Origin of the sequence: Pseudomonas sp. Z1-12 (assembly GCF_051132015.1) — a bacterium.
GTDB lineage: Bacteria > Pseudomonadota > Gammaproteobacteria > Pseudomonadales > Pseudomonadaceae > Aquipseudomonas > Aquipseudomonas zanjanensis.
Genome location: NZ_CP071647.1, coordinates 2,870,181 through 2,927,851, shown reverse-complemented (window position 1 = coordinate 2,927,851; position 57,671 = coordinate 2,870,181). Strand labels below are relative to the sequence as shown.

Annotated in this window: 7 protein-coding genes and 5 pseudogenes (2 of these 12 cut by a window edge); 1 reads left to right on the top strand and 11 read right to left on the bottom strand. The window is 63.7% G+C overall.

What is annotated here, in order from left to right:
- Both J3P85_RS12425 and J3P85_RS12420 read right to left on the bottom strand, forming a co-directional pair.
- On the bottom strand, window positions 1–456 hold the 5' end (the start) of the coding sequence (locus J3P85_RS12425) for an efflux RND transporter periplasmic adaptor subunit (protein WP_434706021.1). Its footprint begins 648 nt before the window's first position; the window shows 456 of its 1,104 coding nt (coding positions 1–456); its start codon is at window positions 454–456; the stop codon falls past the left edge of the window.
- Window positions 453–1,847 carry an efflux transporter outer membrane subunit gene (locus J3P85_RS12420; RefSeq protein ID WP_434706020.1) on the bottom strand — a complete coding sequence of 465 codons (1,395 nt, stop codon included), beginning with the start codon at window positions 1,845–1,847 and terminating at the stop codon, window positions 453–455. The genes J3P85_RS12425 and J3P85_RS12420 overlap by 4 nt, the downstream gene beginning before the upstream one ends.
- 333 nt (window positions 1,848–2,180) lie before the next feature.
- Between J3P85_RS12420 and J3P85_RS12415 the strand changes: the two genes are divergently transcribed.
- A complete protein-coding gene (locus J3P85_RS12415; protein WP_434706019.1) occupies window positions 2,181–3,521 on the top strand; it encodes a diaminobutyrate--2-oxoglutarate transaminase family protein in 1,341 nt (446 codons plus the stop codon).
- Between the two features lie 1,213 nt (window positions 3,522–4,734).
- Here the strand turns inward: J3P85_RS12415 and J3P85_RS12410 are convergent.
- From J3P85_RS12410 to J3P85_RS12370, 9 genes and pseudogenes are all read right to left on the bottom strand, one after another.
- Window positions 4,735–5,937, bottom strand: a pseudogene (locus tag J3P85_RS12410) (ABC transporter permease); the annotation flags it as partial.
- Between the two features lie 68 nt (window positions 5,938–6,005).
- Window positions 6,006–6,693, bottom strand: a pseudogene (locus tag J3P85_RS12405) (ABC transporter ATP-binding protein); the annotation flags it as partial.
- Window positions 6,694–6,695: 2 nt separating this feature from the next.
- On the bottom strand, window positions 6,696–7,847 hold the full coding sequence (macA, locus tag J3P85_RS12400) for a macrolide transporter subunit MacA (RefSeq protein WP_434706018.1): 1,152 nt from the start codon (window positions 7,845–7,847) through the stop codon (window positions 6,696–6,698).
- A 78-nt stretch (window positions 7,848–7,925) separates the two neighbouring features.
- Window positions 7,926–22,565, bottom strand: coding sequence for an amino acid adenylation domain-containing protein (locus tag J3P85_RS12395; protein WP_434706360.1), 14,640 nt, complete (start codon window positions 22,563–22,565; stop codon window positions 7,926–7,928).
- Window positions 22,545–25,676, bottom strand: a pseudogene (locus J3P85_RS12390) (non-ribosomal peptide synthetase); the annotation flags it as partial. The gene J3P85_RS12395 and the pseudogene J3P85_RS12390, both read right to left, overlap by 21 nt.
- Window positions 25,677–25,817: 141 nt before the next feature.
- A pseudogene (locus J3P85_RS12385) lies at window positions 25,818–32,159 on the bottom strand (amino acid adenylation domain-containing protein); the annotation flags it as partial.
- Window positions 32,160–32,279: 120 nt separating this feature from the next.
- Window positions 32,280–38,633 (bottom strand): annotated as a pseudogene (locus tag J3P85_RS12380) (amino acid adenylation domain-containing protein); the annotation flags it as partial.
- 549 nt (window positions 38,634–39,182) lie between these two features.
- Entirely contained in the window at window positions 39,183–52,349 is a 13,167-nt protein-coding gene (locus tag J3P85_RS12375) for an amino acid adenylation domain-containing protein (protein ID WP_434706017.1), read from the bottom strand.
- Window positions 52,346–57,671, bottom strand: the final stretch of a protein-coding gene (locus tag J3P85_RS12370) for a non-ribosomal peptide synthase/polyketide synthase (protein WP_434706016.1). 23,705 nt of this gene lie beyond the right edge of the window; 5,326 of the gene's 29,031 nt are visible here — the last part of the coding sequence; the start codon falls outside the window, past its right edge — the gene reads right to left on this strand; the stop codon is at window positions 52,346–52,348. The genes J3P85_RS12375 and J3P85_RS12370 overlap by 4 nt, the downstream gene beginning before the upstream one ends.

The following is a 57,671-nucleotide window of genomic DNA, read 5'->3' as shown; positions in this document are numbered from 1 at the left end:
CTTGATTCGATAGTCTTCGCGCTGTTGCTCCGACAAGGCCCCGCCCTGTCCGACGACCCGGGCACGACGATCATTGGAACGGGCCTGCTCCAGATTGGCATCGGCCTGGGCAACGAGCGCCTTCTGTTTGTTTTCCTCGGCAACCACCGTTTCGCTGGCCAGCGTGGCCAGTAATTGGCCTTTCTTTACCCGGCTGCCCACATCGGCCTCGATGCTGGCGATGCGCAGGTTGCTGGTCTCGGCATTGATGACCGCTTCCTGCCAGGGGGCGAGCGCGCCATTGGCAAACAGCAATTGCGGCCAGACCTGGCGTTGCGCCTGGACGACTTCCACGCTCAAGCTGCTGACCCGGGGCGCGGCCTCGGCCGGCTCAGCGCCCCGGCGAAAATAAATCAACGCCGCCACGATCGCGCACACGACGATTGCCAACGCGAATTTGCCCGGTCTCGACCTCACGCGCCGTCTCCGCCCGATGCCCGACTCCGCGCCAGGGGCTGATCGACCTGCCAGCCGCCTCCCAATGCCTTGTACAGGGCAATCCAGTAGCGCACTTGATCCTGCTGCAAGGTGATCAATTCAATCTCGGCGGTCAGCGCCTGGCGGCGGGCGGTTTCCCGGTCCAGCAGGCTGACGTTGCCCGCCTGCCAACCGCGGTCGATAGCCTCGAAAGACTCACGGAAACCCGCGGTGGAACGTTCCACATCCGACTCCCGGCGACGTGCCGCATCGAGACGCACCAACGCCTGCTCCACTTCCATCACACCGGTGCGCAGCGTTTGGCGATAGACCGCCAGAGCCGCTTCATACGAGGCCTTGGCACCCTCCGCCGCCGCGCGACGCTTGCCACCGTCGAACAGCGGAATCGACAGTACCGGGCCCAATGACCAGGAGCGGTTGCGCTGACCGACCATGGTGCCCACGGAAATCGTCCCGGAAAGACTCAAGCTCGGCAGGCGCTCAGCCTGGGCCACGCCAATCTCGGCATTCGCCGCGGCCAGCTCACGCTCGCGGGAGGCGATGTCCGGGCGCTGGCGCAGCAAGTCGGCCGGAATCTGCTGCACACTGAGTTCGGCCGGTTGCGGCAGTTGCGCCGGCGTGTAGCCGAGCACCTCCAGCAGTTGCCCCTCATCACTGCCTGTCAACGCCACCAGGCTCTTGAGCAGCACCTGGCATTCACTCTGTTGCTGGACCAGGGCCGCAGCGCTGCTGGCGGCACTGGCATCGGCCAGCGCCGCGTCGGCCGAGGACGTGAAGCCCGCCCCGAACGACTGACGCGTCATGCGCGCGGTGTCTTGTTGTGACAGGGCCTGGTCGCGGTAGGCCAATACCAACTTTTGGCATCCGCGGTATTGCACATAGGAGTCGCCGACTTGGGCCGCCAGCGAAACCCTCGCTTCATGCCAGTCATCCACCCGTGCCTCGACACGGGAGCTAGCCGCTTCATTGTTGCGTCGCAGTTTGCCGAACAGATCAAGTTCCCAGGCGGCATCCATCGTTGCCGAGGAACCTGAGCCCCCCAGGCGCTCCGAACCGGTCTGCTGTCCACCTCGGCCACCGGACAGCCTGCCGTCGAACGTGGGCAAGGCATCGGCGGCATCACTGTCGGCGGTCGCACGGGCCAGGGAGATATTGGCCCAGGCCTGGTCCATGGACGGGCTATCGGCTTCGGCCAGGCGCAACAGTTCGGCCAACGCCGGGTCATCGAATTGCCGCCACCAGTCGACCAATGCCGCCACGGACGCGCCGTGGGGCACCGGAGCCTGCCACTTGGCGGCGATCGGGACGTCCGGCACCCGATAGTCTGGGCCCAATACGCAGCCACTCAAGGCCACCGCACACAGTGTCACCAGTAATATGCTCGCTGGGGGCTTGAAGACATGCATAGCGTTCTCTAAGGGCGTCTACAGGTGACAACACAGCAAGGCACCCGGCACCGGCACAGCTCAGGGAGGCGGCAGATTATTAACGATGGCTTGATGAGGCTCGTGTGGCAGTTATTTAACCGCGCGCCCGTTCCGATGTCTGGCGTGGAAATTGGGGACAGCTGCCGGCAGGAAAACTCGCGATAAAGACGGGGGCCTGTTGAAATGATCTCGACCTGCCCAGTAATGGCTGCACTTGCTGTCGAGCATGAATGGCCCCCGCTCGGTTCACTTTCCATCGCCAATGGATGATCGAATATGGAAGCACTCACTTACCTCGAAAACATCGAGTCGAACGCACGCACCTATGCGCAGACTTTCCAGCGACTGTTCGTCAGCGGCAAGGGCATGCGTATCAAGGATGCCAGCGGCCAGGAGTTCCTCGATTGCCTGTCGAACGCCGGGACACTGGCCCTCGGGCACAACCCGCCCGAAGTCCGGGATGCGGTGATGCGCTTCCTCGACAGCGACCACCTGCAGCAGGCGCTGGACTTGGCCACGCCGGCCAAACACGCGTTTGTGCAGGAACTGTTCTCGATGCTGCCGGCGAAAATGCGCGACACCAGCAAGATTCTCTTCTGCGGGCCCAGCGGTTCGGATGCCGTCGAGGCCGCCATCAAGTTGGCCCGCCACTACACCAAACGCTCGCCCTTGATGGCGTTCCACGGCGGCTACCATGGGATGACGGCCGGTGCACTGTCGGCGATGGGCAAGCTGTCTCCCAAGACCGGCGACGGCATGATTGCCCAAGGCACGCACTTTCTGCCCTTCCCCTATCGGTTTCGATGCCCGTTCGGCACGAATGGCGAACACACCGATCAACTGTCCATCGACTACATCCGTACCGTCCTTTCGGACCCCGAAGGCGGCGTCGCCAAACCGGCGGCGGTCATCGTCGAGGTGGTGCAAGGCGAAGGCGGTTGCATCCCGGCCTCGGCCAACTGGCTGCGGGCCCTGCGGGAAATCACTCTGGAGCAGGGGATCTTGCTGATCGTCGACGAAGTCCAGACCGGCCTGGGGCGCACCGGCAGCACCTTCGCCATCGAGCACGCCGGCATCGTCCCCGACATCCTGGTGCTGTCCAAAGCCATCGGCGGTGGCTACCCATTGGCAGTGATCGTATATGCCGAACATCTGGATACCTGGGAGCCTGGCATGCATGCGGGAACCTTTCGCGGCAATCAGGTGGCAATGGTTGCCGGCGCCGCTACCATGCAGCAGATCCGTAGAGACCATCTCGTCGCCCATGCCGCGCGAATGGGCGAGCGACTGGAGAGCGGCCTGCGGGACATCGCGCAGCGTTTTCCGTTCATCGGCGACATCCGCGGTCGCGGGTTGATGATCGGCGTGGAAATCACCCAGCCGGCACACAATCAGCGCGCCGGCCAGGCTGACGGCGCACGTGCACACGCCATCAAGCTCAACTGCTTCGACAATGGCTTGATGATGGAAACCGGCGGGCGCCATGGCGCAGTGCTCCGGTTCCTGCCGCCCCTGACCATCACCGAGACCGAAGTCGGCATGGTGCTGGACCGCTTCGAACAGGCGGTGAAGAAAGTTGGCGAAACTCGTCCGCAGGCGGCACGCATAGCGGTATAGGGCGCCAGGCACAGTTCCTGTGGCGAGGGAGCTTGCTCCCGCTGGGTCGCGAAGCGGCCCCAACACGGTCGACTCCATCAACCAGACGGACCGAGCTGCCAGGGTTTAGGGCTGCTTCGCAGCCCAGCGGGAGCAAGCTCCCTCGCCACAGGTTCCATGTCTGGCCTCAGGTTCCATGCCTGGCCTCAGGTTCGATGCCTGGCCTCAAGTTCCATATCTGGCTTCATGCTTGACCATCACCGAGACCGAGGTCGGCATGGTGCTGGACCGCTTCGAACAGGCGAGAAGGTTGGCGAAACACGCTCCCATGAAGCATGCGTCGCGGTATAAGGCGCCAGGCACAATTCCTGTGGCGAGGGAGCTTGCTCCCGCTGGGTCGCGAAGCGGCCCCAACACGGTCGACTCCATCAACCAGACGGACCGAGCTGCCAGGGTTTAGGGCTGCTTCGCAGCCCAGCGGGAGCAAGCTCCCTCGCCACAGGTTCCATGTCTGGCTTCAGGTTCCGTGCCTGGCCTCAAGTTCCATATCTGGCTTCATGCTTGACCATCACCGAGACCGAGGTCGGCATGGTGCTGGACCGCTTCGAACAGGCGAGAAGGTTGGCGAAACACGCTCCCATGAAGCATGCGTCGCGGTATAAGGCGCCAGGCACAATTCCTGTGGCGAGGGAGCTTGCTCCCGCTGGGTCGCGAAGCGGCCCCAACACGGTCGACTCCATCAACCAGACGGACCGAGCTGCCAGGGTTTAGGGCTGCTTCGCAGCCCAGCGGGAGCAAGCTCCCTCGCCACAGGTTCCATGTCTGGCCTCAGGTTCCATGCCTGGCTTCAGGTTCCGTGCCTGGCCTCAAGTTCCATATCTGGCTTCATGCTTGACCATCACCGAGACCGAGGTCGGCATGGTGCTGGACCGCTTCGAACAGGCGAGAAGGTTGGCGAAACACGCTCCCATGAAGCATGCGTCGCGGTATAAGGCGCCAGGCACAATTCCTGTGGCGAGGGAGCTTGCTCCCGCTGGGTCGCGAAGCGGCCCCAACACGGTCGACTCCATCAACCAGACGGACCGAGCTGCCAGGGTTTAGGGCTGCTTCGCAGCCCAGCGGGAGCAAGCTCCCTCGCCACAGATTCTATGCCTGGCCTCAGGTTCCATGTCTGGCTTCAGGTTCCGTGCCTGACTTCAGGTTCCATGCCTGGCTTCGAGCCCGGCAGCCCGGCTCAATCCCGCGCCAATGCATTGATCGGATCGAGCCGCGCGGCATTGCGCGCAGGCACGAAGCCGAACACGACTCCGATCAGGGTCGAACAGACGACAGCGGTGATGATCGAGCCCACCGAGAACACCATCTGCCACTCCTTGACGAAGATCGAAAAGACGTAGCCGATACCAAACGACAAGGCGATACCAATCATCCCCCCCATCAGGCACACCATCACCGCCTCCACCAGGAACTGCTGGCGGATGTCCGACTGGCGTGCACCGACGGCCATGCGGATACCTATCTCGCGGGTACGTTCGGTCACCGAGACGAGCATGATATTCATCACACCGATGCCACCGACCACCAGCGAAATAATTGCAATCAACGAGAGCAGCAGCGCCAGGGACTGGCTGGTCTTCTGCACTGTTTGCATCACACTGTCGAGGTTGTAGGTGAAAAAGTCCTTGATGCCATGGCGTTGGGTCAGGAGCTTGACGACGTGATCTTCTACGATTTTGCTCGGCTGACCATCCTTTATCCGCACCGTAACGCTGTCCAGGAAGCGCTGGCCCAGCAATCGGCCGGCCGCCGTCTCATAGGGCATCCATACGTTCAGGTTCTTGTTGGTGTTGAACACGCTTTTGCGGTCTTCGGTCACGCCGATGATCGTACAAGGCAGGTTGTCGATGAGAATCACCTTGCCCAACGGATCACTGTTCGGGAACAGTCGCTGGCGGGTATTGTGGTCGATCACCACCACTTGAGACTGGCGCCGGGCATCGTCCTTGCTGAACGCGACGCCGGAGCCGATCTTGATCCCACGAACCTGGAAATAGCTCTCGCTGACACCGTTGACGGTCGCGTTGATGTCGATGTTTTCAAACCGCAAGAGCAGATTACGGCCAACGTTGGGCGTCGCGCTGTCGATGTAATACTGGTCGCTCAAGGCCGTCACGTCGGACAGCACCAGGGTTTCGATAGCGGTCGAGCGACTGTCCCCCCAGTCAGCCCCAGGCATGATCTCGATCGTATTACTGCCAATCGCCTGGATATCCTTCAGGACATACGCCTTGACCCCTTCGCCGATGGCCACGATCGAAACCACCGAAGTGATACCAATAATGATGCCCAACATGGTCAACAGGGTGCGCATTCGATGCGAGATCAGTGCCACCCAGGCCATATTGAACGCTTCGCTGAACAAGCCGAAGCTGGCGCGCAGTCCGTTCACCGGCTTGACCTTGGCCGGACGTGTGCCTTGCGGCGACTGATCCTCCAAGGGTTGTTGCGGATTGGGCCGATCACTGACGATCTCGCCGTCGCGGATCTCGATGATGCGCTGGGCGTGGGCCGCCACTTTCTCATCGTGGGTCACGATGATGACCGTGTGTCCCGCCCTGTTGAGCTCCAGCAGAATCTTCATCACCTCCTTGCCACTGGTGGTGTCCAGCGCACCGGTGGGTTCATCCGCCAGAATGATGTCGCCGCCGTTCATCAGGGCCCGGGCGATACTCACCCGCTGCTGCTGGCCACCCGAAAGCTGGTTGGGCCGATTGCTCAAATGCCCCATCAACCCCAGGCGTTTCAACAGCTCTCCGGCACGGCTGTGCCGTTGCGACTCGGCGGCGCCGGCATAAATCGCCGGCATCTCGACGTTGTGCAAGGCGCTCAGGTGCGGCAGCAAATGGTAGCGCTGGAAAATGAAACCAAAGTGATCACGACGCAACACCGCCAGTTCACGGTCGTTCATCGAACCGGTTTCGCGCCCATCCACCTTGTAGCTCCCGGCGCTCGGATGGTCGAGGCAGCCAAGCACGTTCATCAGGGTCGATTTGCCGGAGCCGGACGCCCCGGTAATCGCAACCACCTCGCCGGCATTGATCGTCAGGTTGATGTCCTTGAGGGCGATGAAGGCCTTTTCGCCGGCCTGGAAGCTGCGGGTAATGCCTTTGAGTTCCAGCAATGGTTGGGTCATGGTCAGGCTCCCGCCACGGCCGGGATCGGCTCGCCGATGACGACCTTGTCACCCTCAGCCAGGCCATCCTTGATCTCGACCCTGACGTTGTTGTTGATGCCCATGTTCACATTACGCGGCTGGGCCTTGCCTTCGGCATCCAGCACACGGACCACGTAGCTGCCATCCTGGTTTTTCGCACCCAGGGCGGCGACGGGAACCGTCAACACGTCCTTGGCCTTGTCGAGGACGATACGGACCTGGGCCGTCATGGAAATGCGCAGGCGATGGTCAGGGTTAGGCACATCGAAGAGGCTGTTGTAGAACACTGCGGTATTTTGCTTGGGCGTCCCGGCGTTCTGGGTTTCGAGGAAGTTCTGCGGCGCCGGTTCAGTGCCGCGCAGCTTGGCGTAATAACGCTTTTCCGATTCCCCCAGGATGGTGAAATACACTTCTTGGCCAGGCACGATGTGGATCACGTCGGCTTCCGACACCTGCGCCTTGACTGTCATGGTGTCGAGGTCGGCGAGCTTGAGCAGGACCGGCGCCAGTTGCTCGGCGATCACGGTCTGGCCTTCCTGCGTCACGACCCCGACCACGTAGCCATCGATCGGCGCAACGATATGGGTGTAGGCCAGGTTGACCCGCGCGGTTTCCACTTGGATGCGGGCGTCTTTTATCTGCGCATTGAGGGAGAGCAGGTTCGCCTCTTCCACCCTGTAGTTGGACTCGGCGGTCTCGTATTCCTGCTTGGAGATCGCGTCGTCCGGTTGCAGTTTCTTGTAGCGATCATAGGTGGCCTTGGCGTCCTTGAGTTGCGCCGCCGTAGCCTGCCGCTTGGCCACCAGGTTCTCCTCGTTGACCAGGGCCTGGCGCAAGGAGTTCTGCGCCAGCATCGGATCGATTTCCGCCAGCCATTGACCCTTCTTGACCTTGTCGCCCAATTTGACCTTGAGCGATTTCAACTGGCCCGACACCTGGGCACCGACGTCGACCTGCTTGATGCCCTCGAGCGTGCCGGAGGCCAGCACCGCGTTCTCGATGTCCGTGCGTTCGACCTCGGCGGTCAGGTACTCCGGCGGTTTGCCCGGCGATTGCGCGCTGTAGAAAATCAGACCGGCCACCACGACCAGGACGAGCACGATAGCGATTTTGCGAAACTTCGACTTTTCCATAAATAACCATGAGTGCGTTGATTTCAGGCCCGGCCAGCGTGGCGCCGGGTTCCATGGATGTGCGTCAAGGAAGAGCCGTCATACGTAGTCACTGGCGGCCTCCTCGTCGAGCATGGGCAGGCCGTCGTGCCACCAGGCTGCCAGGTTGTGTACGTGGGGGGCCTTGAGGATCGTGAAGTGGTTGCCCGGACCGTACCAGATGCTGAGGTCAGGGATATGCTTGCGCCATCCTTCGATCATTTGCTCCTGTTCGCGTTTATTGCCGGCTGTGTCCAGGGTTGGATCATTGGCCAGCACCAACCGCACCGGCCCGGTGTAGCGGTGTTGCGGTTGATAGACCGTGCGCAGGGCCGTACCGAAGGCCCGCGCCGGACCGCGCATGGCATCCACCGCCGAGCGCTGCGGCAGCATGCCGGCCCGAACCATGCCGGCATGCAGCAAGCGCATCTGCGCGGTATCGTCCTGGGTACCGAAGACCGTGGCATCGATGCCCAAGGACTTGCCGGACGCCAACTGCATCGCCTCGATCAGCCGATTCAGCACCCCCGTCGCGGTGTAGGGCTTGCCCACCACGCCGTTGCCGCCCGGCGACTCACTGTCGATCAGCGTCAACGAGGCCACCTTGCGACCCCGAGCATTCAGGCGGGCCGCCATCTCGAACACGATCCAACCACCGAAGGAATGGCCGAGCAGATGCACCGGCCCCTCCGGTTGTACCTTGTCGATTGCGTCGAGATACGCCTGGGCGGCGGTTTCCACGAGACTGAACGGCTCGGTGCTGCCGTCCAGTCCACGGTGTTGCAACCCGTGGATAGGCCATTCCGGACCGAAGGCGTCGGTCAGCCCGATAAAACCGGTCACGCTGTCGCCAGCCCCCGGTACACAGAAGATCGGCGCCCGGTCGGCACGTCCGCCCTGGATCGTCAGCAGTGGCTGGTAACGGTTCTTCGGCGCAGGCGTTGGGCGTGCCGCGACGGTGCCCAGTGCATCGCTGATGGCTTGGCCCAATGCCTTGACCTGTGGGGCCTGCATCATCGTCTGGTGGTTTCCCGGGACCTTGACGCAGTGCATTTGCGTCGTGGGCAGGACAGCGTCCCAACCCAGGTAGCCGGAATGCTCGGGCGCATCGTCCTTGCGTTCCTCGGCTATCAACAGGTGCACCGGTACGGAGATCGGATACACCCGGTAATGGGCCAGGGCATGACCGTGGGCGACTTCTCGATCCAGGTACTGCCAGAGCTGGGCCGCGTTGTAGCCGGCCAGCTCAGGGGGCAGCAGGCCTTCGTCGCCACACAGTTGCACCAGGTCTTCGAATGCGAAATCGTTCAATCGGGTCTGCAGATGGGCCAGTTTTTCGAGCACCGACGCCAGGTCAGCCTCAGCCAATGTGCCGGCCTTCCAGAACACTTCGCAGCGATCCAGCAAATGCCGTGTGTGGGCTTCACCCGGTGACCAGCGTTCCCTGCCCTGGTCCACCAACCGTGGCAGGTAGCTGTCGATCAGGCCGACGAATTCGACCTCTTCGTCCAGGCCAATGAGCTGGATGGCAATCTCGTAGGCCAGCACGCCGCCGAACGACCAGCCGGCCAGGCGATAAGGGCCCTGGGGCTGGACCGAGCGGATGACCCCCACCAGCCGCGAGGCCAGGCATTCCATCGTCTGCAACTGCGGCTCGCCCCACGGGATGGCCGGCAGGCCATAGACCGGAATATCCGGATCGATGTGCTTGCCCAGCATCGGGAAGTACAGGTCCAGGCCGCTGAACTCATGCACCAGGAACAGCGGGTTCTGCTGGCCGGTGGTGCGCACCGGTACAAAAGCCTCCTGCACCTGAATGTCGGTGGTGCGGGTCTGCAGCAACAAGGCCATGGACGCGACGCTTTCGTGCTGGAACAGCTCGGCCAGCGACACCGTCAGGTTGGCTTGGGCCAGCAACCCCAGCAAACGGACCGCCAGCAACGAATGCCCGCCCAGTTCGAAGAAATTGTCGTGGCGGCCGACCTGTTGCAGGCCCAGCACGTCTTGCCAGATCTGCGTCAACAGGGTTTCGACTTCGCCTTGCGGGGCCTCGTAGCCACGGGTGACGACGGCCTCCTGGCCCGGTGCCGGCAGCGCCCTGCGGTCGAGTTTGCCGTTGGCGGTCAGCGGCAATGTGTCGAGCCGCACGTATGCCGCCGGCACCATGTAGTCAGGCAGTTGCGCGTGCAAATACCCGCGCAGGTCTTCGATTGGCAGCACCTCCTCCACCGCGTGCTGGGTGAAGTACGCCACCAGCCGTTTCTCACCCGGAACGTCTTCACGCACCAGCACCACGACATCCTTGACGTCATCCTGCGCAGCCAACCGGGCTTCGATCTCGCCCAGTTCGACACGGAAACCGCGGATCTTCACCTGGTCGTCGTTACGCCCCAGGTAATCCACCGTGCCGTCCGCACGCCAGCGCGCCAGGTCGCCGGTGCGGTACAGCAACGCATCCGGATCGGCATTGAACGGGTCGGCGACGAACTTCTCGACGGTCAGCTCAGGGCGATTCAAATACCCTTTCGCCACGCCGTCGCCACCGATGTACAACTCGCCCGCCACGCCGATGGGCACTGGCTGACGATTGACATCCAGCACATAGACACGGGTGTTGCCAACCGGGCGACCAATCGGGATACCGCCCTCGCCCACCTGCTTGATTTCGTAGGTGGTGGTGAAGGTGGTGGCTTCGGTCGGGCCGTAACCGTTGAGCAGATGAGCCGGCGCGCCTTCTTTCAGGACGCGACCGATCACGGCTGGGTCGAGTACATCGCCACCAACGATCAAGTAGCGCAACTGGGCGAACGCCGTCATCAGCCCGGCGGCGTATTGATGGAACAGGCCGGCGGTCATCCACAACACGCTGACCGATTGTTCGAGCAGCAGCGCGTGGAAATCCGCCTGGGACAGCAGCACGTCCTGGTCGACCACCACCACGCAACCGCCATTGAGCAACGGTGCCCAGACATCGAGAGTGCTGGCGTCGAAGGCCGGGTTTGAGGCGAAAGCGACCCGATCCTCGGCGTTGAAATCGGCGTAACCGTTATTGATCACCAGTCGGCTGATCGCCCGGTGTGGCACCAGCACGCCTTTCGGTGTGCCAGTGGAACCGGAGGTGTACATGATGTAGGCCACCGATTCGCTGCTTTGCACCAGGTCGAGGTTATCAGCGGCCTCGTCGAAGACCAGCGTATCCAGATCCACCCGTAGCGAGGCTTCAGGCGCTAGCACGGTGCTCGACGTCAGCACGATTTTCGCCCCGCTGTCCTGCACCATGAACTGTTGCCGCTCCAGCGGCGCGCTGACATCCAGCGGGACGTAGGCAGCGGCACACTTGAGGATCGCCAGTTGGCTGACCAGCAGCTCGAGCGAACGCTCCAGCCCAATCGCCACCCGATCGCCCGGTTGCACACCAAGGCCGACCAGATGACGGGCCAGGCGATTGGCCCGGCGGTTCAATTCGGCATAGGTCAGGCGTTGCGCATTGTGTACGGCGGCAATGGCTTGCGGACGTTCCTGGGCCTGCGCCTCGAACAGGCCGTGGACGGTCCTGTCCTGGGGATAGCGCCGGGTGGCGTTGAAATCCACCAGCACGTGTCGACGCTCGGCCGACGGCAGGATCGACACGCTGTTCAACGGGGTTTGCGGCGCTTGCTCCAACGCCTCCACCAGATGTTCCAGGGCAATGTTCATGTAGACACACATCCGTTGCGCACCGATCTGCGGCACCGCCAGCGCCGACACGCTGAAACCTTCGCCCAGGTCATCCACCGACAAGGTCAGTGGATAGTTGGTGCGCTCTTCGCTGCCCAGGGCCTCGATGCCCTCCCAGGCGGCGAACGCCTCGCTCGAAGCCGTGCCCATTGCGCTGTGCCGATAATTGAGCAAGGCACTGAACAACGGCAGCGGCGCGGCGACGCCGCTGCAACGCTGGGCCAGGGACAACGAGGCGTGCTCGTGCCCCAGCAGATCGGTCAAGCGAGCGTGGGTGGCTTTCACCCCGTCACGCAGGCCTTGGGTACCGATATCCACTCGCAACGGCAACGTATTGATGAACATGCCCAGGGCACGGTCGGCCCCCTCGCCGCCCTGCATCCGCCCCATCAGCACGGTGCCAAAGACCACATCCTGTCTTCCGGACACTTTGCTCAGGACTTGCGCCCACGCCAAGTGATGCAGGCTCGCGGCGCTCACCCCCAACTGACGGGCCTGGGCCCGCAGGCGCCGGCTCAGGTCGGCGGCGAGGTTGAGTCCGGCGGCTTCGATGTCGCTACCGTCGCCGCGGACGTCCAGCAAGCCGAACGGCAACGTGGGTTCCTCGATGTCGCCGAGCATGTCGCGGAAGAACCCTTCATGTTCCTCACGGCTCACGCCCAAGCGGGCCTGGGCCACGTAGTTGCGGAACGGCACCGCTGCGCCCAATTGGTCTGCGTGGCCCAGCAGGTGCGCCTGCATCTCGTGTTGCACCACTTCCAGCGCCGTGTGGTCGAGGGCCATGTGATGGAACAGCAGCATGGCGATCCAGCGCTGGTTGGCGGCGTCATGGGTGAACGCCAGGCGCATCAGCGGTGCCTGGCGGACATCGAGACGCGCGTGTTGCCGGTCGAAACGTTCGAGCAATTGCGCGGTGACGTCATGGCCCGGTTGGAAAACACACGCCTCCAGAATCAGTTGCGCCTGGCGAACGACCACCTGCACCGGCTCGCGCAGGCCTTCCCAGAGCACGGCGGTGCGCAAGATGTCGTGGCGGTCGATGACGCCTTGCAACGCGTCGACAAAGGCATCCAGCCGGACGCGGTCCTTGAACTTGAAGGTGGCCTGCTGCACGTAGAGATCACCCTGCTGTGACGCCAGGTGGTGATACAGGATACCTTCCTGCAGCGGCGCCAGGGCATAGATGTCCTGGACATTGCTCATACCGCCCGGCACCGCCGCGACAACCTGTTCGATCTCCTCTTGAGTCAGATCGGCCAGCGGCAGCATGTCCGGCGTAATGCGTGCGCAACCGTGGGTAATGCCGTTGACCGGCACCACAATCTCCGTGGTCCCCCCTACGGCCGCCGCCAATGCCGCCAACGTCGGCTGACCGAACAGCACGCGCACATCGGCGCTCAGGCCCACCTGACGCATGCGTTCGATCAGCGTGACCGCCAACAGCGAGTGACCGCCCAGTTCGAAGAAGTGGTCGTGACGCCCCACCCGCGCGACCTGGAGCAACTCGGCCCACAGCTGCGCCAGCGTCGTTTCGACGCGGCCCTGGGGTGCCGCGTAATCGCGGGTAATCATCGCGTCCAGGTCCGGTGCTGGCAGCGCCTTGCGGTCGAGTTTGCCGTTGGGGGTCAGCGGCAGCGCGTCGAGCCGGATGTAGGCGGTTGGCACCATGTATTCCGGTAGTTGCTCCAGTAGATGAACCCGCAAGACTTCGATGTCGGCGAAAGCTTCTGGCGCATGCGGGGTGAAATAAGCGACCAGGCGTTTTTCCCCCGGCGCATCTTCACGGGCCAGCACCACCGCTTCCTTCACCGCCTCATGCTGCGCCAGCCGCGCTTCGATCTCGCCCAACTCGATGCGGAAACCACGGATCTTCACCTGGTCATCGTTGCGCCCCAGGTAGTCGATGTTGCCGTCCGGCAGGTAACGACCCAGGTCACCGGTGCGGTACATCCGGGCATTCGTTGCGGTGCTGAACGGGTCCCGCAGGAAACGCTCGACGGTCAGCTCCGGACGGTTCAGGTAACCCCGCGCCACCTGCACCCCGCCGATGTAAATCTCACCGGCCACGCCCAGGGGCGCCGGTTGTTGATGGTCATCGAGCAGGTAGATCCGCGTGTTGGCAATCGGCTTGCCGATCGGTGTGCTGTCCGGGGTGTCTACCCTCGTGCAATCCCACGCCGTCACGTCCACCGCCGCTTCGGTCGGGCCGTACAGGTTGTACAGGCCGGTGCGGGGCAGTTGCGCCTTGAAGCGCCGCACCAGGTGCCCCGGCAACGCCTCGCCGCTGCACATCACCCGGACCAAGCCTTCGCATTGATCTGCCTCGCCATGAGCCAGGAACACATCGAGCATCGACGGCACGAAATGCAGCGTGGTGATGCCTTGGGCCTGGATCACTTCGCGCAGGTACGCCGGGTCGCGATGCCCGCCAGGACGGGCCATCACCAGCCGCGCACCGCTGAACAGCGGCCAGAAGAATTCCCACACCGACACGTCGAAGCTGAACGGGGTCTTTTGCAGCACCGCGTCCGCGGCGGTCAAGCCGTATTCGTCCTGCATCCACAGCAGGCGGTTGACCACCGCGCCGTGTTCGTTCATCACGCCCTTGGGCATGCCGGTGGAGCCCGAGGTGTAGATGACATAGGCCAGGTGATGGGCATGCAAGCCTTCAACCAGCGGATTGTCGGTGGGCTGCGTCGAGAACCCTTCTGCCTCATCCAGCAACAAGGTCTGCGCCTGGGTAGCCGGCAGGCTCGCCTGCAAGGCGCGCTGGGTCAGCACCACCATGGGCGCGCTGTTTTCCAGCATGTAGGCCAGGCGCTCACGGGGATAATCCGGGTCCAGCGGCACATACGCCGCGCCGGCCTTGAGAATGCCCAGCAGGCCGGCGACCATGTCCAGGCTGCGATCGGCACAGATCGCCACGCGGTCATCCGGGCGAATGCCCAGTTCCAGCAGGCGATGGGCAATCTGGTTAGCGCGCTCGTTGAGTTGCGCGTAGCTCAGTTGCGCCTCGCCGGAGACCACGGCGACCGCGTCCGGGCAGGCCGCGACCCGGGCCTCGAACAGGCCGTGCAAGGTCAGGCCCTGCGGATAATCGACCGCCGTGGCATTGAACGTTTCCAGCAGTTGATGACGCTCGTTGTCAGCCAGCAACGGGATCTGAGCCACGAGCGTCTGTTCATCAGCCACCATGGCCCGCAATACGCACTCCAAGTAGCCGAGGTAACGTTCCATCGTGGCCGGGTCGAACAGCGCCGTGGCGTATTCCAACGCCCCGAACAGGCGACCATCGATCAGGGCCATGTCCAGCAACACGTCGAACTTCGCGGTGCGGCTGGTCACGCCCAGCCCTTGCAGCGACATATCGCCGAGTTCCAACCCCGTGGCTTCGGTGTTCTGCCATGACAGCATGGCCTGGAACACCGGGCTATGGGACAGGCTGCGCAAAGGCCGAGCCACCTCCACCACTTGTTCAAATGGCAAGTCCTGGTGCGCCTGGGCGTCCAGGGTCCGGGCCTTTACCTGTTGCAGCAAGGCTTGCACCGTCAGTCCATCCGCCACATCGACGCGCAGCGCCAGGGTGTTGACGAACAGACCGATCAGGCCTTCGACTTCCGCTTGCATGCGGTTCGCCACCGGCGTACCGATGACCACGTCGTACTGGCCGGACAGGCGACTGAGCACCGTGGCCCAGGCGGCCATGACCGTCATGAACAAGGTGGCGCCGTGGCGTTGGCTCAACGCCTGGAGGCCTTGGGTCAGGTTTTCGTCGAGGACGATCCCCACCGCCGCGCCGGCGTGATCTTGCTGCGCGGGCCGTGGCCGATCAGTGGGCAACGTCAACAAGGCTGGTGCGTCGGCCAGGGTCTGCCGCCAGAAGCGTTCCTGTTCGGCCAAGACTTTCCCGGTGAGCCAGCGCCGCTGCCAAAGGGCATAGTCCGCGTACTGAATCGGCAACACCGGCAATGGATCGTCCTGCCCCTGACGGAACGCTTCGTACAGCACGCCCAACTCATGGGTCAGCAGATCGGCGGACCAGCCATCGGAGACGATATGGTGCAGGGTCAGCAACAGCACGTGATCATCGTCCGCCATCCGCACCAGTCGGCCGCGTACCAGCGGGCCGTGGGCCAGGTCGAAGGCCTGGCGAGCCTCCTCCTCGGCCAGGGCCAGCAGCTCGGTTTCGGCGTCCGCGTGCCCTGCCAAGGCCTGCAACTGCAACGCAAAACCGACATCGGCCGGGGCGATGCGCTGCTCCACGTCCTGCCCCTGCGCCTGTACAAACGTGGTACGCAAGGCCTCGTGGCGGGCCACGATACGATCCAGTGCGCGGGTGAGCGCCGACGTATCCAGCGCGCCTCGCAAGCGCAGGCCAGTGGGGATGTGATACGCCGCACTGGTGCCGTCCAGTTGCGCCAGGAACCAGAGGCGCTGCTGGGCGAACGACAACGGCAACGCCTGTTCGCGGGACACCGGCACAATGCCGGGCCGGGTGCTGCGTGTCGCCTGGGAGAGCACCTGGGCCAGCGCGCTCAATTGGGGTTGGGCAAAGACATCGCTCAGGTTCAGCTCCACGCCCAATTGCTCGCGCACCTGGGCGATCAAGCGCATCACCAGCAAGGAATGCCCACCGAGTTCGAAGAAATGATCGTGACGGCCCACCGACTCGACCTTGAGCAGGCTTTGCCAGATCTGCGCCAGGACGACTTCAGTGTTGCCTTGAGGTGCTTCATGGGTGCGGCTGGCATACGCCTCGGCATCGGGCGCCGGCAGGGCCTGGCGGTCGAGCTTGCGGTTCGGCGTCAGCGGCAGCGCAGCCAGGCTGACGAACGCGCCGGGGAGCATGTATTCAGCCAATTGCGTCGACAACTGCGCGCGCAGGGTCGCCGCGCTCAGGCTCGTTCCGGGCTGCGGCACCACGTAGGCCACCAGGCGTTTGTCGCCCGGGGTGTCTTCGCGCACGATCACCGCAGCTTCCTTGACCCCGGCACAGTCGCCCAGCCGGGCCTCGATCTCGCCCAGCTCGATACGGAAGCCGCGCACCTTGACCTGGAAGTCGTTACGGCCCAGGTACTCAAGGCGTCCGTCCGGACGATAACGGGCCAGGTCACCGGTCTTGTACATGCGCGCATCGGGCTGGTCGCTGAACGGGTCGGCCAGGAAGCGTTCGGCGTTGATGGCGTCCAGGTTCAGGTAACCACGCGCCACACCGTCGCCTCCGATGAAGATCTCCCCCATCACCCCGAACGGCACCGGCTGGCGGTGCCCATCGAGCAGGTAAATGCGGGTATTGGCCATCGGCCTGCCGATGCTGGCATTGCCGAGGATGCCATCGACCGCGTCATGTTCCATGTAGGCGGCCGTGCAGGACACGGTGGCCTCGGTCGGGCCATAGGTATTGACCAATCGGGTATGGGCGGGACGCACCGCGTCCCACATCTGCAATTTCTGCGTCGACAAGGCGTCACCGGTGACGTTGATCAGCCGCACGTCGCGCAAATGGTCCCGTGCCTGGGCCGGCGTGCTGTGCCACTCGGCCGCGAGGGTATGCCAATGGGCCGCCGTCAGGTGCAGGAAGGTCGGGCGAATATCGCCGTTTTGTTGCAACCCGGCACTGCCAAACAGCTGCCGGGTGGGCGTCAGGGTGGCGCCGGCCAGCAACGCCGGGAAGATCTCCTCCACCGACAGGTCGAAGTTCAGGGTGTTCTGCTGCAGTACCGTGTCGGCCGGCGTCAGGCCGAACAAACGGATCGCATCGAGGCAATAGTTGACCAGGCCCCGGTGTTCGATCATCACCCCTTTGGGATTGCCGGTGGAGCCTGAGGTGTAGATGACGTAGGCCAGGTGGCGTACGCCCAGGGAGGCAACGAGCGGATTGTCGTCACGACCGCCGGCAATCCCGCAACGTACGCGCTCGGCACGGTCGAGCAGCACCACCGGCACCGTCAACGCTGGCAGGCGACCGAGCAGCTCATCTTGGCTCAACAACGCCACCGGGGCACTGTCGGCGAGCATGTAGGCCAACCGTTCGGCCGGAAACGCCGGGTCGAGCGGCACGTAACCGGCACCGGCCTTGAGAATGGCCAACAGGCCGATGAGCATCTCGACGCCGCGTTCGACGCAGATCGCCACCCGGTCATCCGGGCGAATACCCAGGCCGATCAGGTGATGGGCCACCTGGTTGGCCTGGCGGTTCAGTTCGGCATAACTCAGGCGCTCATCACCGAACACGACGGCGATGGCGTCCGGTCGAGCCTCGACCTGGGCTTCGAACAACCGGTGGATCGTCTGTTCACGCGGGTACGCGGCCTGGGTCGCGTTGAGACCTGCCAGCAAATGCTCTCGTTCGCCGTTGTCCAGCAGCGCGATCCGCTCGACCTGGGTCTGGTCACTGGCGACCATGGCCCGCAACAGATGCTCGAAGTAGCCGATATAACGCTGCACCGTGGACGCGTCGAACAACGCCGTGGCGTATTCGAGGGCCCCAAACATCTGCCCTTGGATCTCGCCCAGCTCCAGGGACACGTCGAATTTGGCGACGTTGCTTGCCGCACCCAGACCTTCGAGTTTCAAATCCCCCAGCACCAGTTCAGTGTTGTCGTGGGTCTGCCACGACAGCATGGCCTGGAACAGCGGGCTATGGGCCAGGCTGCGTACCGGCTTGAGCACTTCCACCACTTGTTCGAATGGCAAGTCCTGATGCGCCTGGGCACCCAGGGCCTGGGTCTTGACCCGGGCCAGCAAGGTTTCCACGGTCGGCGCCCCCGAGACATCGACGCGCACGGCCAGGGTGTTGACGAAGAAACCGATCAGCCCTTCGACTTCCGACCGCGTGCGGTTGGCCACCGGCGAGCCGATCACCACTTCATCCTGGCCCGAAAGCCGGCTCAACAACGCGCCCCAGGCAGCCATCATTGTCATGTACAGCGTGACGCCATGGCGCTGGCTCAGGGCCTTGAGGCTCGCGGTCAGATCAGCGTCGAAGACCACGGGCAATGTCGCCCCGGCATAGTCCTGCTGCGCAGGACGCGCGCGGTCGGTGGGCAACATCAACAAGGCTGGCGCATCGGCCAGGGCTTGCCGCCAGTAGTCGCTCTGGGTTTGCAGCACCTCGCCGCTCAACCAGCGACGCTGCCAGACAGCGTAGTCGCCGTACTGCACCGCCAGGGCCGGCAGTGGATCGTCCAGGTCATGACGAAACGCTTCATAAAGCGCCGTCAATTCCTTGATCAACACACCAATGGACCAGCCGTCCGAAACAATGTGGTGCATGGTCAGCAGCAACACATGGTCCTCGCTGTCGAGGCGGATCAGGCGGCCGCGGATCAATGGGCCCTGTTCCAGGCTAAAGGTGTCGGCGGCTTCCTGCGCCGCCAGCGCGTGCAGTTGGACCTCGGCGTCGGCCTGGCCGCCAAGGTCATGGTGCAGCAACGCGAAGCCGACGTCGGCGGGCGCGATGCACTGCCGAGCCTCCTCGCCCCGCGCCTGCACGAAGGTGGTACGCAGGGCCTCGTGACGGGCGACAATACGATCCAGCGCCCGCTGCAAGGCGAGACGGTCCAGCACACCGCGCAAGCGCAGCCCGGCGGGGATATGGTAGGCCGCGCTGGCCCCTTCCATCTGTGCCAGGAACCACAGGCGCTGTTGGGCGAACGACAAGGGCAAGTCATCTGTTCGAGAAACCCGGACGATCTCCGGCAATGTGCTGCGCCCGGCCCGGGCCACTGCTTGTGCCAAGCCCATGAGCTGGGGCTGGGCGAACAGTTCGGTCAGGCCCAACTCCACACCCAGGCGCAGGCGCACCTGGGAAATCAATTGAATCGCCAACAACGAATGGCCACCCAGTTCGAAGAACTGGTCATGACGCCCGACCTGTTGCAGGCCCAGCAGGTCTTGCCAGATCTGCGCCAGGGTGGTTTCGACCGCGCCTTGCGGGGCCTCGTAGCCACGGGAAATGACGGCATCGAGGTCCGGTGCAGGCAGGGCCTTGCGGTCGAGCTTGCCGTTGGGGGTCAGTGGCAATGCATCCAGGCGCACGTAGGCAGCGGGCACCATATAGGCCGGCAACTGCGCTTGCAGGTGCGTGCGCAGCGCTTCGATGTCTACGGGCGAATGCTGGGTGAAATAGGCCACCAGGCGCTTGTCGCCTGGCACGTCTTCACGGGCCAGGACCACGGCTTCGTTCAAGGCCTCGTGTTGAGTGAGCTTGGCTTCGATCTCTCCCAATTCGATGCGAAAACCACGAATCTTCACCTGATCGTCGTTGCGGCCCAGGTATTCGATGTTGCCGTCCGGCAGGTAGCGGCCCAAGTCGCCAGTGCGATACATGCGGGCATTGGGAACCTTGCTGAATGGATCGTTCAGGAAGCGTTCAGCCGTGAGGTCGTCGCGGTTCAAATAACCCCGCGCTACCCCGGCGCCACCGATGTAGATTTCACCCGGCACGCCCAGCGGCACCGGTTGTTTGTGCTCGTCCAGCAAGTAGAACTGGGTGTTCGCCACGGGTTTGCCAATATGCGCAACAAACCCGCCTTCACGGGCCATCGACACCCAGCTCGAATAGGTCGTGGTTTCCGACGGGCCATAGAGATTGCACAGGCGCTTGACCTGGGTCTGCTCGAACAACGCTTCCACCAGGCTGCGCTTGAGCGCTTCCCCTGCGACGTTGACCGTATCGACACCCTCGCCCACCCCGCCGGACTCCAGCAACGCCTTGAGCGCCGACGGCACCGTGTTGATCAAGGTGATGTCGTGCTCGCCCTGTTGCAGTTCCAGCACATTAGTGACCACGTCGATGCCGCCGCCTGAGGTCAGCGGCGCGAAGCATTCGTAGACCGCCAGGTCGAAGTTCAGCGAGGTCGAGAACAGGGTTTTAGCCAAGGTTTGCGCATCGAACGAACGATGGGCCCAGGTCAGGAAGTTCACCGTGTTGCGGTGTTCGATCATCACGCCTTTAGGCAGACCGGTCGAACCGGAGGTGTAGATCACGTAGGCCAAGTGCGACGAGATCAGCCCCGGCACCTGCGAATTGGGCGCTGCCTCGTCCTGCCAGACACCCTTGTCGAGGTCGATCATCGGCACCGCCGTCTCGCCCAGCAAGCGGCGCGTGGTGCCTTGCACCAGGATCGCCGCCGGGGCGCTGTCTTCCAGCATGTAGGCAATACGGTCCAGCGGGTACGCCGGATCCAGTGGCACATAACCGCCGCCGGCCTTGAGAATCGCCAGCAGCCCCACGACCATGTCGATGCCGCGCTCGACACAGATCGCCACCCGCGAATCCGGCTCCACGCCTTGCTTGCGCAGGTAATGGGCCAAGCGGTTAGCGAGGCCATTGAGCTCGCGATAATTGAGCTGTTGTCGTCCATGACGCACCGCCACGGCATCCGGCGTGCGCAGTACCTGGGCTTCGAACAGGCCATGGATGGTCTGCTCTCGCGGATAGTCGGCATGGGTGGCGTTGAAGTCCACCAGCAACTGTTCGCGCTCTGCTGCCGGCACAATCGGCAATTCACGCAACGCCCGTTCAGGCGTCTGCTCCAATGCTGCCACCAGGCTTTCCAGCGCCGTGTGCATGTAACCGCAGACACGCCGGGCACCCACTTCGACCACTGCCTGAGCGGTGAACCGGAAGCCTTCGCCCAGGTCGTCCACATTCAGGCACAACGGATAGTTGGTGCGTTCTTCCATGTGCAGGGTTTGCATCCCCTGCCAGGCCGAGATGGCCTGGTCCGACGCGGCTTCAGCCGAACTGTGTCGATAATTCAGCAAGGTGCTGAACAACGGCAGCGAGGTCGGTACGCCGCTGCAACGCTGAGCCAGGGACAACGAGGCGTGCTCGTGTCCCAGCAAGGCCGACAATCGGCCATGGGTCGCCCTGACACCGGCGCGGGCGCCTTGAGCGCCGACACTGACGCGCAATGGCAGCGTATTGATAAACATCCCCAGGGCCCGATCGGCCCCGTCGCCGCCCTGCATCCGCCCCATCAGTACGGTACCGAACACCACCTCTTCACGGCCCGAAACCCGCCCGACCACGTGCCCCCAGGCCAAGTGAACCAGGCTTGCCGCGCTTACACCGAGTTGACGGGCCTGGGCCCGCAGGCGCTGCGCCAGCGCGGCGTCCACGTCCTGATGCGCTTCTTCGATACCGCTGCCATCCCCCTGCACATCCTGCAAGCCGAACGGCAACGTGGGTTCATCGATATCGCCGAGCATTTCGCGGAAAAACCCTTCGTGCTGCTCACGACTGACCCCCAGTCGCGCCTGCGCCACATGGTTGCGATACGGCACGGCAGGCGAAAGCAAGTGCGCCTGGCCCAGGAGACTGGCCTGCATCTCGTGCACCACGACTTCCAGCGCGGTGTGGTCCAACGCCATGTGATGGAACAACAGCATGCCGACCCAGCGCTGATTCGCCACATCCTGGGCAAAGGCAAAGCGCATCAGCGGTGCCTGGGCGATGTCGAGACGGTAGTGACGTGGATCGAAACGCCCGTGCAGTTGCTGCACCACCTCGCCCCCCGCCGGATCCACCTCGATCTCTTCGAGGCCCAGGGTCGCATGGCGCCATACCACCTGCACCGGTGCTTCCAGGCCTTGCCAGACCATGCTGGTGCGCAAGATGTCATTACGCGACACCACGCTCTGCAAGGCCTGGGCGAAGGCTTGCAGCCGTTCGCGGTTGTCAAAGCCGAACAGCACCTGCAACACGTAGGGATCGCCCTGCTCCGCGGCAAGGTGGTGATAGAGAATCCCCTCCTGCAACGGCGCCAGGGCGTAGATATCCTGCACATTCGTCACGCCGCCCGGCACCGTGGCCACGACCCGGTCGATGGCGTCCTGGTCCAGGTCGGCCAGGGGCAACATGTCCGGGGTGATCCGCGTACAGCCGTCCGGGATCGCATTGCCCGGCACCACGACCTCCCTGACGCTGCCCACCGCGGCGGCCAACGCGGCCAGCGTCGGCTGGCCGAACAGCACCCGCACATCGGCGGCCAGGTCGACCTGGCGCATCCGTTCGATCAGTTTCACGGCCAACAAGGAATGGCCGCCCAACTCGAAGAAATTGTCGTGACGACCGACCTGCTCGAGCTTGAGCAAATCCTGCCAGATCCGGGCGATGGTCATTTCGACCTCGCCTTGCGGGGCTTCGTATTCACGGCTGATCACTGCAGACTGATCCGGCGCCGGCAAGGCCTTGCGGTCGAGCTTGCCGTTAGTGGTCAGCGGGAACGCCTCAAGGACCACGAAGGCGCTGGGCACCATGTACTCCGCCAGCGATCCCAGCAACTGCGTACGCAGGTCGACAGCCGAAAGCGATGCACTTTGCGCGGCAATGACGTAAGCCACCAGGCGCTTGTCGCCCGGCTCGTCTTCACGGGCGATGACCACCGCCTCGCTGACACCCTCGCAGGCCGCCAACGTCGCTTCGATCTCGCCCAGCTCGATCCGGAAACCACGGATCTTCACTTGGTCGTCATTGCGACCCAGGTACTCGATGCTGCCGTCCGCCAGCCAGCGACCCAGGTCACCGGTCCGGTACATCCGGGCGTTCGGTTCAGGGCTGAACGGGTTGGCGAGGAAACGCTCGGCGGTCAGTTCGTCGCGGTTCAAATAACCACGGCTGACACCCGCGCCACCCACGTACATCTCACCCACCACGCCCACCGGCGCCGGCTCACGCTGGGCGTCGAGCACGTACAGTTGCAGGTCGGGAATGCGCTTGCCGATGGGGCTGACGCCGGTCAACTGGGCATCAGCCGCTTCAAGCGGACGATACGTCACGTGCACCGTTGTTTCGGTGATGCCGTACATGTTCACCAACTGTGTCCCGGCATTGCTCGCACGGGCATACCACGGCTTGAGCATCCCGGTTTCCAGCGCTTCGCCGCCAAAGATCACCTGGCGCAGGCTGTGGCGTAGATCGCTGTCACCCTGGGCCGCGATCAGTTGCCGGAAAGCGCTTGGCGTCTGGTTCAGCACGGTCACACCGGTCTCGCACAGCAGCGCATAGCAATCTTGCGGAGAACGACTGACCAGTTGCGGCACCACCAGCAAGCGGCCACCGTGGGTCAACGCGCCCCAGATTTCCCAGACCGAGAAATCGAAGGCGAAGGAATGGAACAGCGCCCACACGTCCTGCGGACCAAAATCGAACCAGGGTTGGGTCGCCGAAAACAGCCGTGCGACGTTGCGGTGTTCGACCATCACGCCCTTGGGCAGACCGGTGGAACCCGAGGTGTAGATCACATAGGCCAGGTGGCTGGAGTCCAGGCCCGGCACTTGCGGGTTGGCGACGGATTCGTCCTGCCAGCTGCCGTCATCGAGTTGCAGCACCGGTATCGACACGCCGGCCAACAGACGCTGGGTGGCGGCTTGGGCCAACAGCGCAACCGGCAGGCTGTCACGCAACATGTAGGCGATGCGTTCCGTCGGGTAGGCCGGGTCCACCGGCACATAACCGGCGCCGGCTTTCAGGATCCCCAACAAACCGACGATCATGTCCAGGCCACGCTCGACACAGATCGCGACCCGGTCATCCGGGCGAATACCCAGCGCCAGCAGGCGATGAGCGACCTGGTTGGCCCGGGCGTTGAGCTCGCCGTAGGTCAGCGACCGATCTTCGAACAGTACCGCCATGGCTTCGGGCTGTGCCGCGGCCCGGACTTCAAACCGAGCATGAATGAGCGCGTCCTGGGCAAATGCGACGCCCGTGCCATTCCAGCTCTCGAGCAACTGCCGGCGCTCGGCCGGCGGCAGGATCTTCAACCCGCTCAAGGGCGCCAGCGGCGATTGCTCCAGCGCCTGCACCAGGTTTTCCACAACGCATTGCACATAATTGCAAACACGCTCGGCGCCAATGGGTGCCTGAGCCATGACGGTCAGGTTGAAGCCTTCGCCCAAGTCATCCACCGACAACGACAATGGATAGTTGGTGCGTTCTTCACCTTCCAGCGTCTGGATACCTTCCCAGGCCGCAATGACTTCGTTGGAGGGCGCCTGCGCACCAATATGGCGATAGTTGAGCAGCGCGCTGAACAGCGGCGCCGGCGCGGCCACGCCACTGCAGCGTTGCGCCAGGACCAACGAGGCATGCTCGTGCCCCAGCAGCGCCGTCAAGCGTGCGTGGGTCGCCTTGACGGCGGCACGCACACCTTGCGCGCCCAGGCTCACCCGCAACGGCAAGGTGTTGATGAACATGCCCAACGCACGATCGGCGCCTTCACCGCCCTGCATGCGCCCCAGCAGCACGGTGCCAAAGACCACATCGTCCTTGCTCGACAGTTTGCCCAGCACCTGCGCCCAGGCCAGGTGATACAAACTTGCCGCGCTCACGCCAAGCTGACGCGCCTGCACCCGCAAGCGCTTGCCAAGCTGGGCATCGACTCTCTGGCGGACCTCTTCGATACCGTGCCCGTCACCCTGCACATCCTGTAAACCGAAGGGCAGTGTCGGTTCGGTCACATCACCCAGCATCTGCTGGAAGAATGCTTCATGTTCCTCGCGGCTGACGCCGAGCCGCGCCTGTGCCACGAAGTTGCGATACGGCACCGAGGCCGGCAGTTCCTGTCCGCCGCCGGACATGTGCACGCCAACTTCCGTAGCGAGCATGGCCAGCGAGGTCGCATCATCGACCATGTGGTGGAACAGCAGCATGCCCACCCAGCGATTGTTCGCCACGTCTTGCGCGTAACCGATGCGCATCATCGGCGCCTGACGAATGTCCAGGCGATAGTGGCGCGGGTCCAGGCGTTCGCGCAGTTGCTGGGCGATATCCCCCGCCGCAGCGTCCAATGCGATCTCATCGAACCCCAGCCGCGCCTCGCGCCAGACCACTTGGACCGGTTCGTCAATGCCTTCCCAGACCACACCCGTGCGCAGGATGTCATGCCTGGACACCACGCTTTGCAGGGCCTTGACGAAAAGATCCAAGTGGGCACGGCTGTCAAAAGCGAACAGCATGTATTGCAGATATGGATCACCTTTGGCCGCCGCGACGTGGTGATACAAAATGCCCTCCTGCAGCGGCGTCAAGGCGTAGATGTCCTGCACATTCTCCACGCCACCGGGCACCGTCGCCACGACGCGGTCGATTTCAGCCTGGCTCAACGTGGCCAGCGGCAACAGGTCTGGCGTGATCCGCGAGCAGTCGTGCGGGATGAGGTTGGCCGGCACCTGGACTTCCTGGCAGCCGCCCACCGCAGCCGCCAGCGCCGCCAGCGTCGGCTGGCCGAACAGCACGCGTACGTCGGCCGCCAGGTCGATCTGGCGCATGCGCTCGATCAACTTCACCGCCAGCAACGAGTGGCCACCCATTTCAAAGAAGTGATCGTGGCGGCCGACACGCTCAACGTGCAGCAGGTCCTGCCAGATCCTGGCAATGGCGCTCTCGACCTCGCCTTGAGGGGCCTCGTATTCACGGGTCACCACCGACGACTGGTCCGGCACCGGCAATGCCTTGCGGTCCAACTTGCCGTTGGTGGTCAACGGGAACACCGTCAACATCACGAATGCGCTGGGCACCATGTATTCGGCCAGCGAGCCGAGCAGTTCATCGCGCAGTTCGGCGGCCGACGGCGGCTCGCCTTCTTCGGCGATCACATAGGCCACCAGGCGCTGATCGCCCGGCGTATCCTGGCGCGCCACCACCACGGCCTCCCGCACACCGTTGCACGCGGCCAGCTTGGCTTCGATCTCGCCCAATTCGATCCGGAAACCGCGGATCTTCACCTGGTCGTCATTGCGGCCCAGGTACTCGATGCTGCCGTCCGCCAGCCAGCGACCCAGGTCGCCGGTCTTGTACATCCGCGCATTCGGCTCGACGCTGAACGGGTTGGCGAGGAAACGCTCGGCGGTCAGTTCGTCACGGTTCAAGTAGCCGCGACTGACACCTCCGCCGCCCACGTACATCTCACCCACCACCCCCACTGGCACCGGCTCGCGCTGGGCGTCGAGGACGTACAGTTGCAGGTCGGGAATGCGCTTGCCAATCGGGCTGACGCCGGCCAACTGCGCGTCGGCCGCTTCAAGCGGACGATACGTCACGTGCACCGTCGTTTCGGTGATGCCGTACATGTTGACCAGTTGCGTCCGGGCATTGGCCTGGCGGGCATACCACGGCTTGAGAATCCCGGTTTCCAATGCCTCGCCACCGAAGATCACTTGCCGCAGGTGGTGGCCCAGGTCGCTTTCGCCTTGAGCGGCTATCAACTGGCGGAAGGCACTCGGCGTCTGGTTGAGAATGGTCACGCCCGCTTCGCACAACAAGGCATAGCAGTATTGCGGTGAACGGCTGACCAGTTGCGGCACCACCAACAGGCGACCGCCGTGGGTCAAGGCGCCCCAGATTTCCCAGACCGAGAAGTCGAAGGCAAAGGAATGGAACAACGCCCACACGTCTTGCGGGCCGAACTCGAACCAGGGCTGGGTCGCCGAAAACAGCCGGACGACGTTGCGGTGCTCGACCATCACGCCCTTGGGCAGCCCGGTGGAACCGGAGGTATAGATCACATAGGCCAGGTGGCTGGCGTCCAGGCCCGCCACATCGGGATTGTGCCGCGGCAACTGGCTCATTTCGCCGGCGTCGACCGGATCGAGCACCAGGGTGGGCACCGGCAATACCGGCAGGCTGTCGCTCCATTGCGACTGGGTCACCACCGCCACGGGGTTGCTGTCATGCAGCATGTAGGCGATGCGCTCGGGTGGATAAGCCGGATCCAGCGGTACATACCCGGCGCCGGCCTTCAGGATGCCCAGCAGGCCAATGATCATGTCCAGGCCACGCTCGACACAGATGGCGACTCGATCATCCGGACGAACACCCAGGGCCACGAGGTTGTGGGCCAGTTGATTGGCGCGGGCATTGAGCTCGCCGTAGGTCAGTGCCTGGTCTTCATGCACGACGGCCACGGCGTCGGGTTGAACCGCGGCCCAGCCCTCGAATCGCTGATGGATCAGGGCCTCGTCGGCATACGCGACGTCGGTCGTGTTCCAGGTTTCGAGCAGTTGCTGGCGCTCGGCCGGTGGCAGGATCGCCAAGGCGTGCAGCGGGGTTTGCGGTGCCTGCTCCAGGGCCACGACGAGGTTTTCCAGGGCCACCTGCATGTAACCGCAAATACGCCGCGCACCGATGGCCGTATCGACCATCGCCGTAAGGAGGAAGCCGTCACCCAAGTCATCGACATTGAGGGTCAACGGGTAATTGGTGCGCTCATCGCCGCCCAATGCGTTGATCCCACTCCACGCCGACAGGGCGTCCCGGGTCACCTGGACCGCGCTGTGTCGGTAGTTGAGCAAGGCGCTGAACAGCGGCGTTGGCGCGACCACGCCACTGCAACGTTGCGCCAGTGCCAACGAGGCATGTTCGTGGCCCAGCAAGGCCGTCAAGCGCCCGTGAGTAGCCTTGACGCCGCTGCGCACATCCTGGGTGCCCACATCCACCCGCAACGGCAAGGTGTTGATGAACATCCCCAGGGCACGGTCGGCCCCGTCGCCGCCCTGCATCCGGCCCAACAGGACCGTACCGAACACCACCTCCTGCTTGCCGGACACCTTGCCCAGCACCTGCGCCCAGGCCAGGTGCACCAGGCTGGCGGCACTCACCCCCAGGTGGCGCGCCTGCACCCGCAAGCGCCTGGACAAGGCAAGATCGACAGGCTGGCGGTCTTCATCGATGCCATGCCCCTCACCCTGCACGTCCTGCAAGCCGAAAGGCAGCGTCGGCTCGTCGATATCGCCAAGCATTTCGCGGAAAAATGCTTCGTGCTCCTGCTCGCTCGTGCCCAGACGGGCCTGGGCCACATAGTTGCGATAAGGCATCGCTTCGCCCAACTGCTCGGCCTGTCCCAGCAGGTGCATCTGCATCTCATGTTGCATCACATCCAGGGCGGTGTGGTCCAGCGCCATGTGATGGAACAGCAGGATCGCGACCCAGCGATCCTGGGCCTCGTCCCGCGCATACGCCAGGTGCAACAAGGGCGCCTGGCCCAGGTCCAGGCGATAGTGCCGCGCATCGAAGCGGTTGGCCAGTTGCGTGGCAATGTCCCCGGCCGTGGTATCGGGAACGATGCATTGCGGTTCCAGCACCACCTGGCGCCAGACCACTTGCACCGGCTCATCCAACCCTTCCCAGACCACACTGGTGCGCAGGATGTCGTGGCGATCGATCACCACTTGCAGTGCACCGATGAACGCGTCCAGGCGCTCACGGTTGTCGAAGGCAAACTGTGACTGCAACACGTAGGGGTCGCCTTGTTCGGCGGCCAAGTGGTGATAGAGGATGCCTTCCTGCAACGGCGCCAGCGGATAGATATCCTGCACGTTGCGCACGCCACCCGGCACGCTGGCGACGAGTTGGTCGATGGCGTCCTGGGACAGGTTGACCAGTGGCAAGAGCTCGGGGGTGATGCGTTCGCAATCCAGGGGAATCAGGTTCGCCGGAACACTGACTTCCCGACCGCTGCCAATCGCCGCGGCCAGTGCGGCCAGGGTCGGTTGGCTGAACAGCACACGCACGTCGGCGCTCAAGCCGGCCTGGCGCATGCGCTCGATCAGCGTGACCGCCAGCAACGAATGGCCGCCCAGTTCGAAGAAATGATCGTGACGCCCCACTTGCTCGACCTTGAGCACGTCCGCCCAGATGCGCGCCAGGGTCTGTTCCACCTCGCCCTGCGGCGCTTCATATTCGCGAGAGGCATAGGCCTCCGCGTCCGGCGCCGGGAGTTCACGGCGGTCCAGTTTGCCGTTGGCGGTCAGCGGGAAGGCTGGCAGTACCACGAACGCGCTGGGCAGCATGTAGTCGGCCAACACGCTCGACAATTGTCCCCGCAAGTCGTGTACCGACAAGGTCACACCCGGTTCGGGAATCACATAACCCACCAGGCGTTTGGGACCCGTATCGTCTTGCCGCGCCAGTACGACCGCGTCTTTCACGCCTGGGCACTGGCCCAAGCGGGCTTCAATCTCGCCCAGTTCGATACGGAAACCGCGGATCTTCACCTGGTCGTCGTTACGGCCCAGATAATCCACCGTGCCGTCCGCACGCCAGCGCGCCAGGTCGCCGGTGCGGTACAGCAACGCATCCGGATCGGCATTGAACGGGTCGGCGACGAACCTCTCGACGGTCAGCTCAGGGCGATTCAAATACCCTTTCGCCACGCCGTCGCCACCGATGTACAACTCGCCCGCCACGCCGATGGGCACTGGCTGACGATTGACATCCAGCACATAGACACGGGTGTTGCCAACCGGGCGACCAATCGGGATGCCACCCTCGCCCACGGCTTTGATTTCGTGGGTGGTGGTAAACGTAGTGGCCTCGGTCGGGCCGTAACCGTTGAGCAGATGAGCCGGCGCGCCTTCTTTCAGGACGCGGCCGATCACGGCTGGGTCGAGTACATCGCCACCGACGATCAGGTAGCGCAACTGGGCGAACGCCGTCGTCAGCCCGGCGGCGTATTGATGGAACAGGCCGGCGGTCATCCACAACACGCTGACCGATTGTTCGAGCAGCAGCGCGTGGAAATCCGCCTGGGACAACAGCACGTCCTGGTCGACCACCACCACGCAACCGCCATTGAGCAACGGTGCCCAGACATCGAGGGTGCTGGCGTCGAACGCCGGGTTGGAGGCAAAGGCGACCCGGTCCTGGGCATTGAAATCGGCGTAGCCGTTGTTGATCACCAACCGGTTGATCGCCCGATGCGGCACCAGCACGCCTTTCGGGATGCCGGTGGAACCGGAGGTGTACATGATGTAGGCCACTGATTCGGCGCTTTGTATCAGTCTCAAGTCATGGTCCACCTCGGTCTCCAGGACCACGGTGTCCAGATCCACACGGGCAGCTCCCTCAGGTATCGCCCTCGTGCTCAGGGTCAGAAGCGTCCGGGCACCGCTGTCGCGCACCATGAACTCCTGCCGTTCCAGCGGTGCGCTGACGTCCAGCGGCACGTAGACCGCGGCGCACTTGAGGATCGCCAGTTGGCTGACCAGCAGCTCGACGGAGCGTTCCAGCACAATCGCCACCCGATCACCCGGTTGAACCCCCAGGCCGACCAGATGACGAGTCAGGCAATTGGCCCGGCGGTTCAACTCGGCGTACGTCAGGCTATGCCCGTTGTGCACCACCGCCGTGGCCTCCGGACGCTCCTTGGCCCGCGCCTCGAACAGGCCATGGACGGTCCTGTCCTGGGGATAGCTACGGGTGGTGGCGTTGAAGTCCACCAGCAATTGCCGACGTTCGGCCGACGGCAGGATCGACAGGCTGTGCAACGGCGTCTGCGGAGCCTGTTCCAGCGCGTCGACCAGGTGCTCCAGGGCAATGTTCATGTAGACACATATCCGCTGCGCGCCAACCTGCGGCACCGCCAGCGCCGACAAGCGGAAATCTTCGCCCAGGTCATCCACCGACAAGGTCAGCGGGTAGTTGGTGCGCTCTTCGTTGCTCAGCAGTTGAATACCGTCCCAGGCCGCCAAGGCTTCGCTTGAGGCAACGCCTGCGGCACTGTGCCGATAATTGAGCAAGGCATTGAACAGCGGCAGCGGCGCGGCCACGCCGCTGCAACGCTGGGCCAAGGCCAGCGAAGCGTGCTCATGCCCCAGCAGGCCGGTCAAGCGAGCGTGGGTGGCTTTTACACCGTCACGTACGCCTTGGGCGCCAACATTCACTCGCAATGGCAAGGTATTGATGAACATGCCCAGTGCATGGTCAGCACCGTCGCCGCCCTGCATCCGCCCCATCAGTACGGTGCCAAACACCACGTCCTGCTTGCCGGACACCTGCCCCAGCACGTGCGCCCACGCCAGGTGATGCAGGCTCGCGGCGCTCACGCCCAACTGACGGGCCTGGGCCCGCAAACGGCGGCTCAGGTCGGCAGGCAGGCTCAGGCCGGCTTCTTCGATATCGCTGCCGTCGCCGCGCACGTCCAGCAAGCCGAACGGCAATGTCGGTTCGTCGACATCACTCAACATGTCGCGGAAGAACCCTTCGTGCTCCTCACGACTCACGCCCAAGCGGGCCTGGGCCACGTAATTGCGGAATGGCACCGCTTCGCCCAACTGGTCGGCCTGGCCCAGCAGGTACGCCTGCATCTCGTATTGCACCACTTCCAGCGCCGTGTGATCGAGGACCATGTGATGGAACAGCAGCATCGCCACCCAGCGCTGATTGGCCGGGTCGTGGGCGAATGCGATGCGCATCAACGGCGCCTGTTGCATGTTCAGACGGTAATGCAGCGTGTCGAACCGCTCGCGCAACTGCCCAGCGATATCGCCCGCCTCCGCACTCAGCACAAGCTCTTCCACTGCCAGTTGCGCTTTGCGCCAGACCACCTGCACCGGCTCGTCCAGCCCTTCCCAGACCACCGAGGTGCGCAGGATGTCGTGGCGATCGATGACCCCCTGCAGGGCCTGGGCAAACGCCTCCAGCCGCTCGCGATCCGCGACGGTGAACGTGGCTTGCAACACATAGGGGTCCCCCGTGTGCGCAGCGATGTGGTGATAGAGAATGCCTTCCTGCAACGGCGCCAACGGGTAAATATCCTGCACGTTGCGCGCACCGCCCGGCACCGTTTCCACGATGCGATCGATGTCCAGCTGGTCCAGCGCCACCAAGGGCAGCATCGACGGCGTGATCCGGGTACACCCCAACAGGATGCCGTTGTCCGGCACCGCGACCTCGCCGCCACTGCCGACTGCGGCGGCCAGCGCCGCGAGCGTTGGCTGGCTGAACAGCACCCGCACGTCCGCCGACAAGCCGAGTTGGCGCATCCGGCCAATCAGGCTGACGGCCAGCAGCGAATGCCCGCCCAGTTCGAAGAAATGGTCGTGACGACCCACGCGCTCGATGTTGAGCAGGTCGGACCAGATGTGCGACAGGGTGATCTCGACCTCGCCTTGCGGCGCTTCGTAGCCACGGGAAATGACGGCATCGAGGTCCGGTGCAGGCAGGGCCTTGCGGTCGAGCTTGCCGTTGGGGGTCAGTGGCAATGCATCCAGGCGCACGTAGGCAGCGGGCACCATATAGGCCGGCAACTGCGCTTGCAGGTGCGTGCGCAGCGCTTCGATGTCTACGGGCGAATGCTGGGTGAAATAGGCCACCAGGCGCTTGTCGCCTGGCACGTCTTCACGGGCCAGGACCACGGCTTCGTTCAAGGCCTCGTGTTGAGTGAGCTTGGCTTCGATCTCTCCCAATTCGATGCGAAAACCACGAATCTTCACCTGATCGTCGTTGCGGCCCAGGTATTCGATGTTGCCGTCCGGCAGGTAGCGGCCCAAGTCGCCAGTGCGATACATGCGGGCATTGGGAACCTTGCTGAATGGATCGTTCAGGAAGCGTTCAGCCGTGAGGTCGTCGCGGTTCAAATAACCCCGCGCTACCCCGGCGCCACCGATGTAGATTTCACCCGGCACGCCCAGCGGCACCGGTTGTTTGTGCTCGTCCAGCAAGTAGAACTGGGTGTTCGCCACGGGTTTGCCAATATGCGCAACAAACCCGCCTTCACGGGCCATCGACACCCAGCTCGAATAGGTCGTGGTTTCCGACGGGCCATAGAGATTGCACAGGCGCTTGACCTGGGTCTGCTCGAACAACGCTTCCACCAGGCTGCGCTTGAGCGCTTCCCCTGCGACGTTGACCGTATCGACACCCTCGCCCACCCCGCCGGACTCCAGCAACGCCTTGAGCGCCGACGGCACCGTATTGATCAAGGTGATGTCGTGCTCGCCCTGTTGCAGTTCCAGCACATTAGTGACCACGTCGATGCTGCCGCCCGAGGTCAGCGGTGCGAAGCATTCGTAGACCGCCAGGTCGAAGTTCAGCGAGGTCGAGAACAGGGTTTTTGACAACGTGGCGTCATCGAACGAACGATGGGCCCAGGTCAGGAAGTTCACCGTGTTACGGTGTTCAATCATCACGCCTTTAGGCAGACCGGTCGAACCCGAGGTGTAGATGACGTAAGCCAAGTGCGAGGAGGTCAGCGTCTTGATCTCTGGATTCAGGATCGACTCGTCCTGCCACAGCCCGCTGTCCAAATCGATCACTGGCATCGATGCATCTGCCAGTAATCCGAGAGTCGCCTTCTGCGCCAATACCGCCGCTGGGGCGCTGTCGTCCAGCATGTAGGCAATGCGGTCCAGTGGATACGCCGGATCCAGCGGCACATATCCGCCGCCGGCCTTGAGAATTGCCAGCAGCCCCACGACCATGTCGATACCGCGCTCGACGCAGATCGCCACTCGGGAATCGGGCTCCACGCCCTGCTTGCGCAGGTAATGGGCCAGGCGGTTGGCCCGCTCGTTCAACGCGCGATAAGTCAGGCGTTGCTCGCCACGAATCACCGCCACGGCATCCGGCGTGCGCTGCACCTGCGCCTCGAACAGCCCGTGAATCGTCTGTTGTTGCGGATAGTCGGCCTCGGTGTCGTTGAACGTCACCAGCAGTTGCTCGCGTTCCGCAGCGGGCAAGATCGACAGGCGATACAAAGCCGCCTGTGGCGTCTGTTCCAGTGCCTGTACCAGCGTTTGCAACGCTGCGTGCATATAAGCGCAAATCCGTTGGGCGCCAATCTGCTGCGCGACCAGCACCGTCACGTTGAAACCGGTACCCAGGTCATCGACGTTCAATGTCAGCGGATAGTTGGTCCGTTCTTCACCACCCAGCGCCTGCATACCGTTCCAGGCCGACTGTACTTCGTTCGACGCCGTCGTGGCGCTGTGGCGGTAGTTGAGCAAGGCACTGAACAGCGGCAACGGTGCCGCCACGCCACTGCAGCGTTGGGCCAGCGCCAGCGAGGCATGTTCGTGCCCCAGCAAGGCAGTCAGTTGTCCATGGACAGCCTTGACGCCAGCCTTGACGCCTTGCCTGCCCAAGCTCACCCGAAGCGGCAGGGTATTGATGAACATTCCCAGTGCACGGTCAGCGCCCTCACCACCCTGCATCCGGCCCATCAGTACCGTACCGAACACCACCTCCTGCTTGCCGGACACCTTGGCCAACACTTGAGCCCACGCCAGGTGCACCAGGCTGGCGGCACTCACCCCCAATTGACGCGCCTGGGCCCGCAGACGCAGGTCCAAGTCGCCATCCACCGCCTGGCTGATCTCTTCGATGTCGTGTCCGCCACCCTGCACATCCTGCAAATCGAATGGCAGCGTTGGCTCGTCGATATCACCGAGCATGTCGCGGAAGAACGCCTCGTGTTCTTCGCGACTCACACCCAATCGCGCCTGCGCCACGTAGTTGCGATAGGGCACCGCGTCGGCCAGTTGCCCGGCTTCACCCAGCAGGTACGCTTGCATCTCGTGTTGCACCACTTCCAGCGCCGTATGGTCCAGGGCGAGGTGATGGAACAACAGTGTCGCGACCAGGCGATGATTGGCCTCATCCTTTCCATAAGCCAAGCGCATCAGCGGAGCCTGAGCGACATCCAGACGATAATGTCGCGGGTCGAAACGCTGGCGCAGTTGCTCAACGACATCGCCAGCGAGCGGGTCGAAATCGAGTGTTTCGAGGTGCAGCCGGGCTTCACGACGGACCACTTGCATGGGCTCGTCCAGACCGTCCCACACAATACTGGTGCGCAAGATATCGTGACGATCAATGACGACCTGCAACGCCCGGACGAACCCATTGAGGCGTTCCTGGCTGTCGAAGGCAAACTGTGACTGGAGCAGATACGGGTCACCCTGCTCGGCGGCCAGGTGATGGTAAAGAATGCCTTCCTGCAGCGGCGCCAGCGGGTAGATGTCCTGCACGTTGCGCACACCACCCGGCACTGTCGCCACGAGACGGTCGATGGTCGCCTGGGACAGGTTGGCCAACGGCAGCAGCTCGGGGGTGATGCGTTCGCAGTCCAGCGCAATCAGGTTCGCCGGAACGCTTATCTCGCTGCCACTGCCGACAGCGGCGGCCAGCGCGGCCAAGGTCGGTTGACTGAACAGCACGCGCACGTCGGCGCTCAAGCCGGCCTGGCGCATCCGCTCGATCAGCGTGACCGCCAGCAGGGAATGGCCGCCGAGTTCGAAGAAGTGATCGTGGCGACCGACGCGCTCGACCTTGAGCAACTCGGACCAGATGTGCGACAGGGTGACCTCGACCTCGCCTTGCGGCGCTTCGTAGCCACGGGAGATAACGGCATCGAGATCCGGTGCAGGCAGGGCCTTGCGGTCGAGTTTGCCGTTGGGGGTCAGTGGCAATGCGTCGAGGCGCACGTAGGCGGCCGGCACCATGTAGGCCGGCAATTGCGCTTGCAGGTGCGTGCGCAGGATTTGAATGTCCAGCGCTTCGTCTGGCGAGTGCTGGGTGAAATAGGCCACCAGGCGCTTGTCGCCCGGCACGTCTTCACGGGCCAGGACCACGGTTTCCTTGATGTTTGGAGCCTGGGCGAGCTTGGCTTCGATCTCGCCCAGTTCAATGCGGAAACCACGAATCTTGACCTGATCGTCATTGCGGCCCTGGTACTCGATGTTGCCGTCCGGCAGGTAGCGACCCAGGTCGCCGGTTTTGTACATGCGGGCATTGGGAACATTACTGAATGGGTCTTTCAGGAAACGCTCGGCGGTCAGGTCGTCGCGGTTCAAATAACCCCGCGCTACCCCGGCGCCACCGATGTAGATTTCACCCGGCACGCCCAGCGGCACCGGTTGTTTGTGCTCGTCCAGCAAGTAGAACTGGGTGTTCGCCACGGGCTTGCCGATATGGGCGACAAACCCGCCTTCACGGGCCATCGACACCCAGCTCGAATACGTCGTGGTTTCCGACGGGCCATAGAGGTTGCACAGGCGCTTGACCTGGGTCTGTTCGAACAACGCTTCCACCAGGCTGCGCTTCAAAGCTTCACCGGCGACGTTGACCGTATCGACACCCTCGCCCAACCCGCCGGACTCCAGCAACGCCTTGAGCGCCGACGGCACCGTATTGATCAAGGTGATGTCGTGCTCGCCCTGTTGCAGTTCCAGCACATTAGTGACCACGTCGATGCTGCCGCCCGAGGTCAACGGGGCGAAGCATTCGTAGACGGCCAGGTCGAAGTTCAACGAAGTCGAGAACAAGGTTTTCGACAGGGTTTGAGCGTCAAATGAGCAATGCGCCCAAGTGAGGAAGTTCACCGTATTGCGGTGTTCGATCATCACGCCCTTGGGCAGGCCGGTCGAACCCGAGGTATAGATGACATAGGCCAGGTGCGAGGAGGTCAACTCTGCCACCTCGGGATCCAGGACGGATTCGTCCTGCCACAAACCGCTGTCGAGATTGATCACTGGCATCGATGCTGCTGCCAGCAACTCAAGGGTCGCCGTCTGCGCCAACACCGCCGCCGGCGCACTGTCTTCCAGCATGTAGGCAATCCGATCCAACGGATACGCCGGATCCAGCGGCACATAACCGCCGCCGGCCTTGAGAATCGCCAGCAACCCCACGACCATGTCGATACCACGCTCGACGCAGATCGCCACTCGCGAATCGGGGCTCACCCCCTGCTTGCGCAGGTAATGGGCCAGACGGTTGGCCCGCTCGTTCAACGCGCGATAAGTCAGGCGTTGTTCGCCACGAACCACCGCCACAGCCTCCGGCGTGCGCTGCACCTGCGCCTCGAACAGCCCATGAATCGTCTGCTGCCGCGAATAGTCGGCCTCGGTGGCGTTGAACGTCACCAGCAGTTGCTCGCGTTCCGAGGCCGGCAGGATCGACAATTGCTGCAAGGGCCTGTCCGGCTGCTGCTCGAGCATCCAGGCCAGGTTCTCCAATGCCTGGCGCATGTACCCAGCAATCCGCTGGGCGCCCATTCCGGCCAGGGCCTGCACGCTAAGATTGAAGCCTTCGCCCAGATCATCCACCGATAAGGTCAGCGGATAGTTAGTCCCCTCCGCCCCTCCCAGTGCATGCAAGCCTTCCCATGCGCCAAGCGCCTGGGCCGTAGGTGCGTGGGCCGTGTTGCTATGCCGATAGTTGAACAAGGCACCGAACAGCGGGGCGGGTGCAGGCACGCCACTGCAACGCTGGGCCAAGGCCAACGATGCATGCTCGTGACCGAGCAGCGCCGTCAGGCTTGCATGGGTATTTTTAACGCCCTCGCGCACGCCGTGCCCAGTCAGTTTCACGCGCAGCGGCAGCGTGTTGATGAACATGCCCAGGGCGCGGTCGGCGCCGTCGCCGCCCTGCATCCGGCCCATCAATACCGTGCCGAACACCACGTCCTGCTTGCCCGAGAGACCACCCACCACCCGCGCCCAGGCCAAGTGATGCAGGCTGGCGGCGCTGACGCCCAACTGGCGGGCCTGCGCCCGCAAGCGGCGGCTCAATGCGGCATCAATCGGCAAGTGGGCTTCTTCGATCACCGACGGGCCTTCAGGCGCCTCGGCAAAACCCAGTGGCAAGGTCGGCTCATCGACATCGGCCAGCATGTCGCGGAAAAACGCTTCATGGGAATCACCGCCCACACCCAGGCGGACCTGCGCCACGTAGTTGCGAAAAGGCACTGGATCAGGCAATTGGTGGGCCTGCCCAAGCAGGAACGCCTGCATTTCATCCTGCACCAGCTCCAGCGCCGTATGGTCTATCGCCATGTGGTGGAACAGCAGGATGGCCACCCAACGGTTGTTGTCATGATCCTGCGCGCAAACCAGCCGCATCAGCGGCGCCTGCCCTACATCCAAGCGATGATGGCGGGTGTCGAAGCGCTGTTGCAGTTGCCACAAGGCATCGCCGGCGGCCGGGTCAAGTACGATTTCCTCCAACGACAGCGTGGCCTCGTGCCAAACCACTTGCACCGGCTCATCCAGCCCCTCCCAAACCACGGAGGTGCGCAGAATGTCATGACGATCGATTACGCCCTGCAACGCCTGGGTAAAATCGTCCAGGCGTGTCCGGCGATCCGCACCGAACAAGGACTGCAGCACATAAGGGTCGCCCTGCTCCGCCGCCAGGTGATGATAGAGAATGCCCTCCTGCAACGGTGCCAGCGGGTAGATATCCTGCACATTGCCCGCGCCGCCGGGCACCGTCTCGACGATCCGGTCGATCTCTTCCTGCGTCAGGCTGGCCAGGGGCAGCATGTCCGGCGTGATGCGGAATGCCGGACTCAGCCAGTCGCCACCATTTCTCTCCACCAGGTCGAGCAGTTCCTGCTTATGGACGGCAAGGCTGTCCCACAGCGCGGGGTCTATTCCTTCGTCGTCGCCCAGGATCACGAGGTTGTCGCCGTCTTGTTGCAGACGGATCGGATGCTGGGACAGAGCTGCCATCAATTCGCTGAATTGCATCGAAGAACCTGCTTTTCTGATTCGGAGTGGTTGACGATAGAAACGTGTTTTTCAGGTACGGCGCGGCGCCTGCACGCGAGGGTCACGGCGCTTGGCGCCGACCTCGGCGCTCGGGCCAAAGCGATGGATAATCGTCACATTCAACCGAAGGAAGCGGTTTGCGGGCCGCCCCCTTACAGGCCAAAAAAAATTAGAGCATTCAGTAGGTGATGTCTGTCATGGGAAGCAGGGACAAGCCCCGACGTCGTCCAGGCAGGACGTACGGACGCGCAGGATTGGGGTGAGCACCCTGCCCGGAAAGCCCGGGACAGGGCACTCATTCCCTCGGATGGAGCTGCCGACTCAGATACTGCGTTTGCGCGTGAGCGCGGGAATTTTCGTCATCGGCACATTGATGTGCTGGACCTTGCCCACGGCGGCAGCCACCAGGGCCAGCGTGGGCTGGCCGAACAGCACGCGGATATCGGCCTCCATGCCGTCCTTGCGCATGCGTTCGATCAGCGTGACCGCCAACAGCGAATGCCCCCCCAGTTCGAAGAAGTGGTCGTGACGACCGACCCGTTCGACCCTGAGCAACTCCGCCCACAGCGCCGCAAGCTTGATCTCCCTGTCGCCCACGGGGGCTTCATAGAGGCGCGTGACGTACGCATTGCTGTCGGGAGCCGGTAGCGCCTTGCGGTCGAGCTTGCCGTTGGGGGTCAGTGGCAAGGCATCCAGGCACACGTAGGCGGCCGGCACCATATAGGCCGGCAACTGCGCTTGCAGGTGCGTGCGCAGGGCTTCGATGTCCGCCGACTCGTCTGGCGAATGCTGGGTGAAATAGGCCACCAGGCGCTTGTCACCCGGCTCGTCTTCACGGGCCAGGACCACGGTTTCCTTGATGTTTGGAGACTGGGCGAGCTTGGCTTCGATCTCGCCCAGCTCGATACGGAAACCGCGAATCTTCACCTGATCGTCGTTGCGGCCCAGGTATTCGATGTTGCCGTCCGGCAGGTAGCGGCCCAAGTCGCCGGTTTTGTACATGCGGGAGTTCGAAGCTTTGCTGAACGGGTCCTTGAGGAAACGCTCAGCCGTCAGGTCGTCACGATTGAGATAGCCGCGAGCGACTCCGGCGCCACCGATGTAGATTTCACCCGGCACGCCCAGCGGCACCGGTTGTTTGTGCTCGTCCAGCAGGTAGAACTGGGTGTTGGCCACCGGTTTGCCGATATGGGCGACAAACCCGTCTTCACGGGCCATCGACACCCAGCTTGAATAGGTCGTGGTTTCCGAAGGACCGTAGAGGTTGCACAGGCGCTTGACCTGGGTCTGTTCGAACAATGCTTCCACCAGGCTGCGCTTGAGCGCTTCCCCTGCGACGTTCACCGTATCGACACCCTCGCCCAACCCGCCGGACTCCAGCAACGCCTTGAGCGCCGACGGCACCGTATTGATCAAGGTGATGTCGTGCTCGCCCTGTTGCAGTTCCAGCACATTAGTGACCACGTCGATGCTGCCGCCCGAGGTCAGCGGTGCGAAGCATTCGTAGACCGCTAGGTCGAAGTTCAGCGAGGTCGAGAACAAGGTTTTCGACAGAGTTTGAGCGTCAAACGAACGATGGGCCCAGGTCAGGAAGTTCACAGTATTGTGGTGTTCAATCATCACGCCTTTAGGCAGACCGGTCGAACCCGAGGTGTAGATGACATAGGCCAGGTGCGAGGAGGTCAACTCTGCCACCTCGGGATTCAGGACGGATTCGTCCTGCCACAGCCCGCTGTCAAGATTGATCACTGGCATCGAAGCTTCGGCCAACAACCCAACCGTAGCGGCCTGCGCCAACACCGCCGCCGGCGCACTGTCTTCCAGCATGTAGGCAATCCGATCCAACGGATACGCCGGATCCAGCGGCACATAACCGCCTCCAGCCTTGAGAATCGCCAGCAAGCCGACAACCATGTCGATACCGCGCTCGACGCAGATCGCCACCCGCGAATCCGGCTGTACACCTTGCTTACGCAGGTAATGGGCCAGACGGTTGGCCCGTTCGTTCAGGTCCCCATAGCTCAGGCTCTGCTCGCCACAGATCACCGCCACGGCCTCCGACGTACGCTGCACTTGCTCTTCAAACAGCCCATGAATCGTCTGCTGCCGCGGATAGTCGGCCTCGGTGGCGTTGAACGTCACCAGCAGTTGCTCACGTTCCGAGGCCGGCAGGATCGACAATTGCTGCAAGGGCCTGTCCGGCTGTTGCTCAAGCATATGGACCAGGTTTTCCAGGGTGTGCCGCACATAACCACAAAGCCGTTGCGCACCAATGCGAGCCGGGGTCATGACGGTAAAGCTGAACGCTTCGCCCTGGTCGTCCACGGACAACATCAGCGGGTAGTTGGTCCGTTCTTCGCCACCCAGCACCTGGATACCGTTCCAGGCTGACAATGTCTCGCTCGACACCGTCGTGGCGGTGTGGCGGTAGTTGAGCAAGGCACTGAACAGCGGCGTCGGCGCCTGCACGCCACTGCAACGTTGCGCCAACGCCAAGGAGGCGTGTTCATGACCCAGCAACGCGGTCAGGCGGGCATGGGTCGCCTTGACCCCGGCGCGCACACCTTGCGCCCCCAGGCCTACGCGCAATGGCAAGGTATTGATGAACATCCCCAGCGCACGGTCGGCCCCCTCGCCGCCCTGCATCCGGCCCACCAGCACCGTGCCGAACACGACATCGTCCTTGCCCGACACCTTGCCCAGGACTTGCGCCCAAACCAGGTGATACAAGCTCGCCGCGCTCACCCCGAGCTGACGCGCCTGGGCCCGCAGCCGGCGACTCAGATCGGCCCCGACATCCTGGCGAACTTCCTCCAGGCCGCTGCCATCGCCTTGCACATCCTGCAACTCGAACGGCAGCGTCGGCTCGTCGATGTCGCCGAGCATGTCGCAAAAGAATGTTTCGTGCTCCTCACGGCTCACGCCCAAGCGCGCCTGGGCCACGTAATTGCGGTACGGCACCGACGCCGACAGTCGCTGCGCCTGGCCGAGCATGTGCGCCTCGATTTCCACGGACAGCACCGCCAGTGACGTGACATCGTCCACCAGATGGTGAAACAACAATATGCCCACCCAGCGTTGGTTCGCCGGGTCTTGCGCATAGACAATCCGCATCATCGGCGCCTGGCGAATGTCCAGGCGGTAGAACCTGGGGTCGAAACGCTGGTGCAACTGCGTGGCGATATCGCCCTGGGCCGGATCCAGCCCAACCGACTCGAAACTCAAGGGTGCGTCGCGCCAGACCACTTGCATGGGCTCGGACAGCCCCTCCCAGAGCACGCCGGTACGCAGGATATCGTGCCGGGTAATGACGGCTTGCAACGCGTGGGCGAAATCTTCCAGGTGGGTGAAACTGTCGAAACCGAATATCACCTGCTGCAGATAGGGGTCGCCTTCGGCGGCGGTGAGGTGGTGATATAGAATCCCTTCCTGCAGCGGCGCCAGGGCATAGATGTCCTGGACGTTGCTCACGCCGCCCGGCACCGCCGCGACAATCCGCTCGATCTCCTCTTGAGTCAGGTCGGCCAGCGGCAGCATGTCCGGTGTGATACGTGTGCAACCGGCCGGAATACCGTTGGCCGGCACGACGACTTCCCGGTAGCCCCCGACGGCGGCGGCCAGCGCGGCCAACGTGGGCTGACCGAACAAGACCCGCACATCGACGCTCAGGTCGACCTGGCGCATGCGTTCGATCATTTTGACCGCCAGCAGCGAGTGCCCGCCCAGCTCAAAGAAATTGTCATGACGACCGACCTGTTCGAGCTTGAGCAAGTCCTCCCAAATGCGGGCAATGCTGGCTTCCACTTCACCCTGCGGGGCCTCGTACTCACGAGCGATCACCGCTGAATGATCCGGTGCCGGCAGCTCCTTGCGGTCAAGCTTGCCATTGGGCGTCAGCGGCAGTGCCTCGAGCCGCACGTAGGCGGTCGGCACCATGTACTCCGGCAGTTGCCCTAGCAGATGGGTACGCAGGGCCTCGATATCCGCCATTTCATTCACTGAGTGCGTGGTGAAATAAGCCACCAGGCGTTTCTCGCCCGGCGCATCTTCACGGGCCAGCACCACGGCTTCTTTCACCGCCTCGTGTTGCGCCAATTTGGCTTCGATCTCGCCCAATTCGATGCGAAAACCACGGATCTTCACCTGGTCATCGTTGCGCCCCAGGTAGTCGATGTTGCCGTCCGGCAGGTAACGACCCAGGTCACCGGTGCGGTACATCCGGGCATTCGTCGCGGTGCTGAACGGGTCCCGCAGGAAACGCTCGACGGTCAGCTCCGGACGGTTCAGGTAACCCCGCGCCACCTGCACCCCGCCGATGTAAATCTCACCGGCCACGCCCAGGGGCGCCGGTTGTTGATGGTCATCGAGCAGGTAGATCCGCGTGTTGGCAATCGGCTTGCCGATCGGTGTGCTGTCCGGCGTGTCTGCACCCGTGCAATCCCACGCCGTCACATCCACCGCCGCTTCGGTCGGGCCGTACAGGTTGTACAGGCCAACGTGCGGCAACTGCGCCTTGAAGCGCCGCACCAGATGCCCCGGCAACGCCTCGCCGCTGCACATCACCCGCACCAAGCCTTCGCACTGACCCGCCTCGCCATGGGCCAGGAACACATCGAGCATCGACGGCACGAAATGCAGCGTGGTGATGCCTTGGGCCTGGATCACTTCGCGCAGGTACGCCGGGTCGCGATGCCCACCCGGACGGGCCATCACCAACCGCGCGCCGCTGAACAGCGGCCAGAAGAATTCCCACACCGACACGTCGAAGCTGAATGGGGTCTTTTGCAGCACCGCGTCCGCGGCGCTCAAACCGTATTCGTCCTGCATCCACAGCAGCCGGTTGACCACCCCGCCGTGTTCGTTCATCACGCCCTTGGGCAGGCCGGTGGAGCCCGAGGTGTAGATGACATAGGCCAGGTGATGGGCATGCAGGCCCTCGACCTGCGGATTGTCGGTGGGCTGCGTCGAGAAACCGTCAGCCTCATCCAGCAACAGGGTCCGCGCCTGGGTAGCCGGCAGACTGGCCCGCAAGGCACGCTGGGTCAGCACCACCATGGGCGCGCTGTTTTCCAGCATGTAGGCCAGGCGCTCGCGGGGATAATCCGGGTCCAGCGGCACATACGCCGCGCCGGCCTTGAGAATGCCCAGCAGGCCCGCGACCATGTCCAGGCTGCGATCGGCACAGATCGCCACGCGGTCATCCGGGCGAATGCCCAGTTCCAGCAAGCGATGGGCAATCTGGTTAGCGCGCTCGTTGAGTTGCGCATAGCTCAGCTGCGCCTCGCCAGAGACCACGGCGACCGCGTCCGGGCAGGCCGCGACCCGCGTCTCGAACAGGCCGTGCAAGGTCAGGCCCTGCGGGTAGTCGACCGCCGTGGCATTGAACGTTTCCAGCAGATGCCGGCGTTCGGCCGCCGGCAGACTGGTGAGGGCATGCAGCGGCGTATGCGGTGCCTGCTCCAGTGCGGTGACCAGGCCTTCGAGCGTGGCCTGCACGTATTCGCCGATACGCCGCGCACCGGTCCCGACCAGTGCCTGCACCACCAGGCTGAAACCCTCGCCCTCATCATCCACGCTCAAGGCCAGGGGATAATTGGTGCGTTCTTCGCCTCCGAGCGTCTCGATGCCCTCCCATGCCGAGACCGTCTGCGCAGTGGCCTCAAGCCCACAATGGCGGTAGTTGAGCATCGAGCTGAACAGTGGGGTCGGTGCTACGACACCGCTGCAACGCTGGGCCAGCGCCAGCGAGGCATGTTCGTGGCCGAGCAGCCCGGTAAGCCGCTTGTGCGTGGACCGCACGCCTTCCACCACGCCCTGCTCACCCAGGCTCACCCGCAATGGCAGGGTGTTGATGAACATCCCCAAGGCGCGGTCGGCGCCCTCGCCGCCTTGCAGCCGGCCCAGAAGCACCGTGCCAAAGACGACGTCGTCGCGAGCGCTGACATGCCCCAACACCCGCGCCCAGGCCAGGTGCATCACGCTCGCCGCGCTGACACCCAACTGTCGGGCTTGTTCGCGCAGACGACGACACAAACCTGCCGCCACCACCAGCCTGACCTCCTCCACACCGTTACCATCACCCTGCACATTCTGCAGGCCGAACGGCAGCGTCGGCTCGTCGATGTCGCCGAGCATCTCCCGGAAAAACGCTTCATGCTCCTGCTGGCTTACCCCCAGGCGGGCCTGGGCTACATAGTTGCGGTAAGGCACCGCAGCGCCCAACTGGTGCGCCTTGCCGAGCATATGGGCCTGCATTTCGCGGTCCAGCACTTCCAGGCCGGTATGGTCCAGCACCATATGATGGAACAGCAGCATCGCGATCCAACGCTGGTTGGCGGCATCCTCGGCGATGGCCAGGCGCAGCAACGGGGCCTGACGCACATCCAGCCGGTAATGCCGGGCATCGAAACGTTCGTACAGCTGCGTAATGACATCTGCGCCGTTCGGCTCCGGTACTTGCTCATCAATCATGAGCTGCGCCCGACGCCACACGACCTGCATGGGATCCTCGAGGCCCTCCCAGACGATCGAGGTCCTGAGAATGTCGTGGCGGTCGATCACCTGCTGCAACGCCTGGATGAACTCATCCAAGCGTGCGCGGCGCTCAAAACCGAACACCGTCTGCAACACATACGGATCGCCTTTTTCCGCCGTCAGATGGTGATACAGAACGCCTTCCTGCAAGGGGGCCAGCGGGTAGATGTCCTGCACATTGCCCACGCCGCCCGGCACACTCGCCACGATCCGATCGATCGCCTCCTGGCTCAGTACCGCCAACGGCAACAGGTCAGGCGTGATGCGCTGGCAACCCTCGACGATCGCATTGGCCGGCACCACCACCTCACGATACCCACCGACCGCGGCGGCCAGGGCGCGTAGCGTCGGCTGGCTGAACAGCACCCGCACGTCCACCGACAGGTCGACCTGGCGCATGCGCTCGATCAAGCTCATCGCCAATAACGAATGCCCACCCAGTTCAAAGAAATGGTCGTGGCGCCCCACCCGTTCGACCTTGAGCAGTTCGGCCCACAGTTGCGCCAGGGTCTGTTCGACCTCGCCCTGCGGGGCTGCGTATTCACGGCTGGCATAGGCGTCGGCGTCCGGTTCCGGCAATGCGCGACGATCCAGTTTGCCGTTGGCGGTCAGCGGGAAGGATGGCAATACCACGAAAGCACTCGGCACCATGTAGTCAGCCAACGCGGCCACCAGCTCGGCGCGCAACGCCTGCGCCGACAAGGTGATGCCGCCTTCAGGGATGACATACCCCACCAGGCGCTTGGGCCCCGTTTCGTCCTGGCGCGCCAGCACCACGGCGTCTTTCACGCCCGCGCATTGGCCCAGGCGGACTTCGATCTCGCCCAGTTCGATACGAAAACCGCGGATCTTCACCTGGTCGTCGTTACGGCCCAGGTACTCCACCACCCCATCCGCCCGCCAGCGCGCCAGGTCGCCGGTGCGGTACAGCACGGCGTCGGGCTCGGCATTGAACGGGTCGGTAACGAACTTCTCGGCGGTCAGCTCGGGACGGTTCAGATACCCTTTCGCCACGCCATCGCCACCGATGTACAACTCGCCCGCCACGCCGGCCGGCACCGGCTGCCGGTGGGTATCCAGTATGTAGACCCGGCTGTTGCCAACCGGACGGCCAATCGGGATCCCGCCCTCGCCCACGGCCTTGATTTCGTGGGTGGTGGTGAAGGTGGTCGCTTCGGTCGGCCCGTAGCCGTTGAGCAAGTGAGCCGGGGCGCCTTCGCTCAGCACCCGAGCGATTACCGCCGGGTCGAGCACATCGCCGCCGACGATCAAATAGCGCAGCTGTCCGAATACGTCCATCAGGCCGCTGGCGTATTGGTGGAACAGACCGGCGGTCATCCACAACACACTGACCGATTGCTCAAGCAGCAGTGCGCGGAAACGCTCTTGGGTCAGCAATACGTCCTGTTCGACCACCACCACGCAACCGCCGTTGAGCAACGGCGCCCAGACGTCCAGGGTGCTGGCGTCGAAGGCCGGATTGGAGGCAAAGGCCACTCGGTCGTGCTCGTTGAAATCCGCGTAACCGTTGTTGATCACCAGCCGGTTGACCGCGCGATGCGGTACCAACACGCCTTTTGGCGTGCCGGTGGAACCGGAGGTGAACATGAGGTAGGCCACTGATTCGCTGCTTTGCGCCAGATCGAGGTTATCGGCGACTTCATTGACGACCGCCGTATCCAGATCCACCCGTTGCGAGCTGTCAGGCGCTACCGCCGTGCTCAACGTCAACACGACCTGCGCCCCGCTGTCCTGCACCATGAACTGCTGGCGTTCCAGAGGCGCGCTGACATCCAGCGGGACATAGACGGCGGCACATTTGAGAATCGCCAACTGGCTGACCAACAGCTCAATCGAGCGTTCCAGCGCAATCGCCACGCAATCGCCCGGCTGTACGCCCCGATCGATCAGATGGCGCGCCAGGCGATTGGCTTTGGCATTGAGTTCACCGTAGGTCAGGCGTTGCGAAGCATGCACGGCGGCGATGGCCTGCGGCCGGGCCAACACCTGCGCTTCAAACACCCCATGAACGGTCCTGTCCTGCGGATAAGGGCGCCGGGTAGCGTTGAAATCCACCAGCAACTGCTCGCGCTCGGCTTCCGGCAGGATCTCCAGACGGTTGAGCGGCGTCCGTGAGGCGTGCTCCAGTGCCAGGACCAGGTGTTCAAGTGCCGTGTGCATGTAGCCGCAGATGCGGGTCGCCCCCATCCCTTGCAATACCTGGGCATCCAAACTGAAACCTTCGCCCAGGTCGTCCACAGACAGGGTCAACGGGTAGTTGGTGCGCTCTTCGCCGCTGAGGTTTTCCATTCCCTGCCAGGCGGCCGTGGCCTCGGCTGAAGCCACGCCGGCAGCGCTGTGCCGATAGTTGAGCAAGGCGCTGAACAACGGCAGCGGCGCAACCACGCCGCTGCAACGTTGGGCCAGGGCCAACGAGGCGTGTTCATGGCCGAGCAGCGCGCTCAAGCGTGCATGGGTGGCCTTGACCCCGACGCGCACGTCCGGCTCATCCAGGTCGATCCGCAACGGCAAGGTGTTGATGAACATGCCCAGGGCACGGTCGGCGCCCTCGCCGCCCTGCATCCGGCCCATCAGTACGCTGCCAAACACCACATTGTCGCGCCCGGACAAGCGTCCGAGTACCTGTGCCCAGGCCAAATGGTGAAGGCTGGCGGCACTCACGCCCAACTGCCGCGCCTGGGCCCGCAGGCGACGGCTCAAACCGGCGTCCACCTGCAGCCGCGCTTCCTCGACACCGCGCCCATCGCCCTGCATCTGCTGCAAGCCCAATGGCAGCGTGGGTTCGTCGACATCGCCCAGCATCTCGCGGAAAAAAGCCTCGTGCTCTGCCTGGCTGACACCCAGGCGCGCCTGTGCCACGTAGTTGCGGTACGGCATCGCGTCGGGCAAGGCATCGGCTTGCCCGAGCAGGAACGCCTGCATCTCCTGTTGCACGACCTCCAGGGCCGTGTGGTCGAGGGCGATGTGATGGAACAACAGTATCGCCACCCAGCGCTGGTTGGCCGGGTCATGGGCAAAGCGCAGGCACATCAGCGGAGCCTGGCGAATATCGAGGCGATGATAACGGGCGTCGAAACGAGCATGCAGTTGGGCCACCGCATCACCGTCTCCGGCATTGAAGGCGATCTGTTCGATGCTCAATACCGCCTTGCGCCAGACCACCTGCACCGGCTGCTCCAACCCCTCCCACAACACCGACGTGCGCAGGATATCGTGACGATCGATCACGCTTTGCAGCGCCTGCGCAAACGCGTCGAGGCGTGCCTCGCTCTGGAAGGCGAACAGCGCCTGCAATCCGTAGGGATCTCCCTGCGGGGTCGACATGTGATGGTAGAGAATGCCTTCCTGCAGCGGTGCCAGCGCGTAGATGTCCTGTATGTTCGACGCACCGCCCGGCACGCTCGCCACGATGCGGTCGATGGCATCCTGGCTGAGCGTCGCCAGCGGCAACATCTGCGGGGTGATCCGTTCGCAGCCCGGCGTGATCCCGTTGGCGGGCACCAGGACTTCGTTGCCACTGCCCACCGCCGCGGCAAGTGCCGCGAGGGTCGGCTGGCCGAACAGCACACGCACATCCGCGCTCAAGCCGACCTGACGCATTTGCTCGATCAGGTTGACGGCGAGCAAGGAGTGGCCGCCCAGTTCGAAGAAGTGGTCATGACGGCCAACCCGTTCAACCTTGAGCAGGCCTTGCCAGATATGCGCCAGGGTGATTTCGGTCTCACTCCGAGGGGCTTCATAACCGCGGGTGATCAACGCATGGTGGTCCGGTGCCGGCAGGGCCTTGCGGTCGAGTTTACCGTTCGGGGTCAGCGGCAACCTGTCGAGACGCACGTAGGCCGACGGCACCATGTGCTTGGGCAAATGCACCTGCAACTGCGCTTGCAGACCCTCAGGCGCGAGGCTCTGGTCGGCGGCGTCGTGCACCGTGTAGTAGGCCACCAGGCGTTGGTCATCCGCCGCCTCTCCCAGCGCAATGACCACGGCCTCTCGAACGCCGGCGCAAGCACCCAGCCTGGATTCTATTTCACCCAGTTCAATGCGCAGGCCCCTGATTTTCAGTTGACCATCGTTACGCCCCAGGTACTCGATGTTGCCGTCCGGCAAATAGCGTCCCAGATCACCGGTACGGTACATCCTGGCATTTTGCACAAGGCTGAACGGATCCTTCACGAAACGCTCGGCGGTCAACTCCGGCCGGTTCAAATAGCCCCGCGCAACCCCCGCGCCACCGATATACAGCTCACCGGCCACCCCGACCGGAACCGGTCGCAATTGTGCATCCAGCAGATACACCCGCGTGTTGGCCACCGGTCTGCCGATATGCAACACCTGCTGCGAAGCGTCGATCCGGCCCGAGGTGGCGACCACGGTCGTTTCCGTCGGGCCGTAGTTGTTGATCACATCGAAGGGCAGATCGGCCGGCAGCTTGCGCAGGCGATCGCCACCGATCAGCAGCTTGCGCAACCGATCGTGACTCAGGTTGCGACCCAATGCGTACTCGGCAATGGGCGTGGGCAGGAAACACACATCCAGCGCCTGGGCCTGCCACCAGTCGAGCAGCGCATCGACATCCTCGCTACCGGCATGCGCCGGAGGCAGCAGCAACGTGGCGCCCGCGCAGAGTGCGGGCCAGACCTCCCAGGCCGCCGCATCGAAACCGAAACCGGCGACACTGGAGGTACGGCTGCCACGTCCCACTGCGAAGGCGTGACAATGCCAATCCACCAGATTGTTGAGATTGCGATGCTCGACCATCACCCCTTTGGGCAGACCGGTCGATCCGGAGGTGTAGATCACGTAGGCCAAGTGCTGGGCGTCAAGCCCCTGCACCTGGGGGTTGGAGACGGATTCGCCCTGCCAGTCGTCGCCATCGAGATCAACGACAGGCAGCGAGACGTCGCCCAACAGGGGATGGGTACGGGTCTGTGCCAGCACCGCCACCGGCGCACTGTCCTGCAGCAGGTAGGCAATACGTTCCGCCGGGTAAGCCGGGTCTATGGGGACATACCCCGCACCGGATTTCAGGATGCCCAACAAGCCGACGATCATTTCCAGGCTACGCTCGACACAGATCGCCACCCGATCATTCGGCCGGACGCCCAAGGCCAGCAGGCGGCGTGAAACCTGATTCGCCCGAGCGTTGAGTTCGCCGTAGGTCAGTGTCTGGTCGGCGTGCTCCAGCGCAACCGCCTCGGGCTGCTCGCTGGCCTGGGCTTCGAACCGCCGATGGATCAGCGCGTCGAGTGCATACGCCGCGTCTGTCATATTCCAGGTTTCGAGCGATTGACTGCGTTCGGCCGGTGGCAGTATCGACAGACTGTTCAATGGGCTCCGCGGCGAGGTTTCCAGCGCCGCCACCAGCTGTTCCAACGCAATGTCCATGTACACGCAGACCCGCTGCGCGCCAATCTGCGGCACGGCCAGCACCGACAGGCTGAAATCGTCGCCCAGGTCGTCTACCGACAGGGACAGCGGAAAATTGGTGCGCTCCTGCGCGCCCAGGCTTTCGATCCCCTCCCAGGCCAGGCTGGCTTCCGGCGGGAGAGCCTGGGCCGCGCCGGCGCTGTGTCGATAGTTCAGCAGCGCGCTGAACAGCGGCGCCGGTGCCACCACGCCGCTGCAACGTTGGGCCAGGGCCAGGGAGGCGTACTCATGGCTGAGCAAGGCACTCAACCAGGCATGGGTGTCTTTCACTCCATCGCGCACGCTTTGCGCGCCCACGCCCACCCGCAACGGCAAGGTATTGATGAACATGCCCAGTGCCCGGCTCATGCTTTCACCGGCCTGCATGCGCCCCAGCATCACCGTGCCGAACACCACGTCTTCGCGACCCGATACGCAGCCCAGCACTTGGGCCCAGGCCAGGTGAACAATGCTCGCCGCGCTGACACCGAGTTGCCGAGCCTGGGCGCGCAGACGGCGACTGAGGTCTGGCGTCAGCGCTTGATGGCCCTCTTCGATGGCGATGCCGTCACCCAGCACATCCTGGTGGCCGAAAGGCAAGGTCGGCTCGTCGACATCGCCCAGCATTTTGCTGAAGAACGCCTCATCGGACTGCCGCTGGCCGGCCTGCCGGGTCCGGGCCACGTAATGACGATAAGGCACCGCGGGGCGCAGTTGCCCGGCCTGCCCCATCAGATAGGCCTGCATTTCGTTCTGTACAACGCTCAGCGCCTCATGGTCGAGGGCCATGTGGTGGAACAGCAGCATGGCGACCCAGCGCTGGTTCGCGGTGTCTTGGGCAACCACCAGCAACAGCAACGGCGCCTGGCTGACGTCCAGCCGATAGTGCCGGGGATCGAAGCGCGCCTGCAGTTGCGCCAGGACGTCGCCCTCGGCGAGGTCGGCGCTGATGTCCTTGACGCCCAGTCGAGCCTCACGCCAGACCACCTGGACCGACTCTTCCAACCCCTCGCGGATGATGGCGGTGCGCAGGATGTCGTGCCGATCGATCACACTTTGCAAGGCATCGATGAAATCCCTCAGGCGTTCACGCCGGGTGATGCTGAAATGAGCCTGCAAAACATACGGATCGCCCTCGGTGGCGATCAGGTGGTGATAGAGAATACCCTCCTGCAACGGTGCCAGCGGGTAGATATCCTGCACATTCGCAGCACCGCCCGGCACCGTCGCAACGATGCGGTCGATGGCTGGCTGATCGAGCGTCACCAGCGGCAGCATGTCCGGCGTGATCTGCACGCAGCCGACGGGAATGACGCTGGCGGGGGTGTCGACTTCGCCGGCCTTGCCTCCCTCGTATTCGCCGGCCTGGATCAACGCGATCAGCGCGGCCTTGTGCTCGCGCAGCAAGGCCAGCACCGCCGGCTCGCTCAGAGACTGTTTGCGGCCCCGTACCACGAGCTGATCGCCCTTGACTGAAAGCTGTACGTCTTTTTCTTTTAGTGTCGCCAACAGTTCGATCACACTCACAGGACAATCTCCATTTTTTCTGTCATTGCCGCGTATTCCGAGAGCGTGGGCTGCTCGAACAACGTCCGCACATCCGCTTCCATACCCTCTTGGCGCATCCGCTCCATCAGGCTGACGGCAAGCAAGGAATGCCCACCCAGTCCAAAGAAGTGATCGTGACGGCCAACGCGCTCTACATTGAGCACTTCAGCCCACAACTGGGCCAGCGTGATTTCGGTTTCGCCGATGGGGGCTTCGTAGCCCCGGGTGATGAAAGCCTCCAGGTCCGGTGCCGGCAGCACCTTGCGGTTGAGCTTGCCGTTGGGTGTCAGCGGCATGGTGTCGAGGCGTACATAGGCCACCGGCACCATGAAGGCCGGCAGTTGTGCCTGCAGGCAGGTACGCAGCGCTTCGATATCCGCCGCTTCGTCCGGTGCGTATTGGGTGAAATAGGCCACCAGGCGTTTTTCCCCCGGTACGTCTTCACGGACCAGCACCGCAGCCTCCTTCACCGCGTCGTGCTGGGCGAGCTTGGCTTCGATCTCGCCCAGTTCGATGCGGAACCCGCGGATCTTCACCTGATCGTCATTGCGTCCCAGGTACTGCAGGGTGCCGTCAGGCAGCCAGCGACCGATGTCGCCGGTCTTGTACAGGCGCGCGTCGGCCTTGCCGTAGAACGGGTCGGCGATGAAGCGTTCGGCACTGAGCTGCGGCAGGTTGAGGTAACCGCGGGCCACACCGACACCGCCGATATGGATCTCACCGGGCACGCCCACCGGCACCAACTGCCCGTGAGTGTCCAGCACATGCAATTGCATGTTGCGGATCGGCCGCCCAATCGGGATCGACTGGTGCCGGTAGGTCTCAAGGTCGCTGTCGGCCGTGTACCAGGCAACCACGTCACTGCACTCGGTCGGCCCGTAGCTGTTGATCACCGCCGGCCGTGGCTGGGCCAGCTTCTCCAGCATGGCGACCTGGATCGGTTCACCCCCCAGGACCACCCGTTTCAGGCAGGCCAGGGCTTGCTGGTGGTCGGCGTCCACCAGCGCGTGGAAGGCGCTGGGCGACATATTGAGGTGGCTGATCCCGGCCTGGGCGACCTGGGCGACGATGGCGCCGGGATTGAAGGGTTCGGCGGCCAGGTGCAGCGAGGCCCCGACCATCAGCGGCGCGAGGATGTTTTTCTGGGTCAGGTCAAAGTTGTAGGAGGACGCCAGCAGCACCGCGTCGCCGGCGTGGAAAGCCAGGTCCTCGAGGTACCAGTCCAGCAGGTTGCGCAGGCCGCGATGTTCGACCATCACCCCTTTGGGCAAGCCGGTGGAACCGGAGGTGTAGATCACGTAGGCCAGGTGGGCCGGCGTCAGGCCAGAGACCAGCGGGGTGTGCTCCGGCTCGTCTTGCCACGGGCCGGCATCCAGGTCGATCAATGGCACCTGAACCTGCAACAAGAGTTCTCTGGTCGCTGCCTGGGCCAGCACCGCAGCCGGCTCGCTGTCCGTCAGCATGTAGGCAATCCGCTCCGCGGGATACGCCGGGTCCAAAGGCACATAACCACCGCCCGCCTTGAGAATCGCCAGCAGCCCGATCACCATCTCGGCGCTGCGCTGGACACAGATCGCCACGCGTGAATCCGGTTGCACGCCCTGCTTGCGCAGGTAATGCGCCAACTGGTTGGCTCGCGCGTCCAACTGGCGATAACTCAACGCGTGCTCGCCGTGCTGGACGGCCACGTTGTCCGGCGTACGCTGGACCTGGGCTTCGAACAGCCCGAGAACCGTCTGCTCCTGCGGGTCGTCGGCACCACCGGTATTGAACTCGGCCAGCAGTTTCAGGCGCTCGCTCGGCGGCAGGATCGACAACTGGTGCAACGGCGCCTCCGGCGTCTGCTCAAGCATCTGGATCAGGCCTTCCAGCGCCTGCTCCACATACCCGCACAGCCGCTGGGCGCCGATGCGCGCCGGGGTCATGACGGTGAAGCTGAACGCTTCGCCCTGGTCATCCACCGACAACGTCAGCGGGTAGTTGGTCCGCTCTTCGCCACCCAGCACCTGGATACCGTCCCAAGCCGACAAGGCTTCGGCGGAAGCTGCCGCGCCGGTGTGACGGTAGTTGAGCAAGGCACTGAACAACGGCGTCGGCGCCTCTACGCCGCTGCAACGTTGCGCCAGCACCAACGAGGCGTGCTCATGGCCGAGCAAGGCGGTCAGTCGGGCATGGGTTGCTTTCACACCCGCACGGACACCGGTTTCCCCCAGTTTCACCCGCAACGGCAGCGTATTGATGAACATCCCCAGTGCACGGTCGGCGCCCTCGCCGCCCTGCATCCGGCCCACCAACACGGTGCCGAACACCACGTCGTCGCGACCCGAGACCGTGCCCAGCACCTGCGCCCAGACCAGGTGATACAGGCTCGCCGCGCTCACGCCGAGCTGACGCGCCTGGACCCGCAGCCGACGGCTGAGGCCGGCCTCGACCTCCTGGCGAACCTCTTCGATGCCGCTGCCGTCGCCTTGCACATCCTGCAAATCAAACGGCAACGTCGGCTCGTCGACATCACCGAGCATGTCGCGGAAGAATCGTTCATGGGCTTCGCGACTCACGCCCAACCGAGCCTGGGCCACGTAGTTGCGGTACGGCACCGATGCCGGCAAGCGTTGTGCCTGGCCGAGCATGTGCGCCTCGATCTCCGCGGACAGCACGGCCAACGAGGTGGCGTCATCCACCAGGTGATGGAACAACAGCATGCCCACCCAGCGCTGGTTGGCCGGGTCTTGCGCATAAGCGACCCGCATCAGCGGCGCCTGGCGGATGTCCAGGCGATAGTGCCGGGGGTCGAAACGCTGATGCAACTGCGTGGCAACCTCCCCGGCCGCCGGATCCAGCTCAACCGCCTCGACCACCAGCCGCGCGTCACGCCAGACCACCTGCATGGGCTCGGCCAAGCCTTCCCAGAGCACGCCGGTGCGCAGGATATCGTGACGGGAAACGACCGCTTGCAGCGCTTGGGTGAAATGCTCCACATGGGCGAAGCTGTCGAACGCGAACATCACATATTGCAGGTAGGGATCGCCCTGGGCAGAGGCGATGTGGTGATACAGGATCCCTTCCTGCAACGGCGCCAGGGCGTAGATATCCTGCACATTTGTCACGCCACCCGGCACCGTGGCCACGATCCGGTCGATGGCGTCCTGGTCGAGTGCGGCCAGGGGCAGCATGTCCGGGGTGATCCGCGTGCAGCCGTCCGGGATCGCGTTGCCCGGCACCACGACTTCCGTGTGCCCACCCACCGCGGCAGCCAGGGCCGCCAGCGTCGGTTGGCCGAACAGCACCCGCACATCGGCACTCAAGCCGACGTGACGCATGCGTTCGATCAGCTTCACCGCCAGCAGCGAATGGCCACCCAACTCGAAGAAGTTGTCGTGACGGCCGATTCGCTCAAAGTCCAGCAGGTCTTGCCAGATCGCGGCGATGACTGTCTCGGCCTCGCCTTGCGGGGCTTCGTATTCACGGCTGATCACTGCCGACTGATCCGGCGCCGGCAAGGCCTTGCGGTCGAGCTTGCCGTTAGTGGTCAGCGGGAACGCTTCAAGGATCACGAAGGCGCTGGGCACCATGTACTCCGCCAGCGATCCCAGCAACTGCGTACGCAGGTCGACAGCCGAGAGCGATGCACTTTGCGCGGCAATGACATAAGCCACCAGGCGCTTGTCGCCCGGCGCGTCTTCACGGGCAACGACCACCGCCTCGCTGACACCCTCGCAGGCCGCCAAGCTCGCTTCGATCTCACCCAGTTCGATACGGAAGCCGCGGATCTTCACCTGGTCGTCGTTACGGCCCAGGTACTCGATGCTGCCGTCGGCCAGCCAGCGGCCGAGGTCGCCGGTCCGGTACAGGCGCGCCCCTTCACACCCGCTAAAGGTGTCGGCGATAAACCGTTCCTGGGTCAACTCGGGCCGGTTCAGGTAACCCCGCGCCACGCCCGCGCCGCCTACGTACATCTCACCCACCACGCCCACCGGCACCGGCTCGCGCCGGGCGTCGAGCACGTACAGTTGCAGGTCGGGAATGCGCTTGCCGATGGGGCTGACGCCCGCCAACTGGGCATCAGCCGCTTCAAGCGGACGATACGTCACGTGCACCGTCGTTTCGGTGATGCCGTACATGTTGACCAACTGCGTCCCTGCGTTGGCTACACGGGCATACCAAGGCTTGAGCATCCCGGTTTCCAGCGCTTCACCGCCAAAGATCACCTGGCGCAGGCTGTGGCGCAGATCGCTTTCACCCTGGGCCACGATCAGTTGCCGGAAAGCGCTTGGTGTCTGGTTCAGCACGGTCACACCGGCCTCGCACAGCAGCGCGTAGCAATCTTGCGGGGAGCGACTGACCCACTGCGGCACCACCCACAAGCGTCCACCATGGATCAGCGCGCCCCAGATTTCCCAGACCGAGAAATCGAAGGCGAAGGAGTGGAACAGCGCCCACACGTCTTGCGGGCCGAACTCGAACCAGGGTTGGGTCGCCGAGAACAGCCGCGCGACATTGCGGTGTTCGACCATCACGCCCTTGGGCAACCCGGTGGAGCCGGAGGTGTAGATCACGTAGGCCAACTGCGACGACGTCAGGCCAGGTACTTGCGGGTTGGCGGTGGACTGGCCGCGCAACGCCGGGTTATCGAGTTCGATCACCCGTACAGACTCTTCGGCCAGCAGCGCCTGGGTGGCGGCATGCACCACGATCGCCACGGGGGAGCTGTCCTCGAGCATGTAGGCGATGCGCTCCGCCGGGGAGGCCGGATCCAGCGGTACGTAACCGGCGCCCGACTTCAAGATACCCAACAGGCCGACGATCATGTCCAGGCCGCGTTCGACACAGATCGCGACCCGGTCATCCGGACAAATACCCAGCGACAACAGGCGATGAGCGAGCTGGTTGGCCTGGGCGTTGAGTTTGCCGTAGGTCAATGCCTGACCCTCGAACACCACCGCCACCGCGTCGGGTTGCGTCGCGACCTGGGCCTCGAACTGGCGATGGATCAGCGCGTCATGGGCGTACGTCGCCTCTGGTGCGTTCCAGGTCTCCAGCAGTTGCGTACGTTCGGCCGACGGCAACACCGTGAGGTTGCGCACCGCCGTTTGCGGCGCTTGCTCCAGGGTGTCGACCAGGCTGTGCAGGGCCACCTGCACATAATCACAGATACGTTGCGCACCGACCCGGGACTCGACCTGCACCGTCAGGCTGAAGCCTTCGCCCAGGTCATCGACGTTCAGCGTCAGCGGATAGTTGGTGCGCTCCTCGCTGGACAACATTTGCATGCCGCTCCAGGCGGACAAGCCCTCATCGGTC

Coding starts and splice junctions, on each gene's coding strand:
- J3P85_RS12415 (WP_434706019.1), top strand. CDS start 2,181: ATGGAAGCACTCACTTACCTCGAAAACATCGAGTCGAACGCACGCACC.
- macA (WP_434706018.1), bottom strand. CDS start 7,847: ATGGAAAAGTCGAAGTTTCGCAAAATCGCTATCGTGCTCGTCCTGGTC.